General features: G+C 65.3%; 51 protein-coding genes and 2 pseudogenes (1 of these 53 cut by a window edge). 29 read left to right on the top strand and 24 right to left on the bottom strand.

The window, feature by feature from the left end:
* From J7396_RS18945 to xopQ, 4 genes and pseudogenes are all read left to right on the top strand, one after another.
* A protein-coding gene (locus J7396_RS18945) for an AAA family ATPase (RefSeq protein WP_209261908.1) crosses the window boundary here: on the top strand, positions 1–1371 show its 3' portion. 1011 nt of this gene lie to the left of the window's left edge; only the last 1371 of its 2382 coding nucleotides appear in the window; its start codon lies off the left edge, out of view; its stop codon occupies positions 1369–1371.
* Between the two features lie 54 nt (positions 1372–1425).
* Positions 1426–1708: pseudogene (locus J7396_RS18940) on the top strand (type II toxin-antitoxin system RelE/ParE family toxin).
* A 17-nt stretch (positions 1709–1725) separates the two neighbouring features.
* Positions 1726–2016: a HigA family addiction module antitoxin gene (locus J7396_RS18935; RefSeq protein ID WP_008571772.1), complete on the top strand. Its 291-nt coding sequence runs from the start codon at positions 1726–1728 to the stop codon at positions 2014–2016.
* A gap of 348 nt (positions 2017–2364) precedes the next feature.
* Positions 2365–3759, top strand: coding sequence for a type III secretion system effector XopQ (gene xopQ, locus J7396_RS18930; RefSeq protein ID WP_008571771.1), 1395 nt, complete (start codon positions 2365–2367; stop codon positions 3757–3759).
* Between the two features lie 102 nt (positions 3760–3861).
* Here xopQ and J7396_RS18925 read toward each other — a convergent pair whose 3' ends face one another.
* From J7396_RS18925 to J7396_RS18915, 3 genes are all read right to left on the bottom strand, one after another.
* A complete protein-coding gene (locus J7396_RS18925; protein WP_003482327.1) occupies positions 3862–4041 on the bottom strand; it encodes a hypothetical protein in 180 nt (59 codons plus the stop codon).
* A gap of 67 nt (positions 4042–4108) precedes the next feature.
* The gene (locus J7396_RS18920) at positions 4109–6034 is read right to left on the bottom strand and encodes a M61 family metallopeptidase (protein ID WP_209261907.1); all 1926 of its coding nucleotides are present in this window, start codon (positions 6032–6034) and stop codon (positions 4109–4111) included.
* A gap of 188 nt (positions 6035–6222) precedes the next feature.
* Positions 6223–6555: a hypothetical protein gene (locus J7396_RS18915; RefSeq protein WP_122273446.1), complete on the bottom strand. Its 333-nt coding sequence runs from the start codon at positions 6553–6555 to the stop codon at positions 6223–6225.
* Between the two features lie 565 nt (positions 6556–7120).
* On the opposite strand from J7396_RS18915, the gene J7396_RS18905 reads away from it, so the two are divergent.
* Positions 7121–7639, top strand: coding sequence for a hypothetical protein (locus J7396_RS18905; protein ID WP_209261965.1), 519 nt, complete (start codon positions 7121–7123; stop codon positions 7637–7639).
* 364 nt (positions 7640–8003) lie between these two features.
* Here J7396_RS18905 and J7396_RS18900 read toward each other — a convergent pair whose 3' ends face one another.
* Positions 8004–8747, bottom strand: a complete 744-nt coding sequence (locus J7396_RS18900) for a glucose 1-dehydrogenase (RefSeq protein WP_008571767.1) — start codon at positions 8745–8747, stop codon at positions 8004–8006.
* 83 nt (positions 8748–8830) lie between these two features.
* Between J7396_RS18900 and J7396_RS18895 the strand changes: the two genes are divergently transcribed.
* From J7396_RS18895 to J7396_RS18885, 3 genes are all read left to right on the top strand, one after another.
* Positions 8831–9403, top strand: a complete 573-nt coding sequence (locus J7396_RS18895) for a TetR/AcrR family transcriptional regulator (protein WP_209261906.1) — start codon at positions 8831–8833, stop codon at positions 9401–9403.
* A 116-nt stretch (positions 9404–9519) separates the two neighbouring features.
* A complete protein-coding gene (locus tag J7396_RS18890; protein ID WP_011349171.1) occupies positions 9520–10089 on the top strand; it encodes a TetR/AcrR family transcriptional regulator in 570 nt (189 codons plus the stop codon).
* A gap of 63 nt (positions 10090–10152) precedes the next feature.
* Positions 10153–10629 (top strand): nuclear transport factor 2 family protein, encoded by a 477-nt coding sequence (locus tag J7396_RS18885; RefSeq protein ID WP_011349170.1) that lies wholly within the window; start codon positions 10153–10155, stop codon positions 10627–10629.
* Between the two features lie 170 nt (positions 10630–10799).
* Here the strand turns inward: J7396_RS18885 and xopAV are convergent, their stop codons facing one another.
* Complete coding sequence (gene xopAV, locus J7396_RS22635) at positions 10800–11498, bottom strand: type III secretion system effector XopAV (protein WP_228729100.1); 699 nt, start codon at positions 11496–11498, stop codon at positions 10800–10802.
* Between the two features lie 259 nt (positions 11499–11757).
* On the opposite strand from xopAV, the gene J7396_RS18875 reads away from it, so the two are divergent.
* The 3 genes from J7396_RS18875 to J7396_RS18865 all read left to right on the top strand — a co-directional run bounded on the left by J7396_RS18875 (position 11758) and on the right by J7396_RS18865 (position 13203).
* Complete coding sequence (locus tag J7396_RS18875; RefSeq protein ID WP_209261905.1) at positions 11758–12459, top strand: IS3 family transposase; 702 nt, start codon at positions 11758–11760, stop codon at positions 12457–12459.
* On the top strand, positions 12456–12671 hold the full coding sequence (locus J7396_RS18870; RefSeq protein ID WP_033478871.1) for an IS3 family transposase: 216 nt from the start codon (positions 12456–12458) through the stop codon (positions 12669–12671). Before J7396_RS18875 ends, J7396_RS18870 begins: the two co-directional genes overlap by 4 nt.
* 274 nt (positions 12672–12945) lie before the next feature.
* Positions 12946–13203: a hypothetical protein gene (locus tag J7396_RS18865; RefSeq protein ID WP_244669738.1), complete on the top strand. Its 258-nt coding sequence runs from the start codon at positions 12946–12948 to the stop codon at positions 13201–13203.
* Positions 13204–13352: 149 nt separating this feature from the next.
* On the opposite strand, the gene J7396_RS18860 is transcribed toward J7396_RS18865, so the two are convergent.
* The 3 genes from J7396_RS18860 to J7396_RS18850 all read right to left on the bottom strand — a co-directional run bounded on the left by J7396_RS18860 (position 13353) and on the right by J7396_RS18850 (position 17405).
* Positions 13353–14189: a restriction endonuclease gene (locus J7396_RS18860; protein ID WP_209261904.1), complete on the bottom strand. Its 837-nt coding sequence runs from the start codon at positions 14187–14189 to the stop codon at positions 13353–13355.
* Between the two features lie 463 nt (positions 14190–14652).
* Positions 14653–15504 (bottom strand): hypothetical protein, encoded by an 852-nt coding sequence (locus J7396_RS18855; RefSeq protein WP_209261903.1) that lies wholly within the window; start codon positions 15502–15504, stop codon positions 14653–14655.
* Positions 15505–15854: 350 nt separating this feature from the next.
* On the bottom strand, positions 15855–17405 hold the full coding sequence (locus J7396_RS18850; RefSeq protein ID WP_181388232.1) for a choice-of-anchor Q domain-containing protein: 1551 nt from the start codon (positions 17403–17405) through the stop codon (positions 15855–15857).
* A gap of 365 nt (positions 17406–17770) precedes the next feature.
* On the opposite strand from J7396_RS18850, the gene J7396_RS18845 reads away from it, so the two are divergent.
* Together J7396_RS18845 and J7396_RS18840 are read left to right on the top strand one after the other, a co-directional pair.
* On the top strand, positions 17771–18673 hold the full coding sequence (locus J7396_RS18845) for an RluA family pseudouridine synthase (RefSeq protein ID WP_209261902.1): 903 nt from the start codon (positions 17771–17773) through the stop codon (positions 18671–18673).
* A 30-nt stretch (positions 18674–18703) separates the two neighbouring features.
* Positions 18704–19396 (top strand): DUF2306 domain-containing protein, encoded by a 693-nt coding sequence (locus J7396_RS18840; protein WP_057682237.1) that lies wholly within the window; start codon positions 18704–18706, stop codon positions 19394–19396.
* An 18-nt stretch (positions 19397–19414) separates the two neighbouring features.
* Here the strand turns inward: J7396_RS18840 and J7396_RS18835 are convergent, their stop codons facing one another.
* Positions 19415–19846, bottom strand: a complete 432-nt coding sequence (locus tag J7396_RS18835) for a hypothetical protein (protein WP_029820583.1) — start codon at positions 19844–19846, stop codon at positions 19415–19417.
* Positions 19847–20165: 319 nt separating this feature from the next.
* Here J7396_RS18835 and J7396_RS18830 point away from each other — a divergent pair, with 319 nt between their 5' ends.
* Positions 20166–20564 (top strand): antitoxin Xre/MbcA/ParS toxin-binding domain-containing protein, encoded by a 399-nt coding sequence (locus J7396_RS18830; protein WP_008574610.1) that lies wholly within the window; start codon positions 20166–20168, stop codon positions 20562–20564.
* Between the two features lie 103 nt (positions 20565–20667).
* Here J7396_RS18830 and J7396_RS18825 read toward each other — a convergent pair whose 3' ends face one another.
* The 3 genes from J7396_RS18825 to J7396_RS18815 form a co-directional block, all read right to left on the bottom strand.
* Positions 20668–22287 carry an alpha/beta hydrolase-fold protein gene (locus tag J7396_RS18825; RefSeq protein ID WP_209261901.1) on the bottom strand — a complete coding sequence of 540 codons (1620 nt, stop codon included), beginning with the start codon at positions 22285–22287 and terminating at the stop codon, positions 20668–20670.
* 694 nt (positions 22288–22981) lie between these two features.
* Positions 22982–23914, bottom strand: a complete 933-nt coding sequence (locus tag J7396_RS18820; RefSeq protein ID WP_011349157.1) for an XVIPCD domain-containing protein — start codon at positions 23912–23914, stop codon at positions 22982–22984.
* A gap of 16 nt (positions 23915–23930) precedes the next feature.
* Positions 23931–24368 (bottom strand): DUF6393 family protein, encoded by a 438-nt coding sequence (locus J7396_RS18815; protein WP_228729415.1) that lies wholly within the window; start codon positions 24366–24368, stop codon positions 23931–23933.
* Between the two features lie 700 nt (positions 24369–25068).
* On the opposite strand from J7396_RS18815, the gene J7396_RS18810 reads away from it, so the two are divergent.
* The gene (locus J7396_RS18810) at positions 25069–25557 is read left to right on the top strand and encodes a hypothetical protein (RefSeq protein ID WP_031425186.1); all 489 of its coding nucleotides are present in this window, start codon (positions 25069–25071) and stop codon (positions 25555–25557) included.
* 204 nt (positions 25558–25761) lie between these two features.
* On the opposite strand, the gene J7396_RS18805 is transcribed toward J7396_RS18810, so the two are convergent.
* Both J7396_RS18805 and J7396_RS18800 read right to left on the bottom strand, forming a co-directional pair.
* Positions 25762–26868, bottom strand: coding sequence for a type II toxin-antitoxin system RelE/ParE family toxin (locus J7396_RS18805; protein WP_127170941.1), 1107 nt, complete (start codon positions 26866–26868; stop codon positions 25762–25764).
* Complete coding sequence (locus tag J7396_RS18800; protein ID WP_008577177.1) at positions 26855–27061, bottom strand: hypothetical protein; 207 nt, start codon at positions 27059–27061, stop codon at positions 26855–26857. Before J7396_RS18800 ends, J7396_RS18805 begins: the two co-directional genes overlap by 14 nt.
* A 272-nt stretch (positions 27062–27333) precedes the next feature.
* Between J7396_RS18800 and J7396_RS18795 the strand changes: the two genes are divergently transcribed.
* The gene (locus tag J7396_RS18795; RefSeq protein WP_209261900.1) at positions 27334–27861 is read left to right on the top strand and encodes a hypothetical protein; all 528 of its coding nucleotides are present in this window, start codon (positions 27334–27336) and stop codon (positions 27859–27861) included.
* Between the two features lie 25 nt (positions 27862–27886).
* On the opposite strand, the gene J7396_RS18790 is transcribed toward J7396_RS18795, so the two are convergent.
* The 3 genes and pseudogenes from J7396_RS18790 to J7396_RS18780 all read right to left on the bottom strand — a co-directional run bounded on the left by J7396_RS18790 (position 27887) and on the right by J7396_RS18780 (position 30816).
* Positions 27887–29152: a phospholipase D-like domain-containing protein gene (locus J7396_RS18790; protein ID WP_209261899.1), complete on the bottom strand. Its 1266-nt coding sequence runs from the start codon at positions 29150–29152 to the stop codon at positions 27887–27889.
* Positions 29153–29275: 123 nt separating this feature from the next.
* Positions 29276–29825: pseudogene (locus J7396_RS18785) on the bottom strand (RNA 2'-phosphotransferase).
* A gap of 157 nt (positions 29826–29982) precedes the next feature.
* Complete coding sequence (locus tag J7396_RS18780) at positions 29983–30816, bottom strand: SDR family oxidoreductase (RefSeq protein WP_209261898.1); 834 nt, start codon at positions 30814–30816, stop codon at positions 29983–29985.
* Between the two features lie 100 nt (positions 30817–30916).
* Here J7396_RS18780 and J7396_RS18775 point away from each other — a divergent pair, with 100 nt between their 5' ends.
* The 3 genes from J7396_RS18775 (at position 30917) to J7396_RS18765 (ending at position 33950) form a co-directional block, all read left to right on the top strand.
* Positions 30917–31819 carry a LysR family transcriptional regulator gene (locus tag J7396_RS18775; RefSeq protein WP_029820593.1) on the top strand — a complete coding sequence of 301 codons (903 nt, stop codon included), beginning with the start codon at positions 30917–30919 and terminating at the stop codon, positions 31817–31819.
* 107 nt (positions 31820–31926) lie between these two features.
* On the top strand, positions 31927–32475 hold the full coding sequence (locus tag J7396_RS18770) for a YdeI/OmpD-associated family protein (protein ID WP_029820594.1): 549 nt from the start codon (positions 31927–31929) through the stop codon (positions 32473–32475).
* Between the two features lie 113 nt (positions 32476–32588).
* Positions 32589–33950: an MFS transporter gene (locus J7396_RS18765; protein WP_127166367.1), complete on the top strand. Its 1362-nt coding sequence runs from the start codon at positions 32589–32591 to the stop codon at positions 33948–33950.
* 275 nt (positions 33951–34225) lie between these two features.
* On the opposite strand, the gene J7396_RS18760 is transcribed toward J7396_RS18765, so the two are convergent.
* The 5 genes from J7396_RS18760 to J7396_RS18740 all read right to left on the bottom strand — a co-directional run bounded on the left by J7396_RS18760 (position 34226) and on the right by J7396_RS18740 (position 39655).
* Positions 34226–36523, bottom strand: a complete 2298-nt coding sequence (locus tag J7396_RS18760) for an FUSC family protein (RefSeq protein ID WP_209261897.1) — start codon at positions 36521–36523, stop codon at positions 34226–34228.
* A complete protein-coding gene (locus J7396_RS18755; RefSeq protein ID WP_209261896.1) occupies positions 36520–37980 on the bottom strand; it encodes an efflux transporter outer membrane subunit in 1461 nt (486 codons plus the stop codon). Before J7396_RS18755 ends, J7396_RS18760 begins: the two co-directional genes overlap by 4 nt.
* Positions 37977–38900, bottom strand: a complete 924-nt coding sequence (locus J7396_RS18750) for an efflux RND transporter periplasmic adaptor subunit (protein ID WP_164738705.1) — start codon at positions 38898–38900, stop codon at positions 37977–37979. The genes J7396_RS18755 and J7396_RS18750 overlap by 4 nt, the downstream gene beginning before the upstream one ends.
* The gene (locus J7396_RS18745) at positions 38897–39115 is read right to left on the bottom strand and encodes a DUF1656 domain-containing protein (RefSeq protein WP_016850515.1); all 219 of its coding nucleotides are present in this window, start codon (positions 39113–39115) and stop codon (positions 38897–38899) included. The genes J7396_RS18750 and J7396_RS18745 overlap by 4 nt, the downstream gene beginning before the upstream one ends.
* An 87-nt stretch (positions 39116–39202) precedes the next feature.
* The gene (locus J7396_RS18740; RefSeq protein ID WP_008574655.1) at positions 39203–39655 is read right to left on the bottom strand and encodes a MarR family transcriptional regulator; all 453 of its coding nucleotides are present in this window, start codon (positions 39653–39655) and stop codon (positions 39203–39205) included.
* A 130-nt stretch (positions 39656–39785) separates the two neighbouring features.
* On the opposite strand from J7396_RS18740, the gene folE reads away from it, so the two are divergent.
* From folE to J7396_RS18720, 4 genes are all read left to right on the top strand, one after another.
* Complete coding sequence (gene folE / locus J7396_RS18735; protein WP_008574657.1) at positions 39786–40388, top strand: GTP cyclohydrolase I FolE; 603 nt, start codon at positions 39786–39788, stop codon at positions 40386–40388.
* Positions 40389–40407: 19 nt separating this feature from the next.
* Positions 40408–41877 carry a DUF3375 domain-containing protein gene (locus J7396_RS18730; RefSeq protein WP_008574658.1) on the top strand — a complete coding sequence of 490 codons (1470 nt, stop codon included), beginning with the start codon at positions 40408–40410 and terminating at the stop codon, positions 41875–41877.
* Positions 41864–42565 carry a DUF4194 domain-containing protein gene (locus J7396_RS18725; RefSeq protein WP_008574660.1) on the top strand — a complete coding sequence of 234 codons (702 nt, stop codon included), beginning with the start codon at positions 41864–41866 and terminating at the stop codon, positions 42563–42565. The genes J7396_RS18730 and J7396_RS18725 overlap by 14 nt, the downstream gene beginning before the upstream one ends.
* A gap of 272 nt (positions 42566–42837) precedes the next feature.
* The gene (locus tag J7396_RS18720; protein WP_209261895.1) at positions 42838–46893 is read left to right on the top strand and encodes an SbcC/MukB-like Walker B domain-containing protein; all 4056 of its coding nucleotides are present in this window, start codon (positions 42838–42840) and stop codon (positions 46891–46893) included.
* A gap of 47 nt (positions 46894–46940) precedes the next feature.
* Here the strand turns inward: J7396_RS18720 and J7396_RS18715 are convergent, their stop codons facing one another.
* Positions 46941–47777: a TSUP family transporter gene (locus J7396_RS18715; RefSeq protein ID WP_209261894.1), complete on the bottom strand. Its 837-nt coding sequence runs from the start codon at positions 47775–47777 to the stop codon at positions 46941–46943.
* Between the two features lie 105 nt (positions 47778–47882).
* On the opposite strand from J7396_RS18715, the gene J7396_RS18710 reads away from it, so the two are divergent.
* From J7396_RS18710 to bphP, 6 genes are all read left to right on the top strand, one after another.
* Complete coding sequence (locus J7396_RS18710; protein WP_081711182.1) at positions 47883–48269, top strand: YchJ family protein; 387 nt, start codon at positions 47883–47885, stop codon at positions 48267–48269.
* A 184-nt stretch (positions 48270–48453) separates the two neighbouring features.
* A complete protein-coding gene (locus tag J7396_RS18705; RefSeq protein ID WP_008571431.1) occupies positions 48454–48660 on the top strand; it encodes a hypothetical protein in 207 nt (68 codons plus the stop codon).
* A 175-nt stretch (positions 48661–48835) separates the two neighbouring features.
* Positions 48836–50998, top strand: coding sequence for a lytic murein transglycosylase (locus J7396_RS18700; protein ID WP_209261893.1), 2163 nt, complete (start codon positions 48836–48838; stop codon positions 50996–50998).
* Positions 50999–51449: 451 nt separating this feature from the next.
* A complete protein-coding gene (locus J7396_RS18695; RefSeq protein WP_209261892.1) occupies positions 51450–52715 on the top strand; it encodes a TCR/Tet family MFS transporter in 1266 nt (421 codons plus the stop codon).
* A 99-nt stretch (positions 52716–52814) separates the two neighbouring features.
* Complete coding sequence (locus J7396_RS18690; RefSeq protein WP_008573226.1) at positions 52815–53408, top strand: biliverdin-producing heme oxygenase; 594 nt, start codon at positions 52815–52817, stop codon at positions 53406–53408.
* Entirely contained in the window at positions 53405–55309 is a 1905-nt protein-coding gene (gene bphP, locus J7396_RS18685; RefSeq protein WP_209261891.1) for a bacteriophytochrome BphP, read from the top strand. Before J7396_RS18690 ends, bphP begins: the two co-directional genes overlap by 4 nt.
* 74 nt (positions 55310–55383) lie before the next feature.
* On the opposite strand, the gene J7396_RS18680 is transcribed toward bphP, so the two are convergent.
* The gene (locus tag J7396_RS18680; protein ID WP_209261890.1) at positions 55384–56565 is read right to left on the bottom strand and encodes a benzoate/H(+) symporter BenE family transporter; all 1182 of its coding nucleotides are present in this window, start codon (positions 56563–56565) and stop codon (positions 55384–55386) included.
* Positions 56566–57310 lie beyond the last annotated feature (745 nt).

Here is a 57310-nt window from a genome sequence, read left to right as displayed (position 1 = left end):
GCGCTGCTGCCCAGCAGCGCCAGTACCCTGCATCGTCTGCTCGGCGTCATCCCGGATTCCCCGCACTTCCACCACAACGCCGACAACCCGCTGCCGTTCGACCTGATCGTCGTCGACGAAGCCTCCATGGTCGACCTGCCGCTGATGTGCAAACTGGTCGACGCCGTCGCCGATGGCACCCAGCTGATCCTGCTTGGCGATGCCGACCAGCTGCCTTCGGTGGAAGCCGGCGACGTGCTGGCCGCCATCCTGCAGGCCGCCGGCCCGGGCGATGCCCTGCAGCCCGAAGACGCCCAGGCACTGCAATCGCTGCTCGGCAGCGCGCCCGTCGAGTGTCCGCCTGCGGTCACCTCCGCCACCCGCAGCGGCGGCCTGGACGGCCACCGCGTGCACCTGCTGCGCGGCTATCGCCAGGCGCAGGATTTCGCACTGGCGCCACTGGCCGACGCCATCCGCGCCGGCGATGCCGACACCGCCCTGGCCCTGCTGCGCAGCGGCGAACTGCCCGGCGTGCACTTCCACGAAGACGGCGAAGATCCGCTGGCACTCGGCCGCGACGCGCTGCTCGCGCACTGGCGTGCGCTGGCCAACGCCCAGGACCCCGCCGCCGCCCTGCGCGATGCCGGCCGCCTGCGCCTGCTCACCGCGGTGCGTGCCGGCCCGCAAGGCGCACGCGGCCTCAACGCCCGCATCGAACAACTGCTCGCCGACACCGGCTCCGGCGCCCGCCGTCTGGGCGGCGCCTCGCCCTGGTTCCAGGGCCGCCTGCTGCTGATCACCGAAAACAGCTATCGCCACGGTCTGTTCAATGGCGATGTCGGTATCTGCCTGCGCAGCGACGCGGGCCCTTCCCCCGGGCAGGGCGACGCGAGTGCCGTGACCGCGCGCGGCCACGCGGCACCGTCGTCAAGGCCGGGCCACGCTGGCGACAGCGCACGCCATGACGCCCCCGCCACCGACCGCCCTGCCCAAGGCCCCTTGGTCGCCTGGTTCGAAGGCGACGGCGACGGCCAGGTGCGCGGCTTCCATCCCGCCGCACTGCCCGCGCACGAAAGCGCCTTCGCTATGACCGTGCACAAGGCCCAGGGCAGCGAATTCGACGAGGTCTGGCTGCAACTGCCCACCCGCGACGCCCGCGTACTCAGCCGCGAACTGCTCTACACCGGCATCACCCGCGCCCGCCGCGCCCTGCACCTGGCCGGCAGCGAAGCGGTCATGCGCGCCGCGCTGGCACGCCACGCCGCGCGGATCTCGGGCTTGGCGTGGCGGTTGGGTGCAAAAGACGACAAGCCACCGCCGGTTCCAGCACCCACTCCAGCGCCACTTCCACAACCACCGCCTAGTGCACCTGTGCAAGGTGCGCTGTTCTGATCAATCCAGTCGGTGCCGGCGCTGTCCCGCAATGGCCGACTGCACATTGGTCACATGATCAGGCGCTTTACCGACAAGGAAGCCGAAAAGATCTGGGCTGGGTGAGCGTTCCCGCCGGTTGCCTGCCGACATCCAATTGGTCGCGCGCCGCACGTTGCGCATGCTCAATGCCGCCGCGCATCTCGACAATCTGCGGATTCCGCCCGCCAACCGGCTGGAAGCGTCGAAGGGCGAGCGGCCCGGCCAGTACAGCATCCGGATCAACGATCAATGGCGCATCTGCTTCCGATGGATGGAAGGCGATGTGGTCCAGGTCGAAATCGTCGATTACCACTGAGCAGGAGGCATCTGTCGATGACGGTCCTACCCAATATCCACCCTGGCGAAATTCTGCTTGAGGAGTTTCTCGAGCCTCTGGGCATCAGTCAGAACGCACTGGCACGCGCCACCGGCGTCCCGCCGCGCCGTATCAACGAAATCGTGCTGGGCAAGCGCGGCATCACTGCCGACACTGCCGTGCGTCTGGCCGCCGCGTTGGGAACCTCCGAGCGCGTCTGGCTTGGCCTGCAGGCCGACGACGAACTGGAGCAGGCGCATCGCGCGCTGGGCGACTTGCCGGCGCGGATCAAGCGGCTGGCGGCATGATCCGGGCGGCTTCCAGCACATGCTGCTAAGTCGGCATAGCGCATGCGCTGCTCGCCAACACCGGCGTCGGGTTGGGCTGATGCGGCGGCGTGCCGGCCGGTGACGCTTCGTCGCCGCACACAGGAATTCACCACGCCGCCCTGGCGCTGCGCTGGAGGTGGGTAACGTTGCGAGCCTGGCCGTCCGCTGGATCGCGCCGCACGCCATTGCCGCGGCCCACGGTCGCACGCGTGAGCGCGAACACGCGACAGTTTCGTGCAGCCTTGCGCATGCATGAGCGAGAGCACCGATTCTGTCGTGTTGCCGACGGGGCTGCCAGCACCGCCGTTCACTGCCAGAGGTCCTCCCATGCAGCCCACCGCAATCCGTTCCACCGTCGGCTTGCCCGGCGCAGACATGACGGCTGACCTACGCGATCCTGCACCCGTCGCCGTGCCCGCACATTCCGCCGCAGACGCGGCCGCGCCGCCGCCGGGCGCCTTGCAGACCATCGTTGGCCGTCCTCCCCGCCCGGACGGACCACGGCACCGCCGCACGCAGAGCTTGCCCGCGCGATTGACGCCCGCCCAACGCAGCATGCTGGCCGAGCTCGGTGTGGCCGACACGTCCGTGCTGACGCCCACCGAGGCGGCCGTGCTGCGGGAGTTGCGTCTGCACCGGCCGCCGTTGCCGCTCGACACGCTGCTGTTCACCGACCCGAACAAGGACCCCGACGATGTCGTGACCTACACCATCGCCAAGCAGCTGCAGGCCGAAGGCTTTTTGCGTCTGACCGACGTCGTCGTCACCCTGGGCGATGCCGACATGCGATCGCAACGCGCGCAGCTGGCCAAAGGTGTCTTCGATCGCCTGGCATTGCCGGAGGTTCGCGTCGCGCGCGGTCAGGACTATCCCATGACGTCCACGCAGGCCCGGGAGCATTCCAAGTTCCTCGCCGAGGGAGCCGCGCTGCGTGCGGCGCCGGACGCGGTGCACACCGATGGCGTCCGCGCGATGCGCGAGCGCCTGGCGACCTCGCCCCACAAGCTCGGCATGGTGGTCATCGCCGGAATGACCGACGCCAGCGCCTTGCTTGCGGAGGCGGGCGATCTGGTGCGGGAAAAGGTCGCGTCCATCACCATCATGGGGGGCATCGACCCGGCCAGGGACGCCGATGGTCTCGTGCAACCGGACACGCGCGCCTACAACAACGCCACCGACATCCACGCCGCCCGTGCGCTCTACCGCCGCGCGCAGCAACTCGGCATTCCGCTGCGCATCCTGAGCAAGGAAGCTGCCTACAGGGCCGCCGTACCGCCGGCGTTCTACGAAGGCATCGCGCGCAATGGCCACCCCGTGGGCGAGTATCTGCGCGATGTGCAGAAAAACGCCTTGAAAGGCCTGTGGGAAGGCATCCAGGCCAACCTGATCCCCGGCCTGGATACGGCGTGGTTCTTCCGTACGTTCGTCACAGCACAACCGCAGGATCCAGCGGCAGCGGATCAGCAAGGCGCCCTGAGCTTCGACGCCATCTGGCCGCAGGTGACCAAGCTCAATCTCTACGATCCGCTGACCCTGCTGGCAGCGCTGCCCGGCGCCGCGCGCCTGCTGTTCCAGCCAACCCCCATGCACCGCGAGGGAGCCAGCCCGGTGGAGCACGTGGGCCACGCCGAGGTTGTGCGTCCGGAAAAAGCCAGGCTGTTGCTGTCGGCGCTGGCCAAGGCCGCGCTCGCCCAGCAGGACGAGGGGCAACGCGGGCGCTGAGCGCTCGGCAGCTTTCGCGGAGTGGCGCCGTCGGGCGTCATCCGCGAAGCGCGAGGTTGGGCTTCCCCTCCAGTTCGTCCGCCTGCCAACAGGCCGGGCGGCTTACTTGCCCCTCTTTTCCTGCTTGGCCGCGCGCTTTTCTTTCAGCGTCTTGGTCGGCTCTTTCTTCTGGTTCTTCTTCTGGTCCATCCCCTTGCTCATGACACCCTCGTGGTTGCTGGATTGAACGGTCGGGCAGCGCCGGACCCGGCGTGCCAGCGCACTGTAAGGCTTGTGCGCCATGGAAGGGCAGAGGGTCTGGCGCAGGGGAAGACGCGACAACCGGTGGCGGCAGCCGGCGCCCATCGCCTCAGCGTGGCGCAAGCAGCTTGGCCAAGGTGTCGGGCCGCCCGGCCAGCCGCTCCAGCCGTGGGTAGCGCAGTGGTCCGGTGTACTGGATCTGCACGTCTGCACGCTGCTCGTCCTGTGCGATGCCCAACACGATGGGGCGGCGAATGGAGTCGCGCACCGCATCGCGCAACGCGTCCTGCTCGAACGGCGATCTATTGACGGTCAACACGCGCGTGCCCGGCCGCAGCCCGGCCGCGAACGCGGGGCCGTTCCAGGCCACCGTGCGCACCATGCCGTCGGCGCGTACCGTCAATCCGATCGAGTAGGTGAGATCGGCAACGCCAGCTTCCGCTTCGCTGGCACGCAACGCGGCCGTCGGCGTGTCGGTGTAGACCAGCGCCCAACCGTGTTGGGCCAGTCCGCGCGTGGTGTCCAGTTCGTCGTGGGCATCGATCCACCCGCGCAGGAAACCTGCCCAGTTCGCTGGCGCCACGGCATGCAACGTGGCGCAGATGTCCTCGAACGTATAGGTCCGCGTGGGCGCGTGCGGCGTGGCGCCGGCGAAAAAGCGCTGCGCGAAATCGTCGATGCTGCGCTTGCCGCCGCTGCGCGTGCGCAGTTCGGCATCCACGGCCAGCCACAGCATCACGCCTTCGGAGTAGTAATCGCGCCGGCGCTGCCAGTCGCGCCACGCCACCGGCTGGCGCAACATGAAAGCCGGGTAGTGCACGTCGTCGGATAAGGAGCGCCATGCCCGCCCGGGCCGCGTTGCGATCTCCGCCGCTTCCAGCGCCAGGCGGTCGCGCACCTCATCGGGCGTGAACTGGCCGGCCCGTGTCGCCAGCACGCGGCCCCAGAACTCGGTCTGTCCCTCGTACATCCACAACAGGCTTCCGGAGACCGGCACGTTCGGCGTCGGTGCCCATAAATCGGCAGGCGTCCGGTAAAAGCCGTTCCAGGCATGCACGATTTCGTGCGCAATCAGGTCGCGCGAGAGGATCTGGCCCGGCCAGTCCTGGAAATGCGACGAGGCCAAACCGTTCTCGCTGGACGCACGATGCTCGGTGCCGCCAGCCGACCCCTCATCGCTCAGCCGCGCCAGGATGGCGTAGCGTGCAAACGGTGGCGGACCGAATACCACGCCCAGCTGCGCAAGCAGCGAACGTAGTTCGGCCACACGTGCGGGCGGCACCTGCAGGTCGGCGGGCCGCTGCGCCACGATATCCAGCGACACCGCCCCGCTCAGCGGCAGCTGCGCGGCGTATCGGCCGGCGAGCACCGGCGCATCCAGCAGCGTTTCCAGCGATGTCGTCTTGAAGGCGTAGTGCGTGCCGCGCACGCGCTCCACGTCCAAGGCACTGAACGGTCGCAGCCCGTCGGGCAGCGTCAACATGGCGGCCACGGGAATGTTCCGCGCATACCAACCGGCCGGATACAGCACCAACCGCTGCCAGGGCACAGACACGATGTCGCGTGTCAGCAACTCGCCGCCGGCCACCATCTGGAACCGCACATCGAGCTGCTGCACGCCGGCCGGCACCTGCACGTGGAAGGCATGCGGCTCATAGGCATCGCGCCGCCATGCCAGGCGGCGGCCCGCTGCACTGACCTCCAGGCCGGCAAGATCGGTCACCGTCAGGCTCGGCCCGTGGCTGGCGGCCTCCCAACGTGGATACAGCAGCGTTATTGCGCCGCCCGCGTCTACCGGTATCTGCTGGCGCACAGCGAAGATGCGGCGCGCTACGTCGGTGGCATCCACGTCCACGCGCATCACCCCGGCAAAGGCATGGTCTGCCGGCGGCGCAACCGTCGGCGTCGGGGCAACGTACGTCGGGCCGTGACTGGATTGCGCGAACCCCTGGCCTGCCAACAATGCGAGCACCACCGCCAAGACCGACGCATGCGCAAAGCGGAAATGGGGAATGTGTCTTGAATGGATGCGCATTGCACGGCCTCGAACAAGGCCGTGATCGTATACGCCTGCAACACCACGCAGCCATCTCGAAAGCAGCGCGCTGCTCCAGCTCGCTTCGGCGCATGCATCCGCATCGAGAGACGCACACACGTGCCCAGATGCCGAACGCCCGCGTGCGGCCGTCAAGGTCTGCACGCGGGCGCCGGTGACAGCTGCTCTTATTTGGCCGGTACGCGCTCGTATTGCTCACCACCGGTATTGAGATGGCCGTTGCTCTCGTCGATGGCGAAGTTCACCGTCTCGCCATCGTTGGTGACCTGCAATGCGCCGTTCTTGTACACCGCCGGGTAGCTTTCGGTCTTGGGCTGGCGGCTGAAGAACTTCGGTGTGGTGCTGCGCACCATGAAGGTCTCGCCATTGCGCTCGATGTCCATCGTCTCGTCCTGCGACTGCAGGTTGACCCAATGCCCAACGAACTTCTCGCCTTCCACCTTGGCGCAACCGCTCATCAACAATGCCGCGGCCAGCGCGGTGCCCATCCACTTCATCATCGTGCGTTCTCCAGTTGAGGCTGCAGCGAGGATGGCGGGTGGGGGATGTATGGAAGGTCAAGGCGTATTCGCCCAGGTCTCGAATGCGAGCACTGATGAGGTTGGAAGAAGTCGACCCGACTCTTGTCCTACGTCAATTCTGCCTCTGCTCCCGCACCTTCTGCCAAGTGCGAAAACGCGTCACATGCGAACCTGTTGCGACAAAAGACCCCCTCAAATACGCTGTTGAACTGCCTTCGCAAAAAATTACGGAGATATCGTGAAGCACATATGGAGCGCTGTGCTGGCGACAGGATGTGCCGTTGTCTCGGCCTGGGCCCAGGCCGTTGCAATCCGGTGCGACACTTGCCGAGTAGACAGCGATTTTCGTGCTGAAGCGGTGCGCAGGGGACCCGGCACCCACATCGTCTACAACGTAGAAGATAACCTGGTTCAACAGTGGTACGTTGGATCAGACGGCGACACAGTGCCCGCATCGGTGAAAGCTCCACCGATGCCAATCGCGCAGCAGCAGACGCCATCCGCTGGAGCGACTCAAGAGCTCGCCAACGCGCACACGTTTCACGTGATCGATGGGGGCACCATTCGACCTATTTACAATATCCCGATCGAGATGCTGGGATTGAATTCTCATGCACGCGAGAAAAGCGCATACGATTACGTGATCGACGCAAATCTCAGGGCCATGGTTGAATCTGCCACGGGCAGCAGCTCGCTGATACAACAGGTCACAGGCTCCGGGACCACGGCGTCGCGGGCCAACCCGCATCGGGCAAACTTGCTTTTCAGAGTTGTCTTCAAAGACGGCTCATATGTCGGCGTGATCGTTGATGTGAATCAGGCCAACGGAAAATCCGAACCCGGTAGCGAAAGAACCGCAGCGGGCCAATCGATTCCGAAGCAAGCCAGCGAACTTTCGGGTACCTGGACCAACAATGGGGGCGACAACCTGGCCCCGATGGTGGCGCTCATGCAACGCCTTGGCGGCACTGTGAGCGACGCGGGGTCTGCGGGCGCAGGCGGCACAATCACTGCCATCGTGTGCGTGGCTCAGCACTGCACGGTAGCGCGTTCGGCGTCGTGATCGATCGTTGGCATGCATTCCAGGCGCTTATGACGACCGTTCGCTGGGCGGATGGAGTGCTCGACATGACACAGGCAGCAAACCGGAAAAACTGCGCTCAGGCTTCACCCAATAGCGCGCTGCAGGTTCGGCGCCACGCTGGAGCAGATCGATCGGCTCTCGGTGTCGCGACGCACGGCCAGTGCGCAAGGCGACATGGCGTGGCGACGGGATGCCGGAGTACCCCCTGATCGGCGGCAACCATTGGACAAGGCCACCGAAAAAGTAACCCCGGCCGCGTTTCCAGCAAACATGGCGACAACCGCCACCTGCGGGCGATCGAGCGCGCGGTCACTCTGGCTGATCGCAGCGCTCTGGCAGCGGCCTAAATCGCCATGACTCCGCCATCGATAAACAACTCGTGCCCCGCGATGAAGCTGGACGCGTCCGAGGCCAGGAACAGTACCGCCTCGGCGATCTCCTCGGCGTCGCCCAGACGCCCGAACGGAATCATCTGCTTGAACGCGTCCTCGGCCCCTGCATTGGCTTCCAGGTAGGTCTGCATGGCCGGTGTGTGGACCATGCCGGGCGACACCACATTCACGCGGATGCCGCGGCTTTTCAGGTCGCTCGTCCAGGTGCGCGCGAACGAGCGGATGGCTGCCTTCGTGGCGCTGTAGACCGAGAGCGCGCCAATGCCCTTGCTGCCAGCCACAGAGCCGGCCAGGATCACGGCGCCGCCGCTGGCCATCAGCGGCAGCGCCTTCTGCACGGTGAAGACCGTGCCCTTGATGTTGGTCGCCAGCAGGCGTTCCAGGTGCGCAACGTCGATCTCGCCAAGCGCGGCCGACTCGGAAACCCCCGCGTTGGCAAAGACGACATCCAGCCGGCCGTGCTCCTGCTGGATGCGCGCATAGAGCCGGTCCATGTCCTCGGGCACGCCGACATCGCCCTGCACGCCCACCGCGCCGCCGCCGATCTCCGCCACCGCAGCGTCCAACCGGTCCTGCCGCCGCCCCGTGACGTAGACCTGCGCGCCTTCGGCCGAAAACGCCTGCGCTGTCACCAGCCCGATGCCGTCCGTACCGCCGGTGACCACGACCACCTTGCCTTCGAATCGCTTGCCCATGGTGTTTCCTAGTAAGTGGAGGATTGCTCCACTTAGTATATGGAGGTAGCCTCCACTTCCACAAGTCTCGCCGGAAGAGCCCGTTGACCGCCAAAACTCCCTTGCGCGCCGATGCCCAGCGAAACCGCGAGCGCCTGCTCGCCGCGGCCGAGGAGGTATTCCTGGAGCGCGGCGCCGAGGCGTCGATGGAAGACGTCGCCAAGCGCGCCGGTGTGGGCATCGGCACGCTGTATCGGCGCTTCCCCACACGCGAGTCGTTGTTTGCCGCGGCCTATAGCGGGCGCTTCCTGTCGCTGGCGGCTTCCAGTCACGCGCGCGCCAGTTCGCTCGACGCGCTGGCCGCGCTGCGCGCGTATCTGGAGGATCTGGCACTGCACACCAGTGTCTATCGTGGGCTGGCTGCGTCGCTCGGCGCCGTGCTGCAGAGCGGCACGCCAGGGTGCGAGGCTGTCAGCAAGGAAGGGCAGCAACGTTTGCGTAGCGCGCAGAACAGCGGCGTCGTCCGCCGCGATGTCTGCTTCGACGATCTCGTCGTCGTCGCCATCGCCACCTCGCTGGCCACCGAGCAGCATGGCTCGCCGAAGACGCGCATCGCGCATCTGATCGGGCTGTTCGTCGACGGCATTGCAGCGCCGAGGGCGGCGTCGGCTGCGTGAGGCGGCTGACACGATGACGTCCGGATTGCCCGATCGTTCGTGTCGGGTGGTGAGGGCTCGGAACCCACGCACGCGCGAGCGTTGACAAGGGAGAACGATCGTTCTACATTGGCGCCGTGGACAAGCCAACCAACGACACCCAACAGAAGATCCTGGCAACGGCTGAGGCGCTGATCTATCAGCACGGCATCCATGCCACCGGCATGGACCTGCTGGTGAAGACCTCAGGCGTGGCGCGGAAAAGCATCTACCGCCACTTCGACAACAAGGACGAGGTGGCCGCCGCGGCACTGAGCGCGCGCGACGTCCGTTGGCTCGAATGGTTCAGGCGCGAATGCGACAAGGCCGACAGCCCCGAGGCGCGCATCCTGCGCATGTTCACGGTGCTCAAGGAATGGTTCCAGTCTGCCGGTTACCGCGGCTGTGCCTTCATCAACACCGCAGGCGAGGTCGGGGACCCCGACGATCCAATTCGCAAGATCGCCAAGCATCACAAACAGAAGTTGCTCGACTACACGCTGGAACTGACCGGGCAACTGGGTATTACGCAGCCGGCCGCACTGGCGCGCCAGCTGCTGCTTCTCATGGAAGGCGCAATCACCGTCTCGCGCGTGATGGGTGACGAAGACGCCGCAGACACCGCAAGGGATATCGCGCAGTTGTTGCTAAAGCAGGCCACCGGCTAGCGGCCTGACGCTCCGTCGCAATTTCAAAACACCGATGTATCCACTTTGATTGGAGGCCTTGCCATGTCCAACGCTCACGCTCGCCCGCCGCTTCCCCCCTTCACCCGCGAATCGGCGATCGAAAAGGTACGACTCGCCGAAGACGGTTGGAATTCCCGCGATGCCGACAAAGTGTCGCTTGCCTATTCGCTCGACACCCAATGGCGAAACCGTGCCGAGTTCACCAACGGTCGGGAAGAAGCGCGGCAGTTTCTTGCGCGCAAATGGAACAAGGAGCTTGAGTACCGCCTGATCAAGGAACTGTGGGCCTTTACCGAAAACCGTATTGCCGTGCGCTACGCCTACGAATGGCGCGACGATTCAGGCAACTGGTTCCGCTCCTACGGCAATGAGAACTGGGAATTCGGCGCCGATGGCCTGATGGAGCGCCGCTTCTCGTGCATCAACGACATGCCGATCAAGGAAAGCGAGCGCAAGTTCCACTGGCCGCTGGGCCGTCGCCCGGACGATCATCCGGGGCTGTCTGATCTGGGTATGTAGGGGTTCTACGCGACTGAGATGCAAGCCCTCGGCGGTGCTTCTGCACGGGGGCTTTTGTCTGGCCCCGGCTGCGTCATTGGCATGCAGGGGGAGGCGGCAAGGAAACAGGGTCAAGTTCACTCAGAAAGTAAACCTGACTCCGTTTCCGCCCCGTTTTCCGTAGTCGTACTTTATTCGGAGGACGACGCTGTGGCGGCCGCCGTCACCGACCTTCTAAAGGCAAGCAGGCGATCGACCAGCGCGTCCGCGTCATCGCCAACGCCGCTGGCCGCCTCCCACAGGCCCGGCTCCAATCTGGAAGGCTCCCACGTCGCCAACCGCAGCAGATCGTCGGCGAGCATCTGGGTCTCATGCTCGTTCATCGGATGCGCGGCGCGATCGTGCTCCTCGGGCATCGTGACAATGTCGACCGCGCGGTTCATGCAGCCGTCTGTCATTCCCATTGCGCGGGCCCTGGAACTGATGTTGTTTCCATACGCATAAGCGTGTGCCAGGCGCTGGACGGCACTGAGCGCGCAGGTGGTGGCAACACCGGCCAAGGCGGCAATTCCGCTGTACTTTGCAAGTTGATCTTTCTCGCTGATATAGCCCATGAATGCGACCATGGGTGGAGGAATCGAAGCGATACCAGTGAGGGCGGCGCCGATGCCGGCGACGGTCGAAACGTGGCCTGCAATCCGTTGCCCCGTCGTTCTGGTCGACGCTCTGCGCACCGGTTGTTGTGGTAGGCCTTGCAACTGTGCATCTATCCGTGCATCGGCATGTCGCGGCTCTGTGGCGCCGAGTTCGATCTCGGCATGACCGCGTTCCAGATCGATCTCTTCTCTTCTCGCCATCGGCGACAAAGACGGTAACACTGCGGGATGCATGAGACACCTCACCATGGATGGTCGATGCCAATTTTCTCATCGAAACATCGCCGCGCCTCATCGCGCGCCGAAACGCACGCGCTTTCGACGAAGTCGCAAGAACAGAATCAGGTCCATTTAGAATTCAACCTGACCCAGTTTGCTGTGGTCTGATCTGGTGTATAGGGGTCCCAACGAAGGGGAGGAAGCTCCAGCCAGTGGTGCCGCACGGTGCTTTTTGTCTGTCCCCGGCCTGCGTCATTTGCACGCAAGGAGAAGGTTGAAAGGAAAATTGGGCCAAATGCATTCAAAAAGTCAACCTGACCCCGTTTCCGCCATGAAGTACGCCTGGATCCGTGAGCAAGGCGAATATCGGGTGCGTCGGCTCTGTCACGCACTGGGGGTATCTCCGAGCGGCTATTACGCGTGGCGCGGACGTCGTCCTGGAACGCGTGTGCAAGAGAACGCGCGGCTATTGGAGCGGATCAAAGACATGCACCTGCAGACGTATCAAGCCTATGGTGCCCTGCGCATGTGGCAAGCCCTGCGCCAGCAAGGTGAAACCTGTGGCCAGCATCGGGTAGAGCGACTGCGTCGAGCGCACGGCATTCGCAGCAAGCGCCGTCAGCGCTATCTGCGCACGCGTAGCACCTACCAACGCACCATCGTGGCGCCGAACCGCTTGGAATGGCCCTTCGTCAGCCCTGGACGTGATCGGGTCTGGGTTGCCGATATCACCTTCGTGCCCACCCGCGGCGGTTGGCTGTACCTGGCAGCGATACTGGACATGCACAGCCGTCACCTTGCGGGCTGGGCGATGGGCGCTCGTGCCGACCAAGCCCTGGCCAGTGCGGCGTTGGAGATGGCACTACAACGCCGTCGACCATCAAAGGGCACCATCCATCACAGCGATCAGGGCTCGCAGACACCAGCGGCGCGTATCAGCGGCAGTTGCAGGCGGCGGGCTTGGTGGCAAGCATGAGCCGCAAAGGCATGCCGTACGACAACGCAGTGATGGAAAGCTTCTTCAGTTCGCTCAAGCAGGAGCTGACGCACCACGAGCAGTTTGTAAGCCTCGACGAGGCACGCGCAAAGCTATTCACATACATCGAGGTGTTCTACAACCGCCAGCGCCTGCACAGTGCTTTGGGCTATCGCTCGCCGGTCGAGTTTGAAAGGACGGATGTTCCTTAATTAAACGGTCCGAGAAATCGGGGATGGTCCAACCTGACCCCGTTCCTAGCGGGAATTGCTTTTCAGTCAGCAAGCGCGCCCCTGCGGCGCTTTTTTTGTATGCTTGAGCCGCGCATGAAAACCAAGCATTCTCGTGCAAAGTGAAGGGTTGCTGGCAGCGTCGATGTTTGCGGCAGAAGCACCAGCTGGATCGTTGCTAATAACGCGGCTGCGTCTGCAGAAATGACAGGATGAAACATACGCCGGGCGATTCGCTGACCAACCGAGTATTAACGTGTCGTTTGTAGACCAAATCCAAATCTCGCATCCCTACCTGGTCAGTGTCGTCCGTTGTGGTGACGGGATTGAGGTCACGTTGAGCGATGTTTTCCCTGCTGAGTTTCGTGTCTTCCAATTGTGGGCTGCGCCTGAAGTTTGGCCCGGCTACAAAGAAGTCGAAGGCAGCCTCGGCTTGATCGAGGAAGATGGCAGGACGCTCTGGCTATGCGGTGCCGGGTGTCCGTGGAAGAGGCTGTGGAAGATGCTTTGTTGAAGTTCGTCAATTGGGTCGTGCATCCAGCGGATGTGACGGCAAATGACTTCTGCATGCGGCCGGCACTCCCTGTTGGATAAATATAAATACTAGATGTAAAAAATAAAGCGCTACGAGGTTAGTTTGTAAAAAACGGGGGTCAGGTTCGCTTACGAAGTTCCTCTGCACTTGGGAAACTGGATACAACCTAGGAAGTTCTGGCCGGTGCGCCGGTTTGTCCTCTGCACAAGCGTGCTGCCGCAGCGTGGGCAGCCTGGATTGACGAGATTTGCAGAAGTAGAAGAATCAGGTGAAGCAAAGACAGGCTCGATGCGCGCGGGTGTCACCGTCGGCTGCCCTGTGTCTTGCTGCTGCACCGCTTGGATCATGTTCAGCAACTGTTCGCCGCCAATTAATTCGATCGGTTTGCCTTCGGCAAAGCGCTCGGCGTCTTTCGTGTAAGTGCCGATGCAGGCGATCTTGACCGCGTGGGCCTGGTGATGTGCCAGCAGGCCGTACATTTCGCGCACCACGCTGACGCCAACCTGCTGGCGTTTCCACTGTTTGCATTGCACGAGTGTGCGGCGGCCGTCCTTGCGCAGAATCAGGTCGATGCCGCCGTCTGCACCGCCCAGGCCAGTTTCTTCGACGCTATAGCCTTGGCGGCGAAATGCTTCGCCTACCAATCGTTCGAATTGGCGCCAGCCGCCAGCGGCCAGGCTCTCCAGGGTGGTACGTGTGTCCAGAAAGCGTTGCCGGCTGCGTGAGCCCAGATAGGAGCACAGCGCGGCGAGCCAGCAGATGCCGAGCAGCATCCACGCCAATGGCGCGAACGCCCCACTCGACTGTTGGGCAAACCCTTGCGACAGCATCCCGCCATGGTGGGAGAACCACCAGCCGATGCCGTAGCGCACCCCAAGATACCCAACGATTCCCGCTACAAGGCCGAGCGGCCACGGCAACGCGGCCAACGCTTCAAACCCACTCTGCTTCTTTCTGCGTTCCATGCAAGAACCCCCGTTCCAGGTTCGAACATAACTGCTGAAACGCGTGTTGTCAGCAAGCGAACGATGCTATTGCGATCTGCACCCCATCAAGTGATTAGGATCGTGCACTTCAGCGCGGAAGGCTTACACGGATCTCAATGCTTGAGTCCGCTAAAACTACGTCGGCAGTTGCATCGGCAGCCGCAAGCCGACTCTTGAACGGGTTGCGCGCGGATTGTTTTCGGATACGACGATCAACATGACCAGATGCAATGCGGGCTAGTGGTCGCCAACTTGGCCATCGTTACGAGCGGAGTCTTTGGATCGTCGGTGGAGGCAGGTTTGAAGGTTCTCTGCCTTGAGATCAAGCGGGCAACACTCAGTTGCGGCAACTCGTTCCATTCAACCCCTTCCCTTGAAGGGGAAGGGGCTGCCGGCCCGGAGTGATAGGCGAATACTTCGTCAAATCATCTCACTGCCGAAATCAGTTTGGTGGTGCAATCGTATAATCAGGCTGCTCACGGAAGAACTGAGCTGTAGATGTATAAAACATCATGTTCAGATTATCGTATTGACCTTTAATGATCCCATGCATCACTCCCGATGAGCTCACCACCGGTCCGCCGGAATCGCCTGGACCTGTCAGGCCGCCGAAGTCCGGGGTGGCGGCATGCAGTCCTTGGAGTCCTGGGTCTGGGAAATTTGCAGGAATGCGCGCATCGGTCCAGTCGCACAACACGTCGGTGCTCATGCCGCTTGTGCAGAAGCGGTCAGTCGGAGGAGCGGGCGTGTGGCCATTGACCGCAATCGTATCGAGTCCACCAGCGCGCGACCGATAAAGAATTGCCCGCGAGAGCAGGACCTTGCCTACCGCACGCGGCTCGTAGGTCGAAACGATTGTGCAGTGAATTCCCGTTGATGGCGCTTCGCAATGCCGGTAGTTATGCAGCACCGGTTCCACGCGAATCAATTCGAGATCTGAAACGCTCGATTTCCATGAGACATAGCCAAGATCTGCCCCATCTACGGACACTGTGCTGTTGTAGTCACCACAGTGACCTGCAGTCAGAACGAACCGGACCGCTCTCCGATAGGGCGTCAAGTTAGCAAGGACGCCTGTCTGCTTAAGCACAAGACCGGCAGTGCAGCGGTTACCCAGGCTCATCGTCAGCACCGTACCGCCGACCACTGGCTGCCGGAGTCTGGCCTGATCGATAGCAAGCGCCGAGGCAGACGCAAGGAACGCCAGGACACTAACGGCGATCAAAGAGCCGCGACGTGCACGTCCCATTTTCTTTTGAGACGTATCTCGACGCGCGAAGTAAATATTAATCATCTTTTCCTACGAGGTTATGGTGAAACAACTCAAGACATCGTAATTCCTCGGCAATTAACTATTTTTTTAGGGACGAAACGCCGCCGCAGCAAACGAAGTAGATCGCTGCTGCGCTTTTGCGTGCAGCTGCGCATTGACCAAATCCGGAACTGCGCAAGATTTCAACATGCAGCTTGATCGGCTCCAGCGGTTGAGCAAGCCGTGCATCACAACAAGACCAGATTCGAAGACGCAGTCGCCGTCACAAAGGGGCCGGCCCTGGGAATCCTTGATCGCATGACCGAGCAGGCTTAAGCCACTCGGCCACACAATGCGCGTCCTCGCCAGGGGAGCAGGACACGCAGTTCGATTTACTTGATTTCCACCGCGCCCACATCGCACACCGCGGTATCACGCGCAACACCACGCTGGTCGATCGTGCGGCAGCTAGTGCCAAGGTTGCGCACCGGGCTATTGGCCGCCGGCAATTGGGTAGGCGTGGGTCCGCCATTGGCGGCGGGTGCGCCCAGCAGCGGGTCGGTGGCGCGTGCCAGGCCGGTGGTGAGGCAGCTATGGAACAAGCCGCCCGCAGCGGAGTACTCGATCAGGTTGTTGCCGGTGCTGCTCTGGTCGCTGCAGAAGGCGCGCTCGGTCTTGGAGTAGAAGACGCTGTTGCGGATGTCGAAGCCGCTGCCGAACAACGTGGACCCGGGGGTGTTCTCGGCGAAAGTGACGTTGTTGAAGCGCACCGTGGTCTTGCCCTGGTCGCCATTGGACGGCTGCCAGCCTACATGCTGGATCGCCGCGCCCACACCTTTAGCGTAGTTGCCGTAGAAGGTGCTGTTGCTGACATTGCAGGACGGGCCGTAGCAGTCCATGTACAAGGCACCGGCATTGCTCTTTTCGGCGCGGTTGGAAATGAAGCTGGTTTCTTCGATGTTGATGATGCCCGGCGTGGTGATGGTGGTGCCGGAGTGCGTGGTGTCGCCGAAGCCCAGGCTGATGCGCGCACCGCCGGCCGGGCCGCCATAGGCGATGTTGTTGGCGAAGGTGGAGTAGCGCACGTCGATGGTGTCGGGCGCATACGCCCACAACGTGGCGCCGCCGCCGCTGTTGGCCGCGCTGTTGTTGCGCACCACCGTGCCGCACACCGAGAGCGTTGCGCCACCGGCAGCGGCGTTGAGGTAGCCGGCGAGCGAGGCGCCGTCGGTGTCGATCGCGCCGCTGTTACCGAACTGGTCGGCATCGGGGAAGCCGGCCGGCGCATTGATGGCCTGGTTACCGACAAATTCGGAATTGACGATGGTCAGACGGCTGAGCTGGGTGTAGAGCGCGCCGCCCAGCCATGAGGTGTTCCTGGAGAACGCGCTCTTGACGATGGTCACGTCGGTATCGCTGCCGGCAAAGATGGCACCGCCACCGATGCTGCTGCGGTTGCCCAGGAACTGGCTGTTGATCACTTCCAGCTTGCCGCGGTAGCTGACCTTGATCGCGCCACCGCCCCAGGTGCCGGGCGCGTACTGTGTATTGGATGCCGGCTGCACGGAGCTGCCGTTCTGCAGTTTGAGATTGCGTACCGACAGCGCATTGCCGTTCTGCACCTGGAAGATGCGCGCGGCCTGGCGGCCATCCAGGGTGATCTTGCCCTGACCATCGATCACCGTTGGCGTGCTGGCGCTGATGTTGATGGTCTGGTTGACGGCGATGCTGGCTGCACGGGTGCCGCAGTTGAAGGTGACATAGCCACCTTGCGCCACCGCAGTGGCGAGAGCGCTGGCGGTACAACTGGCGGCCGTACCGTTGCCGACCACCACGCCGGCATTGGAGTGCGCCCACGGCTGCGGCGTGGTGCATTGCGCCACCGATGGCACGGCGGCGATGGCCGCACTGGTGGTGACCAGCGCAAGAAGCCCCGCCGTCACGACGGTGGCGTGAAGTGTTGAACGCATGGTGATGTTCCTGCTTGAGAAAGGGATCGAAGGAGAGCCGGTTGCACGTACGCAACGTCAACGGATTTGATGACAGGTGTATTGCAAGCCGCAGCGTCGCGATCGAGGCGTGGCATGCGGCGCGATCACACGCATCGCGCTTCCAACCTAAGTTCCATCACACCACGCGTCGATGCGGCGCCATCGCGCGGGCGCACATCGCTTCGCGCATGCCGACTACGGCCACTGCAGCGATCGACCGATGCTGCACTGCTGCATGCAACTGCTACGCTGCATGCAGTGCGTCGCCGCATCGCGCGTTACCATGCTGCACTCTCGATCCTGTTGCGATCCCGGCGATGCCCGATGCACCCCGTACCTACGATGGCACGCCGGCCAGCCGCTTCCAGCTGCCTGCCGGCCCGTGGGTCTCGATCTTCGAAGCGCTATGCGCGTGTTTTCCGGCGATCGCGGCCGAGCGTTGGCGCGACCGCTTCGCACGCGGCCTGGTGCGCGATGCCAACGACCAGGCCCTGGCGTTGTCGGCACCGTATCGCGTGGGTGCGGACATCCGCTATTTCCGCGAGGTCGCCGATGAGCCGGTGATTCCTTATGTCGAGACCGTGGTGCATGCCGACGCGCAGTTGGTGGTGGCCTGCAAGCCGCACTTCTTGCCGGTGGCACCCGCCGGTGCATACGTGCGCGAGACGCTGCTGACGCGACTGGTGCGGCGGCTGGACAATCCGGCGCTGGTGCCATTGCACCGCATCGATCGCGAAACCGCGGGGCTGGTGCTGTTCTCGGCCAACCCTGCCACGCGCGGGATCTATCAGGCCTTGTTTCGGCAACGGCGCATCCGCAAGCACTACCTGGCGGTGGCACCACCGCTGCCACAGCTGAGGTTTCCGCATGTGCACCGCAGCCTGTTGGAGCCGGGGGAGCCGTTCTTCCGCATGCGCGAGGGCGTGGGCGAAGCGAACAGCGAGACGGTGATCGAGGTGGTCGCACGCAACGCAGACACCTGGACGTATCGGCTGGAGCCGGTGACCGGGCGCAAGCATCAACTGCGTGTGCACATGGCCGCGCTGGGTGCGCCGATCCTGCACGACCGGTTTTATCCCGAGCTGGAAGCCCAGCGGCCCGATGACCCGGAACGCCCGCTGCAGCTGTTCGCGCATACATTGGCGTTCGATGACCCGCTGACCGGTGAGCCGAGGCACTTCACCGCAACGGTGGGGCCGATGCACTCTGCCGCTGGCTGACCGAAGGAGCGGGACATGCACGTCGATCCGATGCGCGATGGTGTTGCGGTCTCCCGTTACCGGCGATCGACCAGCTTGTTGTGGGCGCTGCTCTGGCTTGCGCTGGCCGTGTTCGCCGGTGAGTTCGTGCGGCACGTGTATCTGAAGTATGCCGCAATGGATTCGCCGGCCTATGGCATGTTTCTGACTCGCCGCGGTTGGTTGTGGTGCCACCTCGGCGGTGGTGCGGTGGGCATTGCGCTTGGCACGTTGCAGTTCGCCACGCAACGCTGGCGCAGACAGGCATGGGTGCATCGCTGGACTGGGCGGGCGTACGTCGCCGGCATGCTGGTGGCCATGCTTGGCGCCACTGGGCTGATTGCTACCTCGCCCGCGCCGACGACGATCCGCGTTGCCTTCGCAGCGACGGAAGTGGCATGGGCGGCGGTGGCATGTGTCGGCCTGCTGGCCATCGGCCGCGGGCAGCTCGACCGGCACCGGCGCTGGATGGTGCGGGCATATCTGGTGACGCTGGCGCCGGTGGTGTTTCGCATCGCGCTCTATGCAGCAGTTGGGGCCGGGGTGGTGCCTTCGCCCGGCACGATCGCCGCGCTGCTCTGGGCGAGCTGGGCGGTGCCGGTGCTGATCCACGTGGCGGCAACCCGCCGGGCACTGACCAGGCCCTGGCGCAGGCGCATCGCTGTGCCGCGCCAGGTGCCGCGGTCGTCATCGACGCGTGGCTGAAACCCGCTTCGGCACGCCTCAACGCACCTTGTACAACACCGCCGCACCCGGCCTGGGTTCGAACATCGGCACGGTCTGCTGTTTGAGCGCGGTGCCCTTGGCGTCCCACACCAGGGTGTCGGTGGGGTATTCGTCCTTGCGGGTCATGCTGTCGATCTGTTTGGCGATGACGGTGGATCCGGCTTTCACGTCCGGGTTCCAGGCGAACACGCCCAGGCGGCCGTAGAACACGGCCGGTGCTGCGGCGTCCAGGCGACGGTCGGGGCACATGACCAGGCCGCGTTCCAGCATCACGCGCAGCGCGCCGACCGGCACGGCCTTGACGGTGGGCGTGGTGCGTTCGGTGCTGTGGCCGGGGCAGACATTGGCCGAGCGGGTGAGCATGTCTTCGACCACCTGGCGGTCGGACTGGGCCAGCGCCGGCAGCGCGGCGGTGGACAGGGCAAGCATGGCAAGGGCGGATTTCCAGGGCATCTGACAACTCCTCATGAGGTGAGACTCCAACACTGCAGCCCATCCACGCGCGGGCTGCTGCCAGTGACGCGCCCGGATGCTAGCAACCGCTGCGTTAAGTGCTGCGAAGGCGGGCAGGCGCGGGCGACGCCGTGCAGGCGATGCGCCGGCCAGCACGCGTGTTCCACGCCGGGCCGCCGCGCCGCGCTGCATCACGCAACGGCCGCTGACGCGCCTGGCGGCTGTCAGGAGTCTCCCGATTGAGCGGCAGCAGCGGCCCGGTTAGCGTGCGCGCACGTACTCAGCTGGACAACCCATGGAACGCGCCGACCTCATCGCAGCAGTGCTTACCGGCATGCGGCGCGCCGAAGATTTTCGCGCGCAGGGCGCGCTCTACAGCACCGCGCACAGCGAGCAGATGCAGGTGGACCACGGCAAGGCGGCCGACGCCGAGCTGGTGCTGTCGATGTTTGCGTTCACCCCCGAACACCTCAAGTTGCTTGGCACCGCCGGCATCGAAAACCTGGGCGAAATCGTTTGCCACGCGTGGGCCTTGAACGGTGGCAATAACGAGGCATTGATCCGCTGGTTTCGTCAACCCATGAATGCCCTCGACGGCCAGACGCCTGCGGCGATGGTGCGTGGCGGGCGCATCCAGGTGCTGCTGCTGGTGCTGCGCCAGCAGGTGGAATGGGAATTGCCGCGCTCTGCCTGATGCCTGATCGACACCGCCGTGCATGCGGTCCGGCATGCGCGGTGCGGTTGCGGCGGGCGTTGCACGCGCGCGTAGCCGTGTGCAACGCGATGATCTCAGCCACTCACCGTTTCGGTCGCGCCACTGCGTACATCTCTGCGGCGATCTTCTTCATCAGCGCGTCGTTGTCGTCGCCCTCGGTGTAGAGATCGAAGTGGGTGCGGCCTTCCAGATAGCGGAAATCGCTCTTGGCGCCCAGGCCATCGAGCACCGCCTGGAATTTATGCGCCGCGCCATCCAGGTAGAACGTATCGGCGGTGCCGACGATCACATGGATCTTGCCGTCCAGGTCCGGCTTGAGCGTGGGCCATTGCGCGGCCACGCGTGCGGAAATGTCGTAGTGGGTACGCCAATAGGCCACCACGGCCGGGTCCACCTTGCCGGTGTCGCGGTCGAACATCGGCAGCGGGCGGCCGTCGGCGCCGCGCGGCGAAAAGACCCACTCGAACGAGGTGAGCTGGCCGCCGTACGGGCCGAGCACCCGTTCGAGCTTGGCGAAGGTTTCCAGATCGGCCAGCACCTTGCCGTGGTCGCGGATCAGCGGAAACTGGCTGCCGTCGGCGCGGCGGTAGACGTTGGCATTGGGCGCGTACAAATCCGGGCCGGTGAAGTCACGGAAATCGCTGGAATCCGGCGAGGTGGACCAGGTGCCGCCGAACAGTTTGGGGTAGCGCGTCTGCAACCACAGCGTGGCCCAGCCGCCGGACGAATGCCCGTTCAAGAAGCGGCCGCTGGCCTTGCCGTCCATCTTGTACTGACGCTCGAGCGCCGGAATCAGCTCTTCGGTCAGCGCGGTGCCCCACGGGCCGTTATTGACCGAATCGGCGAACTCGTGGGTACCGGTGGGCGTGGACTGATCCAGGAAGACCCAGATCATCGGCGGTATCTGCTTGGCCGCCATCAGGCTCCAGGTGGATGCAATGCTGCCGGCGAAGCGGTTGTAGTTACCGCCGAAGCCATGCGTGACATACACGGTGGGATAGCGCGTGGCGGCCTTGGCGTTGTAGTCGGGCGGCGTCAGCACACGGGCGCGCAGCGACACCGGTCGGCCCCAGAACGCGCTGAGCGACGGACTCACCATCGAGGCATCGGCGCTATGCAGCCTGGCTTCGGGCACCGCATCGCGCACCGCCTGCGGCGCGCGTGGCGAGACCTGCCACGGATCGTCCGAGACCGGCACCTGCTTGCTCAAGGTCAGCGCCGGCAGCGCCTTGCCGTTGGCCAATGTCACGGCGGTGACCTCGCTCAGCAGATCGCCGCCATCGCGGCCGCTGTAGCCATAGCTGCCACCCGGATCGAGCACGGCCTGGAACAGATAATCGCCGGCCGGCAGCGCAGAAAACCCGCGCGGGAAGGCGATGTTGTCCAGATCGATCTGGACGCTGCCGCCGGGTGCCAGCGCGGTGACCTCCTGCGCGGCCACCGCCACTGCGGTAGGGCGGAAGGGATTCATATTCACCTCCTCCACCTTGCCGTCCTTCCCGCTTTGTTTGGCCTGCGCCTGGGCATCCTTGGCCAGGGTGGCGAACACCAGCAGGCGCCCGGACGTGGCATGGTCGGTCGCCCCGCCCAGGGTGACGCGCAGCAGACGATGCGCCGGTGCCGGCTCGGCGGCGTGTAAGACACAAGCGCACAACAGGCCGACGGCCAGGCCCAGGCGCGGGGCAAGACGATGCAGGGACATGCAGATCCTTGAAAGCGGATGTGTGGGGTGGGCTTGGTGGCCCTGTGCGGACTGTAGCCAGTTTCTGGGGGAGCTGCGCGCGCTGTGGGCGAGATGAGGTCAGCGCATCCAATCCAGGTATTTTACGCGCTCAGGTTGGGGTCGCTTGCGGCGCAAGAGTGGCTAGAGTTGTATGTGTTCAAGGCGTTTGTGGTGAGGGCGGACTAGCTCAGCGCAGCTGATACAGCACAGATACCATGCAGTTAGATCGACTGTCTGAACTGCTGAGGCAACCGGATATCCAGGTCACGTCGAATTTGCGAGTGGAGCTCAAGACATCGATAGGCAAGCAGCAGACAGGCGTCAGATAAGTTATATGGCGATATTTGTAGTTAGAAGTTCATGCATCGCTGCGACCCGGTAGAAAGCGACCTATGGACGCTTGTCTACTGGTAGAGTGGCGAACTGATAATTCCTACTTCTTCCCTGTGCCACTCGGTGCAGACAACGTCGTCGATGCCGGCAGTCAGCTTCCGGTGCACTTGTCCGACAGCCCAACGCTTGATCGCGTGGGCTAATTGCTGGCAATGCCGATATGACGGTCCAGACTCGTCGAGCGCTATGTTGACGGGCCCGGAGCACGTCCACAATACAAGTTGATTTTGATTATGTTTCTTGCGCTTGTAATCATATGCAACTAACCAGTTCGCCGTGCTTATCGCAATCCGAGTGCGCCATGACTTGGTTGATCTATCGAGCGTGATGCTTCCTGTGCGGGGGGCTGTACAGCTTGCTGGTTTGCGGTTTCCAGCTTCTGCAGGTTCTCTGCCAACGGCTGCTTGACGGCCTCACCTTTGTCGACATGGGTGCGCAGGAGGTCCATGTCATTTCCTGGATTCTTATAAGTTGCGAAGACATTGCCATTAGTTTGGCTTGGAACGACTTCTTGGATCTCGGGCAGAGGCGGACGATTAAGTTTTGCCTGGACAGCCAGGGCGCCGGCAATCCGCTCCTTGTCTTGCTGATTGGTGTAAACACCAGCATCTGGACCCAGCTTGTCGAGTCCAGCAAGAGCCTGTTTGAACAATGGATCATCACGCAGCCGGGCTTCTTGTTGCGGATCGAGAGGTGCTCCACCTGCACTAAAGGCACGTCCTGAATTACCTAGACCTGGTACCGCGGGCTGGACCGACTCGTCCAGCTGTCGCCCCGATGCAGGCGCCCAATGTCCTAAGACTCCGTCGTTTTTCGGTTCCTGAAGACCCACGTCCCGCAGAACGCTATCAGCGAGTGTGTTTGAGTTTTGCAGCAGGGGATCGTAGGGATATTTGTCATCCTTACTCCTGGCATTAGCGACCATGCGGCCCCACGTTCCGGACAAGTCCGCGCCATTTGCAATCTCTTCCCGATACTGCTTTTGGCCAATTGCATTCGGATTGTCCCGATGATCAGGGTTGTTTCGGTCATAGGGGAGGTTAGTCTCAACGTGCATCCGTCCGTACGGCAATCCAGGTCGCTCATCGCCAGTCCAGCCGCTAATAGTGCGCTGGTTGCCCTCCTTGTCCGTGTAGAGAAGGAACTTGTGGTGGTATTCCTTGCCGAGAGCAGCCCCGATATTCCGGTACCCGACTTCGATCTTCTCATCCATGACATGCTCCTGTGGCTTACTGATTCTTGATATGAACGGCTTCGACGTGTGTCACCTTGCCGTCGGCATCCAAAGAAAAAGTCATCACTACGGAACGTGCATCGGGATCCAACATCGCTTGTCCCTTGTTGTCCCTGACGACAATCTTGCTTTCGGTGTCTTCAACGACCTTCGAGGTTGGAGATTTACCGAAGGTCTCTAGCACCGACGCCTTTGTAGTGCCCAACGGTATGTATTTCGTAACGATATTGCTCACATCGATCTGCTCGAATCGAACGGGTTTTTGGGAAGCATAAATCTCGTCAAACATTGGGCTGGCTCCTGTCATCGAGGGGTCTTCCTGTGTCGAAGTAGTGCGCGCATTGTCCGCATTGGCGCAGGACGAAAGTGGAAGTACCGCAACCCCGACAAGTGCAAGTGTTGCGGCCAAGCCCTTCGACATGATGCGTGGCATGGCGATCTCCTGATGCGACTAATCACGTGATTCGAATATCCGCGAGATACTGTCCTTCTCGGCCAAGCTCGAAAACCGAGTAGCGTTCAGGCGGACGGCTGCCAGCTTACTACAAGCTCTCAAGAGCCGATAGTCGTTGAGCGGATTGTCAATGGGGCTTTGCGCTGACGCTTCTGGGCCAAGCCCAGCATGGATCGGTGAGTAAGAGCAATCCATGAGTCATCAATAGACGCTCAGACTTCAGTAGCGGCCCTGACGTACCGAGTCGCTCACTAAGTGACGGATCCGTTCTGTCTCAGTTGTTTTCTAGCTCGATCGACCGAACCCGGTTTGTTCTCCTCTGAAAATCAAAACTGCATCACGTAACGAAATCGCTGAGACGATTTGTCGGGTTGGCATGTTGCAGAAACTCAAAATCGCTGCACCAGAAAGTAATCGATTAAACATCGATGGAGATCTGGAATTACCTTCAACGCCGTATCTAATCGTCAAAAGCGCAAGCGATTATCTGCTGTTTGAGATGTTCGCAAATGGCACTGCGTGCTCTTTCAAAGCGCAGTACATCGCACTACAAACCGTGGCCGCTGATCGTCCTTACACCATAAACTCACACTCAGGAGTGATCAAAATGATCCAGAAAAAAAACCGTCGCTGTGCGCTTGCGGCATGCAGCCTCTCGCTTGTGGCGATGGTGCTGTGTATGAGCGCAGCTGTTGCCGCAGCGGTGCCAGGGAAGGAAACGGTTACGTTGCGCCATGTCTTCGCCACGCTGCAGAACGGCCAGCAGGATCAGAAGCCCGAAGATGTTGCCGCGTGTCGCAAGCAGGTTGCCGAGCCGACGTCCAAATACCTGGGAGTGGCCGTCACCACCACCTATTCCATCGATGTGCAGTCGAAGATGATGACCGCTTCGGCGTCGCTGCCATCGCCTGTTGCCACGCAGCCGCTGATGCTCACGGTGCCGCTGTCGCCGTTGGGGTTGTCCGGCGAGTATGCGTTTGGTGCGTTCCGGCCGAGCGCACTGCCCAACACTTATGTGCTGTTCTCGGTCGGGCTGAATTTCAAGGACCCCAAGTCGTCCGTGCTCGTGCTCAACAGCGACAAGCGCTACAACTGCCTGGTCACCAGCGATCCGGCGCCCTTCCAGGGAGCCTTGAGCAGCCAGCTTGGAAAGGACCAGGGGCGTTGATGTTGCAGCATCCCAGTCGCCGCCGGACGGGCCAGCCGACCAGGGCTTCAGTGCGTTCGAGCAATCGCTAAGCGGCCGCGTTCCCGGAGCAGGATGTGCCCAGCACAGGACGCTGGCGATGGGCGAGCGGTGGCGTTGTCCGGGACGCCATATCCGAGCAAGCGGCGTGGTTGCCTGCCGCGATGTGTGGCAGGCAACCAGCCCTCAGCGATACGGCCCCGGCCCACGCCAGACCGGTTCGCCCTGGCGGTAAACCTCCATCATGTTGATGACTTCGCGGGCGTCGCCGATGGACTTCAGTTCGGGCGAATCCGGCGGCAGCAGGCGGCATTTGCTGGAGCCGCGCTTGAGCGCGACATCCAGCGGGCAGATCATGCGTTGCTGGGTGCCGGGCAGGATGATGGCGATTTCCTGCATGCCTTGTTCTTTCCAGGCGCGCAGCTGGGTTTCGCTGCGCACGTCGTAATAGACCTGGAAGCCGCCGATATCCAGGCTGGGCTGGGCGTTGTTGCGGTCGTTGCGGCGGCCCTGGCTGATGGTGGGGGTGTTGGCCATGCCGTCTTCGGCGCCGTCGGCCGGTTCGTCGAGCATGCCCGGCGGCCTGCCGGTCCAGGTGTCCGGGCGGCGCTGTGCGGATGCCGCCGGCGGTGCGGGCGGTTGCGGCGGGGTGGGGCGTTGCTGGCGACGCGGCTGGCGGCGTTCGGCCAGGCTGCCTTGCGCGGTATCGCCCTGCCGCGGCACCGGATTTTTGGCCTGCTGCACCAGCGTGGACTGCACCGGCGAGGCCGCCGGTGGCGGCTGCACGGGCGTGGATGTCGGTGGCACCGGGGTGGGCGAGGGCACCGGCTGATCGGGCTGGGAGGTGTCGCCGACAAAATCCACCTTGATGCGTCCACCGCTGGCCGAGCCCTGCGGCGGGGTCATGGTGGGGGTGGAGGCCGACAGCAGGATCAGCAACATCAGCACGTGCAGCAGCGCGCTGATCAGCGCGGCAATCCACGGTTCGATGCGTTCGATCAGCGGCTCGGTGCGGGGCAGCCAGTCGCTGGCATCCAGATGGACGTGCAGCACCTGCAGGGCGCCCTCGCGCACGCGGTAGACCAGCACGTACGGGGTCTGCTTGACCACCCATTCGCGGGTGCCGGGCGCGCGGCCAACGCGGCCACGGCCGGGTTGCTCGGCCAGGGTGCGGGTGGCTTCCAGCACCTGCCGCGCCATCGCGGCAGCGGCGGTCGGGTTGAGCGCGTGGTAGTGATCCTGGGCGTGTGCAAGCTGCGTGGCGGCCGGGACGGTCCAGTCACGCCGTAACATCAACGCCCCATCTGGCGAACAGTGCGCTCACCTGTGCCGGAGTCGTCAACGCGCCCTGATCTGCAGCGGCAATGCCGTCCTGCACCGCGGCCTGGAAGCTGGCGTCGGCCACGACGCGGACCACGTCACTCCATCCAGCCGTCTCGGGCAGCGTGTCGATCAGCATGTGGGCGTCTTGCTTGATGGCGGACATGGCACGGCGGTGGGGGAGCACTGCGCAAGTCTACCCGCGCCGCTCCTGTTCGCGTGTGGCAGGCGCCGGCGTCCGCGCGCGGCGTTCACCGGGCAGGCGGCAAGCGCCTGCGCAGCAGCGGTCTGGGTGGCGCACGGCCTAACCGCATGCCCGATGCCGGGCAGCGACCGGCAGTGCTGCCGCCTGCAGAAAGTGACACTTGGCACCTTGTTCGGGCCCACGGCTGGTTTCATTCTGCGCGGGTCGCTTCACTCATTCGCAAAGGACTCGCCATGCCTGCCGCTGCCATCGCACCCCTGACGCCGTATCTCTCGATGGCCGCCATCGGCTACCTCTACTACCGGCGCATCCGGCGCAGCTTCGGGCGCCAGCAATGGAAGCCGGTGGCCACGGCGGTGCGCAGCGCGGTGCTGCTGATCGCGGTGGCAGCACTGGCGTTCGCGGTGTACGGCTTGCCGCAGGTGCGGTTCGGCATTGCCGCAGGCGCGCTGGTCGGCATCGGCCTGGGTGCGCTGTCGCTGCGCTACACGCATGCCGAATGGGTGGATGGCCAAGGCTGGTACACGCCCAATCCCTGGATCGGCGGCGGCTTGATGCTGGTGTTGCTGGGGCGCCTGGCCTGGCGCTGGGCCGATGGCGCGTTCACTGCCGGTGCGGCGGCGGCTGGTTCGCAGGCCAGCCCGCTGACCCTGGGGATTGCCGCGGCACTGGTGCTGTATTCGCTGGTGCACGTGGGCGGGTTGTGGTGGCGGCTGCGCCAGCTGCGCCTGCAGGCAGGCGCTGCGGGGGCGGTACGCTGACCCCGCCGCGATTGGCCCTGCGCGCTCACACCTGCGAGCGGAACGGGAACACCAGTTTCTCGCCAAGCCTTTGCCGCAACGGCCGCGCGCGCCAGCGCTCCAGCGAATACTGCTCGGCACGTTGCAGATCGCGTTCGAATACCTCGGTCATGCGTGCGGCCAGCGTGCGGTCGTAGACATTCAGGCTGGCCTCGTCGTTGAGGCGGAACGAGCGGATGTCGAAATTGGTGGAGCCTACCGACACCAACAGGCCGTCGATGATCAGCAGCTTGGTATGCAGCATGGTGGGCTGGTATTCGTGGATCTCGATGCCGGCCTGCAGCAGCGGCTCCCAGCTGGCCTTGGAGGCCAGCCGCACCGAGACGGCATCGATATGCTTGCCGGGCAGCAGCACCCGGATGCGCACGCCGCGCGTACGTGCTTCGAGCAGCGAGCGGGTGATCAAGGCATCGGGTACGAAATACGCCGCAGCCAGGTCGATGCTGCTGCGTGCGGCGGCGATGGCGATCAGGTACATCAGGTGCATGCTTTCGCTGCCGCCGGCCGGCGAGGCCACGAACAACTGCGCATCGCTGTCGCCGGCAGCCTCCAACGCCGGGTAATACTGCGCGCCGTTGACCACACGGCCGGTGGTCTTGATCCAGTTGTCGTTGAAGGCGGTCTGCACCTGCGCCACCACCGGGCCCTCGATGCGGTAGTGGGTGTCGCGCCAATGCTCAGGGTCCTGCGCGTCGCCCATCCATTGGTCGGCCACGCCGACCCCACCGGTGAAGCCGATGCGGCCATCGATCACCAGCAACTTGCGGTGGGTGCGGTTGTTGATGCGATGCAGGTTGTACCAGGCCAGCGGGCGGTAGCGATGCACCTCCACGCCGGCCTCGGTCATGGTGTCCACCAGTGCATGGTCCATCTTCAGGCTGCCACCCCAGTCGATGGTGACCCGCACATCCACCCCGGCACGCGCGCGCTCGGACAAGGCGTCGCTGAACTCGCGGCCGATCTCGCCCGACCAATAGATATAGGTTTCGAACGTGATGGTGTGCTGCGCGCTGCCGATGGCCTCCAGCATGGCCGGAAAGATCTCGCGGCCGTTATTGAGCACGTCGATCCTGTTGCCCGGCAGGATGGCCGGTCCCAGCAACACCGACATCTCGCGTTTGAATTGCGGATCGGCAACGTCGTACAGGTGCTTGGGGATGTGCTCGAGCTTTTTCTCCGGCGTGGCGAAGTTGAGCAGCAGCAGCCCCACCAGCAAGGTGACCGCCACGGCGGCCACGATGATCCATGTCATGCATCCCACTCCGATGTCCCGCCACTGCGGGCGCAAGCGGCCGGCATTTTGGCAAGGCCGGTGGCATGGGGTTTGTGAAGGGGCAGCAGCAGGTGGTGGCATGCACGCGATGTGCTGTCTGCCTCACTGCACCAGATGCAGGTAGTTCGGCGGTACATGCCGCGTCAGCCAGACGCCGTTGTCGGCCTGGTAAAAAAACATGGCCGTCCTCGTGCATCTGCAGGCTGTGCACGCGTAGCACACTAGGTGCGCCGTGCCGTGCGCCGACCGTGGTGGCGGTCTTGGGATCAGCGGACAGATGCACATGATGGCGTTGCCCGGGCTGCAGGCCTTGGGCAAGGATCGCCTCGAGAAAGCGGGTCGCGGTGCCGTGGTACAGCATCGATGGCGGTGTGCGCGGCACATGCACCAGAGCGACGGTCGCTGTGGAGTGGCCTTGGACTGCGCGGATTTGCCGACCATCGGCAGACAGCGCAAAGCGCTGCTTGTCGTTGCTGAAGACCACTGCACGGATCAGGTCTGCATCCAGCGCCCTTCCAGCGGCAGTGGCGGCAGCGATCAGGGCATCGATGTCGGCCCATCCTTCGCGATCCAGTATCAGCCCGATGGACTGCGGTGCATGGCGAAGGACATAGCTGAGGAACTTGCTGGTCTCGGTGTGCAGCGAGCGCATGTGCAGTGCTGGGTGTGGTGCGTGGATGCGAGTCTACCGCCGCGCGCTGCGCAGACCCCACGCACTGCACGATGCGCGGCATGCAGCGCGTGTCTGCGTGCGCCGTCGCGCAGGCACATCGACACCCACTTCCGTGTCTGCGTCTGCGTCTGCCGCATCACGGTAGCGGGCTGTCGGTCGACAGGGCAATGCCGCGTTGCGCCTCGAGTTCGGCCAAGCGAGCGCCCAGGGCCTGCCGGATGGAATGGTAGGCGCTGGCACCCATCACCAGACGCCGCGGTGGCGGGGCGTGTTCGGTGCTGGCGATCATCGCCTCGACCATGCGTTGCGGGTCGCCGGCGATGACCCAGCTGCCATCGTCCAGTGCGCGGCTGAGCGCCCCGACCGGCGTGTCGGCGTAGTCGGCAGGAATGTGGGTGCGCACCAACGCGGCGCCGAAATTGGTACGGGCCGGGCCGGGTTCGGCCAGGGTGAAGTGGATGCCGAAGCCGGCCACTTCCTGCTGCACGGCCTCGACGAAGCCTTCGATGCCCCACTTGCTGGCGTGGTACAGGCTGAAGCCGGGATAGGCGATCTGCCCACCTTCCGATGACACCTGCACCACGTGCCCGCCGCCCTGCTGGCGCAGCCGCGGCAACACTGCCTGGATCACTGCGATGGAGCCGATGAGGTTGGTGTCGATGATCGCGCGGACCTGCGCCTCGGTGGCGGCCTCGGCCGCGCCCAGCGTGCCGTATCCGGCATTGCTGACCACCACATCGATGCGACCCAGCGCTGCGAATGCCTGCGCCACCGCTGCGTGCACGGCCGCAGTCTCGCGCACATCCAGCTGCAGCACCGTCGCTGCATCGCCATACCGGGCCTGCAGATTGGCCAGCGCCTGTGGTTTGCGGACGGTGGCGACGATCCGGTCGCCGCGCGCCAGCACGGTCTCTGCCAGGAGGCGGCCGAAGCCGGACGATGCGCCTGTGATGAGCCAGGTCTTGGACATGGGAGTGGCCTTGTTCGCTGGAGAAGGCGTCACTCTAGGAAACGGGAATTGTTGGGTCTATGCCATAAAATTCGAATGACTTGATGCGGTTTTGCCACCAATGTCCAAGCCCGGCTTCAACGATCTGGTCGCCTTCACTGCGGTGGCCACGCACCGCAGCTTTCGGCGTGCCGCCGCTGAGGTGGGCTTGGCGCCGTCCTCGCTCAGCCATGTGATCAGCGCACTGGAGCGCAATCTCGGCGTGCGCCTGTTGCACCGGACCACCCGTAGCGTGTCGTTGACCGAAGCCGGCGAGCGCCTGTACGCAAGGCTGGTGCCGGCGCTGCAGGAGGTGGACCACGCGTTGCTGGCGCTGGACGATTTCCGTGGCGGGCCCACCGGCACGGTACGCATCAACGCACCGGAAGTGGTGGTGCAGGTCTTGCTGCAGCAGGTTGTGCCGCAAGTGCTGGCGCGCCACCCGGCGCTATCGGTGGATCTGGTGAGCGAAGGCCGGCTGGTGGATATCGTGGCTGCAGGATGCGATGCCGGCATTCGCTTCAGCGAGTCGGTGCCGCAGGACATGGTGGCGGTACCGTTCGGTGGGCCTACGCGTTTCCTCGCCGTCGCGGCGCCCGCCTATCTTGCGCGCGCCGGGATTCCATCAACGCCCGATGCCTTGCACCGGCATGCCTGCATCCGTCATCGCATGCCCAGCGGCCGGCTGTACCACTGGGAGTTCGAGCGCCGTGGCGAGGAGGTGGTGATCGATGTGCCCGGGCGGCTCACCCTGGACCAGATCGCGCCGATGCGCGAGGCGGCCGAAGCCGGCCTTGGCATCGCCTACGTGCCCGAGTACGCGGTCAGCGCCGCGCTGCAACGCGGCACGTTGGTGCCTGTGCTGGACGCATGGTGTCCCACCATTCCGGGGCTGGTGCTTTACTACCCGGGGCATCGGCATCTTCCGCCGGGTCTGCGCGCCTTTATCGAGACGCTCAAGGAGCTGCTGCCGCAGCACGGCTGAAGCGCACCTCACGGCTCCGACCATGGCGCTGCCTGCACGATCACGCGTGCGCCAATGCGCGGCAGTAACAGCAGAACCCGGCGGTGTGCGGTGCTATGGTTCGCGCCATGCGTCCGGCCGCCGCCATCCGGTTCACTGCCACCTTGCTGCAACCGGCAACGCCGGCCGATGCCAGCTGGCTGTTTCTGCTGCTGCCTGCAGCGGCGAGCAACGCGTTGCCCACGCGCAGCATGGTGAGCGTCACCGGGACGGTGGCCGGGCACCCACTGCAGGCGACGCTGCAGCCGGACGGGCGGGGCGGGCATTGGCTGACGATCGAACGCGCCCTGCAGCAGGCAGCCGGTGTGTGCGCTGGACAGACGGTGGCGCTCGCGCTGACGCCCGTGGCCGAAGAGCCCGAGCCGCTGGTGCCGGACGATCTGCATGCAGCGCTGGCCGCGCATCCGGCCGCGCGTGCGACCTGGGACGACATCACCGCCGTGGCGCGGCGCGATTGGATCTTCTGGGTGGTGTCCGGCAAGAAGGCCCAAACGCGGGGCAAGCGCATCGCCACCGCATGCGCCATGCTGGCCTCGGGCAAGCGGCGTGCGTGCTGTTTCGATCGCTCCGGCAAGTACAGCCACGCGCTGGCGGCACCCACGCCAAAAGCGGGCTGAAGCAGGCGGTCCGGTGTGCGAGTTGCCGCCATCTATAAGCCAAAATGCTTACATGCGTCACACAAGCGCGCACCTATACTCCGGGGCTGTCCCACCGAAGAGGTTCTGACCGCATGAGCGCACCCCCATCGTCTCCGATCGCTGCCGGTTCTGGCACAGCTGCCGGCAGCCTTCGCCGCTCGGTGTCCAACACGCTCAAGGGCTCGGCCGGCAACCTCGTCGAGTGGTACGACGTCTACGTCTATTCGGTGTTCGCCACCTACTTCGAGTCGCAGTTCTTTTCCAAGGAAGACAAGAACGCCACCATGTTCGTGTGGGCGATCTTTGCGATGACGTTCCTGATGCGCCCGATCGGCGCATGGTATTTCGGCCGCTTCGCCGACCGTTATGGCCGCCGCCTGGCGTTGACCATTTCGGTATCGGTGATGGCGCTGTGCTCGTTCGTGATTGCGATCACGCCCACGGTGGCCACGATCGGCATCGCTGCGCCGATCATCTTGCTGGTGGCGCGCCTGCTGCAGGGCTTTGCGACCGGCGGCGAATACGGCACCAGCGCCACGTACATGTCCGAAGCGGCGATTCCCGGCCGGCGCGGCTTCCTGTCGTCGTTCCATTACGTGACGCTGGTGGGCGGGCACGTACTGGCACAGACTACCTTGCTGATCATGTTGCATTTCTTCGATGCGTCGCAGGTCTCCGAATGGGGCTGGCGCGTGGCGTTCGGGCTGGGCGGCATCGGCGCGTTGGTGGTGTTCTGGCTGCGCCGCACGATGGATGAGTCGCTGAGCTCCGAATCCATCGCCGATTCGCGTACCGGCAAGGCCAAGGCCTCCGGCTCGATGCGCGAATTGCTCGTCAATCAGTGGCGTCCGCTGCTGTTGTGCTTTTTGATCACCGCCGGCGGCACGATCGCGTTCTACACCTATTCGGTCACCGGGCCGAAGATGATCCAGACCGCGTTCGCCGGTGGCGACGTGATGGCCGGCACCATCATCAATCTGGTGGCGCTGACCGTGCTGATGCTGATGCAGCCGGTGGGCGGCTGGTTGTCGGACATCGTCGGGCGCAAGACCTTGCTGGTGTTCTTCGGCATCGGCGGCGTGCTCTACACCTGGTTCCTGGTGATGGAACTGCCCAAGCAGACCGACTGGTTGACCGCGTTCGCAATCCTCACCGTGGGCTTTGTGATCCTGACCGGCTACACCTCGATCAATGCCGTGGTGAAGGCGGAATTGTTCCCCACCCACGTGCGCGCGCTGGGTGTCGGCCTTGGCTACGCGCTGGCGAATTCGGCCTTCGGCGGAACCGCGCCGTTGCTGTATCAGGCCTCGCTGAAGACCAACCACGTGACCGAGTTCGTGATCTATGCGACGGCGGTGATTGCGGTGTCGTTGGTGGTCTACATGTTCTTCCTGACCAACAAGGGCAGCAACTGGCTGGACGACGAAGCGGCGATGCATCAGCGCAAGCGGTGATGCATGCGCGCGGGCAGAGCCCTGCCCTTCTCCCTGCGGGACATTGTCCCCCTTCATGGGCGAGAAGGTGCCCGAAGGGCGGATGAGGGGCGCCTCAGGTGATTGGCATACCGAGCGTGGTAAACGCGTCGCCACGCGCAGCCAAGGTGAAGCTTCGATGCTGCGGTCGTGCATTGGTAGCCAAACCCTCAGCTCAACCCCCGCTCCGCGTCCCGGCCTGCACTAGCAGCGCGGCCGCTGCAAGACATGCGCGCCAGTGGCGCGCAAGCAGTGCCTTATCGCCCCGAGGGGAGAGGGGCTGACGGCGGCCGAGTATCGGCGTTCCCATGGGTACGCGGCGCCTTTTGCGCAAACACGCTGTAACGCAAACCAATCAACCCCAACAACGCTTCATCACGCTGCGCGCCTGCCGGCACCTTGCCCACGCGCGTCAGCGACATATCCAGACGATCACGCAAAGAGTCAGGACCCGGCAACGGACGCTTCCCTGCAACCTGCCGCCGGTAGTGCGCAGCCACGTCGCGCAACATCGCGTCCACCGCATCGCGACTGGACGCCGGCAAGCCATGCCGAGCGCGGCGCAGCTGCAGGATGTTCAAGCCTACGCGCACTTCGTTGAGCATATCCACCGAGGCCAGGTCGCTACCTTCCGGCGTCAACGCCAGCCGTGGCGCAAGCAGACCAAGCAGATCCAGCATGCGTGCGGCAAAGTGCTGGCGATCCTGCGCGCCATGTCCGTCGGCGGCATCGGCCAGCGTGCGCCAGCCCTGGCGCACCAGTCGGCGCGCGCTCCATTCCGCACCGACCGAACGAAACAGACGCGTCAGCACCACCGCAAACCCGATCCCCAGCACCATCGCCACCGCCGCGTTGACGAAGCTCTGCAGGTTGGCGCTGTAGGTGTTCTGCAGGCTCAGCAGCGCGGTGAGGTTCACCACCAGCGGCAAGGCGATCAGCATGCTCCCGGGGCGATGCAGCAGTGCGCCCAATGGCAGGAAGACCGCCGCCAGCACCACCACCAGCATCGGGAAATCGTGGATGGCCGGGAAGATGCCGAACTGATAGATGCCGGCAACCACGCTGGCCACCACCGCCCAGGTCAGGAACGACAGCATGCTCGGCGCGGGGTCGTCCTGCGCGGCGAAAAACGCAGCAGTCACTGCGGCCATCATCGCGCCGTTGCCGCCGCCTTCCCAGCCGATGCCGATCCACAACACGCAGTACGCCATCAGCGCAAAGCCGGCGCTCAGCGCGGAAAATGCGGCCATGCCCAAATCGATGTGGCGCGTGGCGTGTGCCGCAACCGGAGTGTCAGCGATCTCTGCAGAGGGCTGGCCCGATGGCTGCCACGCTGCCGCACGCGTTGACGAGCGCAGCGCCGCGTCGTCCTGCGTGGGCACGGCCGGCTGCGCCGCGAGACGGCGCGAGAAGCCCAGGCGCTGCAGCAACGCCCCGGGCGCTGCGGAACGCGCCGCGGCATCACGCGCTGCAGGGTCGGCTTGTAGGGATGCATCAGGTGCCGGCGCCGGCAGCGCACGCAGTGCAACGGGCGCGGTGCCCTGCACCAGCGCCTGCTGCAACGCGCGGCAGTCCTGCCACAGGTCGAGCAGCTCCTTCAGGCGCAGCAGCACACTGTCCAGCAGCAGGTGATCGATGTCCTGATCCACCACCGGGCGCAGTGCCTCGATGCGCGCACGCAGTGCATCAGCCTGTCGGGCGGCATCGGCATCGGCACTGCCGGTGTCGGCGACATGATCCACCCACGCAGCAACAGCTTCCAGCAATGTCGCCAACTCCGGCCCGTGCGCGGCGTCGTCGCGCTGCAAGGCGTCCAGGCGGTCGGCAATCGAGGACAGCACCGGCAACAGCATCAGCATGCGTGCGCGCAACTGTTCCAGCGCAGGCGCGGCGCCGGCATGGCGTGGGTCGTCATGGCGCACGAAGGCGATCAGGGCCTCGAACTGCACCAGATCGGCCGCCAGCCGATTGCGCGGCGCCTGCGACGGGCCGCGCTGCAGCACCTGGCGGCACCATTGCGCCGCATCCTGCATCCAGTTGCCGATCCGCGCGGTGAGCATCGGCTTGACCGAGGCCGGGAACAGCAGCGACGCGAACAGCACCGCCATCACCGTGCCCAGGATGATCTCTTCGCTGCGGGCCACCACGGTGTCGAAGATGCCTTCCGGCGAGGTGACCGCAGGAAAGCCGATGAAGGCGGTGGTGTAGCCGGCCAGCAGGAATGCATAGCCGCGCGGGCCGCGATTGAGCAGCGCCAGGAACAGGCAGGCCGAGAGCCACAGTGCCATCGCCGCGCTCAGCAGCAACGGCGTTTCCACCAGATTCGGCAGCATCACCAAGGTGGCCACGCCGGCCAGCAAGGTGCCGAGCACGCGGTACACGCCCTTGGCACGGGTGGGGCCGAGCAGCGGTTGCGAGACGATGTAGACCGTGGCCATGGCCCAGTACGGTCGCGACAGATTGCCGGCCAGTGCGACATACAGCGCCGCGATCGAGGCGGCAAAGGTCTTGGCCGAAAACAGCCAGGCCTGGCGATCGCGCAACAACGGGCTCATCGTGCAGCCGTGGTGGTGTTGCGCCCGGCGTCGGCATCCCAACCGCCGCCCAGCGCCAGAAACAGCTGGATCTGGTCCTGCGACACCTGCGCCTGTGCGTTGGCCAGGGTCATCTCGGCGCTGGCCAGGGTGCGCTCGGCGTCCAGGCTGGACAGGTACGGCGTGCGTCCGCCCTGATACAGGCGCCGGTTTTGCGCCGACGCCAGCTCGGCCTGTTGCTGCGCCTGTTCCAGCAGATGCAGGCGGTCCAGGTCCTGCGCATAGCGCGACAAGCTGGTCTGCACCTCGCGCAAGGCCTGCAGCACGGTGTTGTCGAACTGCGCCAGCGCCGCATCGGCGCCGGCTTCGGTGGCGCGCACCCGCGCACGCGCACCGCTGGAGGGCAGCGTCCAGGAAATCAGCGGGCCCAACGACCATGCGTGTGTGGCCGGCTCGCCGAAATCCGCCAGCAGGCCGGTGGCGCCGATCGAACCGCCCAGGCGGATGTCCGGATACAACGCGGCAGTGGCCACGCCGATGCGCGCGGTGGCGGCGGCGAGCCGGCGCTCGGCCTGGCGCACATCCGGCCGTCGCGCCAGCAGCGCGCGGCCATCGCCGATCGGGATCGGCTGCTGCACTGCAGGCGCGTGCGCGCAGCTGTCCACGCCGGGCGGCAACTCGCCGGGCGTCTTGCCGAGCAGCGCGGCCAATTGGTAACCGGCGGCCTGGCGGCGTGCGCGCAACGGCGGCAGCGCCGCTTCCAGCATCGCCACCTGTGCGGTGGCGCGCGCCAGATCGGGCGGCGTGCCGCGACCGGCCGCGATCAGGCGCTGGGTGATCTGGCGGCTGTGTTGCTGCAACTGCAGCGAATGCGCGGCCACCTGCAGCTCATGGTTGGCGTGGCAAATCTCCACATAGCTGCCGGCCACCTGCGCGGCCACGCTGACGCGCGCCAGATCGATCGCCGCCTGCGCCACCTGGGTGTCGGCATGCGCGGCTTCGGCGCCGCGTTGCAGCTTGCCGAACAGATCGAACTGGTACGACACGCCGAACTTGCCATCGGCCAGGTTGAATACCGGCAGCTTTTCTTCCTGCAAAAATGCTTCGGCCGAGACCTGCGCGCGGCTGACACCGGCTTCCACGTCGTAATCGAACCCGCCGGCATCCATGGCCTGTTCGTACACCGCGGCAGCGCGGCGCAGGTTGGCACCGGCCACCTTCAATTCGACGTTGTCGCGCAGGGCCTGCTCGATCAGGCCATCCAGCATTGGGTCCTGATACAGCGCCCACCAGCGCGCCGGCAGCGCGGCGCCGGGCTGCACCTGCGCGTTGCCGGTGTCCAGGAACGCGGCATTGGCGGCCGGGCGCTGGTAGGCCGACTCGGCCGGCACGACGTAGTTGGGGCCGACCGTGCTGCAGGCACTGAGCATGCTCAGCAGTGCGGCCACTCCCAGCGGACGCAACATCGCGCGGTTCATGGCGCCGCCTTGGCCTGCACATGGGCAGGCGCGGTCGCCGGGGTTGGGTGCGCTGTGTCGGGCAGAATGCTCACCGTGGCAGTGCGCCCTGCGATCAACTGCACATGCGCAGGCACGCGATCCAGCACGATGCGCACCGGGATGCGTTGCGCCAGCCGGACCCAGTCGAATGCCGGGGTGACATTGGGCAATGCGCCGGCGCTGCCGCTACGGTAGCGGTCTTCGATCCCGGCGGCGATGCTCTGCACATGCCCCTGCAGCGTGACCGGCTCGCCCATCAGCTGCACGTCCACGCGCTGGCCGGGGTGCACGCCCTGCAGGCGGGTTTCTTCGAAGTAGCCATCGACGCGGAACGAGCCGGTGTCCAGCACCGCCACCACCGGACGCCCGGCGTTGACGTAGTCACCCACCCGCACGGTGCGGTCGCTGACGCGACCGTTAGCCGGGCTGCGCACCTGGGTGCGGTCCAGGTTGAGCTGGGCCAGATCCACCGCCGATTGCGCGGTGGCCACTGCGGCCTGCGCCTTCTGTACGTTGGAGCGGCGCACTTCGGCATCTTCGGCGGCGACCAGATCCTGCAGGCTGCGGTCGCGCGCGATCTCGCGGCGCAACTGGGTCAGCGTAGCCTGGCGTTCGGCCAGCGCGGCGCGCGCCTGTTCCAGCGCGATCGCATAGCGCGCGCGGTCCACAACGAACAGCAATTGCCCGCGCGTCACCGGTTGGTTGTCGGCCACGGCGACCGATTCCACCAACCCGGAGACGTCCGGCGCCACCTGCACCACATCGGCGCCCACATGCGCATCGCGCGTCCACGGCGCCTGCATGTAATAACGCCACAGGTGCTGCAACACCCACGCGGCCAGCACCACCATCGCCAGGGTCAGCAGTGCCGGCCCCGCGGTCTTGATCAGCTTTTTCACGATTGCATCCAACGGGTAAGGAAGAACAGGCCGCCCAGCAGTGCGATGTACAACGCCAGGTTGAACAGCGCCGGGTGCCAGATGTAGCGGTACGCGCCAGCGCGGGTCAGCAGCGCGGCGATGCCGCTGTTGAGCAGGTAGGCCAGCGTCATCAACGCCAGCAAGGTGGGTACGAACACACCGTAGAGACTGAATTCGCCGTACATCGGGCACATCCTGGAAAAGAACCACAACGCCCGGCGCAGCGCGCCGGGGCATCGGAAAGGGCACAACGGGCGTCGCGCGCGACGCCGACAGCCGACTCAGTCGGCCTGGCTCAGCCGCGCATGCGCCTGCGCGATCTGCTCCCACAAGGTCAGCACCACCTGCACGTCGGCGTCGCTGAGTGCGCCCAACACCTGCGCACGCAGTGCATCCAGGCGGATCTCGATCTGGCCGACCAGTGCCTGGCCTGCATCGGTGAGCCACAGCTGGTTGGCGCGGCGGTCGCTGCTGTCGGCCTCGCGGCGCAGCAGGCCCTGCGCGGCCAACTTGTCCAGCAAACGCACCAACGAGGGGCCTTCCATGCCCAGTTGCTGGGCCAGCGCCACCTGGCGGATGCCGCCGCCGGAGCGCCCGATCATCAGCAATGGTCCGGTGCAGGCGCTGGACAGGTCGAACTCGGCAAACGCCTGATCGGCCAAGCGTTGCCACTGACGGGCAGCCACCAGCAGGCCGGAACTAAGCTGGGCGCGTGGAGAAAGAGCAGGTTTCATAATAGATAGGATGCTATCAATTCATAAATGAATCAATAGTCACTGAATATTTGCAAGCTGGCGCAACCGCCACTGGGGCGGCCGGGCCGTCCTCGGGTACCATGCACGCCCCCTTTGGGTGCACCTGCGCATGAGCCAGTCCAACCAGCCCGATTCCTCCGTCACCCAGACCCAGGCCGAAGAGGCCGTGCGCACCCTGTTGCGCTGGGCGGGCGAAGATCCCACGCGCGAGGGCCTGCTGGACACCCCGCGCCGGGTGGCTGAAGCCTACGGCGACTGGTTCAGCGGCTATCGCGAAGAACCGCGCGAATACCTGGAACGCACGTTCGAGGAAGTGGCCGGCTACGACGAGTTGATCGTGCTGCGCGACATTTCCTACGAAAGCCATTGCGAGCACCACATGGCGCCGATCATCGGCAAGGTGCACGTGGGCTATCTGCCGCGTGGCAAGGTCGTCGGCATCAGCAAGCTGGCCCGCGTGGTGGAAAGCTACGCGCGCCGCTTCCAGGTGCAGGAAAAGATGACCGCGCAGATCGCCCAATGCATCCAGGACGTGCTGCAGCCGCTTGGCGTGGGCGTGGTGGTGGAAGGCGCGCACGAGTGCATGACCACCCGCGGCATCCACAAGCGCGGCGTCAGCATGGTGACCTCCAAGATGCTGGGCACCTTCCGCGAAGATGCGCGCACCCGCGCCGAATTCCTGCAGTTCATCGAAGTGGGCGGCAAGCGTTGAGGCAGTCGCGGCAGCGCCCATGAAGCACCAGGCACGTATCGCCGGTTATCGGCAACTGCGCGAGCAGCCGGTATGGAAACTGCTCGCCGCCGACCACGCACCCGAACTGGTCGGCCTGCTGCAGACGGTGCTGATGGATGGCGAACGCCGCCTGCCTTCGGCCGTGTTGCACGAACGTTTGCAGCGCCAGCTCGACGCCTTGCGCGCCGACGAGCTCTCGCGCGAACTGCCGCGCACCGCACAGGCATATCTGGCGCATTGGTTGGCACAGGGCTGGCTGGAACGCCGCCTGCCTGAAGGCGCAGCCGAAGAAGAATACGAACTCTCGCGTGCCGCGACCCAGGCCATCCGCTTCATCGCCGGCCTGCGCGAAAGCAGCAGCAGCGCCACCGAAAGCCGCCTGTCGCTGGTGATCCAGCAACTGGTGCAGCTGGCCGGACAGACCGAGGCCGATCCAGAGCTCCGGCTGGCCGCGCTGCGCGATGAACGTGCGCGCATCGATGCCGAAATCGAACGCGTGGCCTCCGGCCGCGTGGCGGCGCTGGACGGCAAACGCGCGCTGGAACGCGCGCGCGACCTGATCCATCTCTCCGACGAGCTGGCCGAAGATTTCCACCGCGTGCGCGACGACTTCGAGCAGCTCAACCGCCAATTCCGCGAGCGCATCATCGACGACGAAGGCGCGCGCGGCGACGTGCTCGAACAATTATTCAACGGCGTGGATGTGATTGCAGACAGCGAAGCCGGGCGCACCTTCGAGGCGTTCTGGAGTCTGCTCAACGACACCCAGCAAAGCAGCCAGCTCGACCAGGCGCTGGATGCGCTGCTTGCCCGTGGGTTTGCCCGCAAGCTCGATCGCCGCGAACGCGCCTTCTTGCGCGGGCTGACCGGCACGCTGCTGGAGCGCGGCGGCGAGGTGCACACGGTGATGCAGCATTTCGCACGCAGCCTGCGCGGGTTCGTGCAAAGCCGTGGGTATCTGGAACAGCGCCGGCTCAATCAATTGCTCAAGCAGGCCCAGGGCGAAGCCTTGCAATTGCGCGACAGCCTGCACGCCACCACCGCCACCGGCTATACGCAGGCACTCAGCAGCAGCCGCCTGCGCTCGCTGTCGCAATGGCGGCTGCACGATCCACGGCTCACCCAGGTCGATGGACGCGTGCAGGCCGCCGACGCGGCCGAGATCTCGCTGGACAGCGTGGGCGATCTGGTCGCGCAATCGGAGATCGATGTACGCAGCCTGCGCAACGACCTGCATGAGCTGCTCGGCCAACGCCCGCGGCTGACCATCGGCGACGCCTTGCAACAACGCCCGGCCGTGCAGGGCCTGGGCAGCGTGATCGGATACCTGTCGCTGGGCACGCGCCACGGCATGGTGATCGAAGGACAGATGGAAACGGTGCAATGGGAAGGCAGCGACGGCGCCGTGCGGCGCGCGCGCATTCCCTTGGTGTGGTTTACCCGGGAGAAACGCAATGAACTGGTCTGAGGACGCCGGCCCGGACGCCGACGAGAGCACCGCGGTGTCGGCCATCGACGACCGCATGCCGATGACGCAAGCCTCCAGTGCCGAGCCGCGCGGCGAGCTGTTTTTAGGCGACACCGGCACGCTGCCGTTCGACGCGCGGCGTGCGCTGTGCCAGTTGCTGGCAGGGCCCAGCATCGATGCGCAACGGCACGGTGCGCTGTGGCCGGCGTTGTTGCGCAACGAGGTGGCGATCCGCCAGGTGCTGTGCGAGCTGTTTCTGGAGCTGGTGCTCGACCGCGAGGGCGGGGTGGCCTTCACCCGCCAGGCCGACACCGCCGAGCTCGAATCGCCCACCTTGCTGCGCAGCGCGCCGCTGACGTTCATCGAGTCGGTGTTGCTGCTGTTCCTGCGCCAGCAACTGGCCGAGGCCGATACGCGCGGCGAGCGTGCGGTGGTGGACGAAGCGCAGTTGGTGGAGGCGTTGTCGGTCTACGAGAAGAACGTGTCCACCGATCGGGCGGGCTTCGCGCGGCGGGTGATGACGGCCATCGGCAAGATGCGCGACAACCAGTTGCTGTCGCGCTTGCGCGGCAGCGAGGAGCGCTATGAAGTCTCGCCGGTGCTGAAGCTGTTGTTCTCGGCAGAGGATGTGCAGGCCTTGGTGGTCGCGTATCGCGGTTTGCGGGAAGGGGATGTAGCTGCTGAGTAATTTTCCTTCTCCCGCGCCGGCGCGCCGGCTTCCGTTCTCGCGTCGGGACATTGTCCTCCTTCATCGGGGAGAAGCTGCCCGCAGGGCGATGAGGGGACGTTGTGGCGTGGTGCTTGGGAGCATGTCGTATGTGTTGCATCTACTGCGACGGCAGTTATAGGAATCGCAGCATCACCAGCAACAGCGCCGCAGCAACTCACCACACAGCAGCGCGGCACCATGCGTCATCCAGTTTTTTGCGTTCCACGTCGTCCCGTTCTGATGAGTGAGCTATGAATTCCCAGTCCAATCTGTCGCCAGCGCAACCAGGTGCCTCCTTGTTTGCCGAGACGCTCGCCGAGCAACGTGCGCAGCAGTTCCGCATGCGGCGCTTGCAGGTGCACAACTGGGGCACCTTCAACGGGCTGACCGAAGTGCCGATCGCGGAGAAGGGCTTCCTGTTCGTCGGGCGTTCGGGCTCGGGCAAGTCCACCTTGCTGGATGCGATGTCGGCACTGCTGACGCCGCCGAGCATCGTCGACTTCAACGCCGCCGCGCGCGAAGCCGAGCGCAGTGGGCGCGATCGGAGTCTGGTGTCGTATGTGCGCGGTGCGTGGGCCGATCAGCAGGACAGCGCGTCCGGCGAAATCGCCACCCAATACCTGCGCAAGGGCGCCACCTGGACCGCGCTGGTGCTGGAATACGCAAATGCGCACGGCGAGGCGGTGAGCCTGATCCGCTTGTTCTGGATCGCCGGCAGCGGTAACGCGGCGGCCGATGTACGGCGTCACTACATGGTCGCGCCACGCCGTTTCGACGTGGCGACCGAGCTGGATGGCTTCGATCTTGACCTGCGCAAGCTCAAGGCGCGATTGGGTGAGGACGTTGCGCATTTCGACGGCTTCGCCGGCTACGCCGAACGTTTCCGGCATGCGCTGGGCATCGGCAACGAGATGGCGCTGCGGCTGTTGCACAAGACCCAGTCGGCCAAGAACCTGGGCGATCTCAATGCGTTTCTGCGCGGCTTCATGCTGGACGAGCCGCGTACCTTCGAAGCGGCCGACCGGCTGGTGGAAGATTTTGCCGAGCTCGATGGCGCGCACCATGCGGTGGTCACCGCCCGGCGCCAGGTGGAAACCCTGACCCCTGCGCGCGAGCACCACGCGGCGTTGATGGCGCTGCGCCACAGCGTCGGCGAGTTGCGCGAGCTGCAACTAGGCGTGGACAGCTACCGCGAGCAGCAGCGGCTGGCCTTGCTGGAGGAGCGGCTGCAGGAACTCGACAACCAGGACCGTGGACTGGCCGGCGAAGAAGGCCAGCGCCGCGAATCGCTGGATAACCACGAACAAAAACTGGCTGGCCTGGAGCGCGAGCAGCGCGCCGCCGGTGGCGAGCAGATCGAGGAACTGGAACGCGAACGCGCGCGCGTCGAGCGCGAGCGCGACGAACGCCTGCGCCGCCGTGCACAGATCGAACAGGCCTGCCGCCAGCTCGGCACCGCCCTGGCGGCCGGCGCCAGCGGCTTTGCCGCACAGATCGCGCATGCGCAGACCGTGCTGGATAACGGCAAGCACGACGCCAGCGCGCTGGATGAGGCCATCGCCGAACGCATGGGCGCGCGCCGCGACGACGAGCGCCGGTTTGCCGAAATCCGTGCCGAACTGGAGGCGCTGAAGCGCGCGCCATCGAGCATGCCCGCACCGATGCAGGCCCTGCGCGCGCGCTTGTGCGAAGACACCGGCATTGCCGAGGCCGCGCTGCCGTTCGTGGGCGAGCTGGTGCAGGTGCGCGAGGACCAGACGGCCTGGCGCGGTGCGATCGAGCGTGTGCTGCACGGCTTCGCGCAATCGCTGCTGGTGGACGAGCGGCATTACGCGCAGGTCAGCGAATGGGTCAACCGCACCCATATCGGTACGCGTCTGGTGTACTTCCGTGTGCGCCGCAACGACGAGCTGCATTCGCGGCGGGTCGATCCCGGCGCGCTGCCGGGCAAGCTGCAGCTGCGCGAGCACGCCTTTACCGAATGGCTGCGCAACGAACTGACCCGTCGTTTCGACTACGCGTGCGTGGACAATGCCGCAGCATTGCGCAACGCCGACCGCGCGATCACCCGCGAGGGCCAGGTCAAGCATCCTGGCGATCGCTATGAGAAGGACGACCGCCACGCGGTCAACGATCGCAAGCGTTGGCTGCTCGGTCACGACAACCGCGACAAGCTCAAGGTGTTCGAGCGCGAAGCGCAGGCGCTGGCCCAGCGCATCGCCAGCTGCGATGCCGATGTGGCAGCGCTGCGCAAGCAGCGTGAGCAGGACCAGGAACGCCAACTCGCTGCGCACACCTTGGTGGAGCGCGACTGGGACGAGATCGACGTCGGCCCCAAGCTGCAGCGCCTGAGCGATATCGACGAACAATTGGTGCAGCTGCGCGAAGGCAACAGCGGCCTGCGCGTGCTCGGCCAGGCCATCGAGACCGCACGGACCCTGCGCGACCAGGCCAAGCGCACCTATGAAGATGTGCGGCTGGAGCGCGCGCAACTGGCGCGCGAACGCGTGCGGCTCGAACAGCAGCATGCGGCCTGCGCGGGCCGCGCCGGTTCCGCCACGCTCACGCCCACCCAGTTGCAGGGCTTGCGGGAACGGCTTGCCGCATTGACGCCGCTGTCGCTGGACAATCTGGAAGCGCATTTCCGCGTGGTCGAACGTGGCCTGGCCGAGCAGTTGGCCGACAGCCAGGGCCGCGACAGCCGGCTCAGCGCGCAGTTGCTGGAATGCTTCCGCAAGTATTGCCAGCAGTGGCCCGAAGACAGCGGCGATTTCACCGTGAGCCTTGCCAGCGCCGACGATTTCCTCGCGCGTCTGGACCGGCTGGAAAGCGATGGCCTGCCGCGTCACGAGCATCGTTTCTTCGACCTGTTGCAGACCCAGAGCAAGAACAACCTGCTGGCCTTGCAGCGTTACACCGCCGAAGCCCACAAGGGCATCAAGCAGCGCATGGACGAGGTCAACGCCAGCCTGGAGCAGGTGCCGTTCAATCGCGACACCGTGCTGACCATCGAGGTCGGCGACCGTCGCCTGGCCGAGGTGCAGGAATTCCAGCAGCAGTTGCGCGCGGTGCTGTCGCATCAACAGACCGAAGACCGCGCCCTGGCCGAGGCGCAGTTTTCCACCTTGCGTGCGCTGGTGGCGCGCCTGGGCGCGCAGGAACCGGAGGCACGCCGCTGGCGCGAACAGGTGCTGGATGTGCGCCTGCATGTGGAGTTCATCGGTGTGGAACTGGACGCGCAGACGCGCGCGCAGGTGGAGATCTACCGCAGCGGCGCGGGCAAGTCCGGCGGTCAGCGCCAGAAACTGGCAACCACCTGCCTGGCGGCCGCGCTGCGCTACCAGCTTGGCGGCGAAGACGGCGAACTGCCGCGCTACTGCGCGGTGGTGCTGGACGAAGCCTTCGACAAGGCCGACAACGAATTCACCGCGCTGGCGATGAACATCTTCGAGAACTTCGGCTTCCAGATGGTGGTGGCCACGCCGTTGAAGTCGGTGATGACCTTGGAGCCCTTCATCGGCGGCGCATGTTTTGTCGAAATCAGCGGCCGCCATAACTCCGGCGTGTTGCTGATCGAATACGACGAGCAGGCACAGCGATTGAAGCTGCCGGAGCGCTCGCGTGGCGATGAGGCAGCGGTGGCCGATGCCACTGACGCCGCGTCAGCGATCGAGGCTGCGAGTGAGCCTGTAGGAGTGCAGGGCGCTGCAAACGCAGACGGCATTACAGCTGATGGCCTCCCGCTACACATAGCCTTGCCCGTGCCCGGCGATACCTCACCCGCAGCGCAGAACACGCATAGTAGTAAGCGCAAGCCGGCAGCGGCGACGGCGACGGCGAACAAGCAGAACAAAAACAAGCAAAACAAGAACGCCAAGACCACATCGCCCACACGCGCTGCGGCACAGCCTCACGCAAAGCAGCCGAAGAAATCGCCTTCGCGCACTCCAGCTGTGGCTGGCAAGCCGGTAGCGGACAAACGTACCTCAGGCGCGCAGCAAGCGCCGGCGGTGTCGTCAGGAGCTGCATCCAGGTCCAACGTGGGCAAGACCACGCGGTCTTCAAAAGCGCAGGGCAAGCCGATTGTGGCCGCAAACGCATCCAACGCCACGTCCAGCAAGGTCGCCGCCGCATCTGCGCCAGTGAAAAACACTGCCGCAGCCAAGCCACGTGCAACAGCCGCATCGACTGGTCAGCCAGCGCGTGGCGCCGGCAAGACAACCTCGGCGCGCGCGGTGGCTGAACCGTCACCGGCCACGACGCGCGTCGCCAGGGCAGGCGCCCCGAAGGCGCGCGGCAAGCGCTGAAGACAGTGCACAGGTGACGCCATCTGCAGGTGGCGTCGCCGGTTCGACTACGCTGCGTTGGCAGCGGGTGCCAGTGATGAGTGCAGCAGATCCCAGCCCATCTTGCCGATCAGCACGATCACCAGCACCAGGAACAATTTGCGGATCAATGGCGTGCCGCCACGTAACGCCATCCGTGTGCCGGCCACCGCGCCAGCCACGTTCGCCGCCGCCATCGGCAGGCCGATCGCCAGCATCACCTGTCCGCTGGGCAAGAAGAACGACAACGCCGCAAGGTTGGTGGCCAGGTTGACCACCTTCGCCGCCGCCGAGGCGCGCAGGAAATCCAGCCCGAAAAAGCGAATGAACAGGAAGATCAGGAAGCTGCCCGTCCCCGGGCCGAAGAACCCGTCGTAGAAGCCGATCGCCGCGCCCATCGCCAACGCGGTGGCCAGTTCGCGCCGGCCGATCTGACGTGGCCGATGCAGCGCGCCGAAGTCCTTCTTGATCAGCGTGTAGATCAGCATCGCAATCAGCAGCAGCAAAATCAGCGGCCGCACCGCCTGCCTGGGCATCAGGCTGACGGCGGTCGCGCCCAGGAACGAGAACGTAAACGCCGCCGCGGTGGCATACAGCACCGGCCGCCACGGAAAGCGCACCGTGCGCGCGTATCGCCACGCCGACGCAGCGGTGCCGAACATCGCACTGAACTTGTTGGTGCCCAGAATCAGCGACGGCGCCTGCTGCGGCAGCGTGGCAAACAAGCCCGGCAGCTGGATCAATCCGCCGCCGCCGACCGCCGCATCCACCAACCCGGCCACGAACGCAATGCACAGCAGCCACGGCAATTCGGTGGGAATCAGTTCCAGCAAGACCACGCTCCGCGCAATGGGGGGCGACAGCATAGCCGCCGCTCCCGCGTCCCGCTTCGCAATGCAATCCCCAATCCCCAATCCCCAATCCCCAATCCCCAACCCCCAATCCCCAATCCCATCCCGCACAATCCCCGCATGCCGACCACACCCACCGACCCCTGTCCCTGCGGCCGCCCGGCCGATTACGCACGTTGTTGCGGCCCGTATCACGCCGGTGCCGCCGCGCCCGACGCCGAGACGTTGATGCGCGCCCGCTACAGCGCCTACGTGCGCCGCGATGCTGCGTACCTGCTGGCCAGCTGGCATCCGTCCACGCGCCCGGCCGCGCTGTCGCTGGACGAAGGCGGGCGCACCACCTGGCTTGGCCTGAGCGTGCAGCGCACCCTCGAGACCGGCCCCGAGACGGCCGAGGTGGTCTTCCTGGCGCGCTATCGCATCGGTGGCGGCAGCGCAGTCCGCATGACCGAACACAGCCGTTTCGTGCGCGAGGCAGGTCACTGGTACTACCTCGACGCGCGCTGAGTCCCACGCCCACCGTCCCACCCCAGCCCGACGTCGCCACCAACTGCGCCCCTCGATGCACCGCCCGCCAGGCCGGTCCAGTCCGACGAACGGTCTTCACGCCCGCCATTTGTCGACGCCGCGTTCGCAGCCGATCGCCGAAGCTTGCCGCGCAGGCGAACTCCGCCGCGGGGGGACTTGGATCATGGCAACCTTCAATCTCTGGCAGTGGGTGCTTCTGGCGGCGGTCGTGTTCGCGATCGTGCTGCCGGCGTGCGTGGCGACCGCACTGATTCGCTTCGGCCCGCGCCACGATGCGCCGCGCCATGCCCGCACCCGCCGAGCGACCGACAACGCCCCATCCGCGCCGGCCCTGTCGATGCTGACCGGGATCACCGGCGACGGCAGCTGAGCCCGTCGGGCCGGCGGCCTCTCGCTCGCACCGAGCCGCCGGCCCCACCCAGGGACGCCCCACGTATCGCCCTCTGCACGCTTGTGACCCCCAGGTTGGCTATGCTCGGCGGCTCGACTTGCCGCGCAGGAGCACTTCACCGCATGACTTCTGTCCACCCGCCAGCCATCGCGCCATGACGCTGGCCCGGCGTGCATTGCCGTTCGTGTTGGGACTGCTGCCGCTGGCAGCCTCTGCCGATCCGGCCTTCGACCGCTGCCTGGCTGGCCTGCAGCCCCAGGCCGCTGCCAAGGGCGTGGACGCTGCCAGCTTTCAGCGCTTCACCGCCGGGCTGGCGCCCGATCCCAGCGTGCTGCCGCTGCTGGATGCGCAGCCCGAATTCACCACGCCCATCTGGGATTACCTGGCCAGCCTGGTCGACAGCCAGCGTGTCAGCGACGGCCAGGCCATGCTGGTTACCCACCGCGAGCTGCTCAGCCGCCTGTCCGAACAGACCGGCGTGGACCCGGCCACCATCGTGGCGGTGTGGGGCGTGGAGAGCGATTACGGCCGCGTCACCGGCAAGCGCCCGCTGCTGGTGTCGCTGGCCACGCTGTCGTGCGCGGGCCGCCGCCAGCCGTTCTTTCGCGGCGAATTCCTCGCCTTGCTCAGCCTGCTGCAGCAAGGCGATCTGTCGGCGGAAGGACTCACCGGCTCCTGGGCCGGTGCGTTCGGGCAAACCCAGTTCATGCCTTCGACCTACGCCCGCATCGCCGTGGATGGCGACGGCGACGGCCGCCGCGATCTGGTGACCAGCATTCCCGATGCACTGGCCTCCACCGCCAACTACCTGGTCAAGGCCGGCTGGGAACGCGCCCGTCCGTGGGGCATGGAAGTCACCCTGCCGCGGGGCTTCGACGCCAGCAAGGCCGGGCGCACCCGCCGCCAACCGCTGCAGGCCTGGCAACGCGCCGGCCTGCTCGGCACCGACGGCACACCGCTGGCACCGGCCGGACTGCCGGCAGAAACGCCGGCCGCCTTGCTGTTGCCGGCCGGTGCCAGCGGCCCGGCGTTCCTGGTGTTTCGCAACTACGACGCGATCTACGCCTACAACGCCGCCGAAAGTTACGCGCTGTCCATCGCCCTGCTCGCCGATCGCCTGCGTGGCGGCCCCGGCCTGATCGCGGCCTGGCCCACGGACGATCCGGGCCTGGGCCGGCCCGAACGGCGCGAACTGCAGCAGTTGCTGCTCGCCCGTGGCTACCAGATCGGCGAGGCCGACGGCATGGTCGGCAGCGCCACCCGCCGCGCCATCCAGGTCGAGCAGACCCGCCTGGGCCTGCAACCGGCCGACGGCCGCCCCGGCCAACGCATCCTCACCGCGCTGCGCGCCGCCCCGCCAGTTACCGGCGCCGCCGCCATGCGCGCCACCGCGTTCAAGCTGCCGGCCGCATACCCGGCCTTCGCCCAATCCCCCAGCGTCCACAAGGCATCCCCCATGTCCGACACCACCGGCCTGACCACAGGCGATTTCCACGGGTTTCCGTCGCTGCTGATCGACACCCCGTTCTCCACCGCCGCCATCAGCCTGTTCGGCGGTCAATTGCTCTCGTTCGTGCCCAAGGGCGGACAGGACGTGATGTGGCTCTCGCCCAGTGCCAAGCAGCCGCCTACCCCGATCCGCGGCGGCGCGCCGGTGTGCTGGCCGTATTTCGGCCGCCAGGACCAGACCGGCGACGTCCCCGCCCACGGCTTCGTGCGCACGGTGGCCTGGCAACTCACCGAAAGCCGCCGTGAAGACGACGGCACCGTGGTGCTCACGCTCACCCCGCCGCGTTTCGACGACCTGGCGCTGCGCCTGCGCATGACCCTGCGCATCGGCCGCACGCTGGAGCAACGCCTGATCACCGAAAACACCAGCGCCGCCCCGGTGCGTTTCACCCAGGCGCTGCACAACTATTTCCGTGTCGGCGACGCGCTCAAGGTCAGCGTGCAGGGCCTGGATGGCCTGGACTATCTCGATAAGTACGAGAACTACGCCACTGCCCATCGCCAGCAAGGCGACTGGAGCCTGCGCGACCCACGCGACCCCGGCCGCAGCGACCGCATCTACACCAATGCCGGCGGCCGCTACACGCTCACCGACCCGGTGCTCGGCCGCCGCGTCGTCATCGCTACCGAAGGCAGCCGCTCGCTGGTGGCCTGGAACCCGGGCCAAGAGGCCGGCAAGCAGATGGCCGACGTGGGCGAGGGCTGGCGCGACTACGTCTGCCTGGAAGCGGCCAATGCCGGCCCGGACGTGATCGAACTCGCTCCCGGCGCCAGCCACACCCTGACCCAGACCATCAGCGTCGAGTAAGCGCAACAATCGCCTCCCGATCGGGCAAAGCCCACGCTGTTTTCAGAATACGAAAGCAGCAGCAACGACTCGCTTCTTCCACCGGGACATTGCCCTGCTCTATGGGGGAGAAGGTGCCCGAAGGGGCGGATGAGGGTACGAACGAAGCCTAGCGCAGTTGGAACGACACGAATGCTTCGCCGTACCCTCACCGCGGGTCTTGCACAGGACGTACAGGCTTTCCCTTCTCCCATCGGGAGAAGGTGCCCGAAGGGCGGATGAGGGTACGCGCGAAGCCTGGTGGAGGCTGAGCGCACATGTCGCTTCGCCCCGTACCCTCACCCCAACCCCTCTCCCGCAGGAGAGGGGCTTTCAGTAGAGGGGGACCTTGGGCGCATCAGACGACAGCCCACCCCAACCCCATCATTCAATCCACCGCTACACTCGCCGCTTCGCCCAACTGCGCCGCGCGATGTCCCTCTCTCCCGATTCCGCTCCCGTCCCCGGGCGCCGCCGCGCCGCGCTGATCTTCATCTTCATCACCGTCCTGATCGACGTGCTGTCCTTCGGGGTGATCATTCCGGTACTTCCGGATCTGGTGCGCCACTTCACCGGCGGCGACTACGTGGTGGCCGCCGGCTGGATCGGCTGGTTCGGTTTCCTGTTCGCTGCCATCCAGTTCGTCTGCTCGCCATTGCAGGGCGCGCTCTCCGATCGCTTCGGTCGCCGCCCGGTGATCCTGCTCTCGTGCCTGGGCCTGGGCCTGGACTTCATCCTGATGGCCATTGCCCACAGCCTGCCGATGCTGCTGCTGGCGCGGGTCATCTCCGGCGTGTGCTCGGCCAGCTTCTCCACCGCCAATGCCTACATCGCCGATGTCACCCCACCGGACAAACGGGCCGGCGCATTCGGCATGCTCGGTGCCGCCTTCGGCATCGGCTTTGTCGCCGGCCCGTTGATCGGCGGTTGGCTGGGCAGCATCGGGTTGCGCTGGCCGTTCTGGTTTGCTGCCGGGCTGGCCCTGTTGAACATGCTGTATGGCTGGTTCGTGCTGCCCGAATCGCTGCCCGCCGAACGTCGTACCGCGCGGCTGGACTGGTCGCACGCCAATCCGCTGGGCGCGCTCAAACTGCTGCGCCGCTACCCGCAGGTGTTCGGCCTGGCGTCGGTGGTGTTCCTGGCCAACTTGGCGCACTACGTCTATCCCAGCATTTTCGTGCTGTTCGCCGGCTACCAATACCATTGGGGCCCGCGCGAAGTGAGCTGGGTGCTGGCCGGGGTCGGTGTCTGCAGCATCATCGTCAATGCGTTGCTGGTCGGCCGCCTGGTGCGCCGGCTCGGCGAACGCCGCGCGTTGCTGCTGGGGCTGGGCTGCGGGGTGATCGGCTTCATCATCTATGGGCTGGCCGACAGCGGCACTGCCTTCCTGATCGGTGTGCCGATCAGTGCGTTGTGGGCCATCGCCGCACCGTCCGCGCAGGCCCTGATCACCCGTGAGGTCGGCGCCGACGCGCAAGGTCGCGTGCAGGGCGCGCTCACCGGCCTGGTCAGCCTGGCCGGTATCGCCGGTCCATTGTTGTTCGCCAATGTCTTCGCCTGGTTCATCGGCAGCGGTGCACCGCTGCATCTGCCGGGCGCGCCGTGGTTGCTGGCCGCTGTGCTGCTGGCCGCAGGCTGGGGCATGGCCTGGAAACGGGCTGCGCGCGGCGCCGGCACCAGCCCCGCGGCGCAGCCGTGAAGCCAACCTATTCAGCTTGCGCTCGCGTCTGCTTTTTCTGATTTGCGCAGGCACTGCTAGGCTGGTGTCCTTCGTGCCGCGGCACCGCTTTGAGCTCCTATGGTTTCCGACGTCCTGGCAGTTCCGCCATCGGCTGCGCTCGCACTGCGCCACGCCACCCAGGATGCCCATCGCCTGGTCGAAGCAGTGCCGCTGATGCAGGCGTTAGCGCAGGGGCGGGTCGATTCGGCCGCCTATGTGCAGATCCTGCGCCGCCACCATGCCTTGCTGAGCGGCTTCGAAGCGCAACTCGGCAACTGGCTGGCCACCCTGGTCGGCAACGGCTGGCATTACCGCCGTCGGGTGCCGGCACTGCGCGATGACCTGCGCGCGCTCGGCCAGCAACCGGATCTGCCGGCCGCACTGCCCGCCACTGCCGACGATGCCGCGCGCTGGGGCATGTTGTACGTCATCGAAGGCTCGCAGCTCGGTGGACGGGTGATCGCACGCAGCGTGCGCAAGCAGCAGCCCGCGCTGGCCGGCGCCCTGCGCTATTTCGAGATGGCCGACGACGACCCGGCCGGCTGGCGCCGCTTCCAGGCAGCGCTGGACCGACGCCTGGCCACCCCATCCGCACGCGACGCCGCCATCGACGGCGCGCAGGCCATGTTCGCCCACTTCCATACCTGCCTCGCAGCGGAGCCACAGCCGTGAATCAGTCCACCGAACCTCTGGATATGGATGTCTGCGCGCGGGAACCGATCCATATTCCCGGCCTGATCCAGCCTTACGGCGTGTTGCTGGTGATCGAACCGGCCGATGGCCGCATCGTGCAGGCCAGCAGCACCGCCGCCGATCTGATCGGCGTGCCGATGGATGCCCTGCTGGGCATGCCGTACACCCAGGTGCTGGAACTGCCCGATGCGCAACCATTTGCAGTAGACGATCAACCGCAGCACCTGCTGCACGCCGATGTGCGCTTCCCGCAGCGCAGCGCGCCGACCGATCATCCCTGGGTGGCCGCCTGGCATCTGTATCCGGAGCAATGGCTGATCGAAATCGAGCCGCGCGACGCGCGCCTGATGGATGTCACCCTGCGCGAAGCGCTGCCGCTGTTGCGCAGCATCGAGCGCGATGCCGGCATCGACGAAGCGGCGGTGCGCGCGGCCAAGGGCCTGCGCAGCATGATCGGCTTCGACCGGGTGATGGTCTATCGCTTCGACGAAGAGTGGAATGGCGACGTCATCGCCGAAGCGCGCCAGCCCGAACTGGAAGCCTATCTGGGCCTGCATTACCCGGCCAGCGACATCCCGGCGCAGGCACGCGCGCTGTACCTGCGCAACCGCGTGCGCCAGATCGCCGATGTGCGGTACCAGCCGTCGCCGATCCAGCCCACCTTGCATCCGCGCCTGGGCACCCCGGTGGATCTGAGCGATGTCAGCCTGCGCAGCGTCTCGCCGGTGCACTTGGAATACCTGGCCAACATGGGCGTCAGCGCCACCCTCGTGTCCTCGATCGTGGTCAACGATGCGCTCTGGGGGCTGATTTCCTGTCACCACTACAGCCCGCACTTCACCAGCCATGCCATGCGCGATGCCACCGATGCGGTGACCCGCGCGCTGGCCGGGCGCATCGGCGCGCTACAGGCGGTGGGGCGGGCGCGGCTGGAGTCGGTGCTGCTCACCATCCGCGAAAAGCTGATCACCGACTTCAACGACGCCGAGCACCTGACCGTGGACATGCTCGCCGACATGGCCCCGGACCTGATGGACGTGGTCGACGCCGATGGCGTGGCCATCTTCCACGGCAACGAAATCAGCCGTCATGGCAGCGTGCCGGATGCAGAGGCGTTGCGCCGCATCCGCGACCACATCGAATCCGAACACCACGACGCCCTGCGCGAGGATGCGGTCGGTGCCCTGCATGTGGACGCCATCGGCGAGGTGTTCCCCGAGCTGGCCGACCTCGCTCCGCTGGCCGCTGGCTTCATCTTCGTGCCGCTGATGCCGCAATCGCGCAGCGCCCTGCTGTGGACGCGCCGCGAGCAGGTGCAGCAGGTCAAATGGGCCGGCAACCCGCAGCTGGCCAAGCTGCAGGACATCCCCAACTCGCGGCTGTCGCCACGCAAGAGTTTCGATCTGTGGCAGCAGACCGTACGCGGCCGCGCACGGCGCTGGTCGCCGCTGCATCTGGAGTCGGCGCGCAGCCTGCGCGTGCTGATCGAACTAATGGAACGCAAGCGCTTCCAGCAGGATTTCACCCTGCTCGAAGCCTCGCTGTCGCGGCTGCGCGACGGGGTGGCCATCATCGAACGCGGTGCCAACGCCGCTGCGCACCGGCTGATGTTCGTCAACCCGGCGTTCGCCGAACTCAGCCAGACCGAAGTGGCCGAGTTGATCGGTTGCGACATCCTCGCCTTGCTGGCCGACGATGCCGCACGTGGCAAGGTCGAACTGTTCGAAGAGGCGCTACGCCTGGGTCGCGCTGCCTATGTCACCTTGCCGCTGCGCACCCGTGATGGCGCACCGGTGTATCGCCAGTTCCATCTCGAACCCTTGCCCAGCCCCAGCAGCGTCACCGCGCACTGGCTGCTGCAGTTGCGCGACCCGGAGTAAGAGCGCTGTGATCACCGGCAGGCGGCCAGCGCATGCGTCTGCCGCACTTGGTGCTCCATCAGCGGGCACGCGTACTAAGGCGCTGCTTTCGTCCGCAATGCCAGCAATGTGATCGTTCCGGCCACCAGGCCCCAGAACGCCGCGCCGATCCCGCCCAGCGTCAGCCCGGAGGCGGTGACCAGAAAGGTGATCAACGCCGCTTCGCGTTCGCTGTCCTCGCGCAATGCCGCCGCCAGGCTATTGCCGATGGTGCCTAGCAGCGCGATCCCGGCAATGGCCATCACCAGTTCACGCGGGAAGGCCGCAAACACCGCTGCCACGGTCGCACCGAACAACCCGACCAGCAGGTAGAACACGCCCGCGCTGACCGCAGCGGTGTAGCGCCGCGCCGGATCTTCATGCGCTTCGCGACCCATGCAGATCGCCGCCGTAATCGCCGCCAGATTCAACGCAAAGCCACCGAACGGCGCCAGCACCGCATTGACCGCACCGATCCAGCCGACCGTCGGTGAGATCGGCACCGCATAGCCGGACGCCCGGATCACCGCCACGCCCGGCACGTTCTGCGAGGCCATGGTCACCACGAACAACGGAATCGCCAGGCCGAACAGCGCCGCCCACGATAGCGACGGCACTACCAGCACCGGGTGGGCCAGTTGCAACTGCACCGCCTCCAACCGCAGCAGCCCGCCGCTGGCAGCTATCGCAATACCCACCAACAAGGTCGCAATCACCGCATAGCGCGCGAACCAGCGCCGCCCGCCCAGGTAGGTCGCCAACATCGCCAGCGCCAGCAACAGCTGGCTCTGCATCGCCACAAAGATGTCCAGGCCGAAGCGCAACAACACGCCGGCCAGCATCCCGGAGGCAAGCGAGACCGGAATCCGCCGGATCGCGCGTTCGAACAATCCCGAAAACCCGGCCACCATCCCCAACACCGCGGCCACCACAAACGCACCGACCGCCTCGCCCAACGGCACCCCGGCTGCACTGCCGATCAGCATCGCCGCGCCCGGCGTGGACCAGGCCGTGACCACCGGCACGCGGTAGCGCAGCGACAAGCCGATACACGTCACGCCCATGCCGATGCCCAGTGCCCACATCCACGATGCAATTTGCGCCTGGTCGGCGCCCAGATGGCGCGCGGCCTCGAATACGATCACCGCAGAGCTGGCGAACCCCACCAGCACGGTGACAAACCCGGCGGCAATCGCGGGCAGGGATAGATCGCGAAGCAGATTGCGGGAAGCGGGCATGAGGGCGCTCTCTGTCTGGTACATACATTTTCATCGAGCCAACCCGCGATCGATACCGCACCGTTACGCCTCCGGGTGTCGATCAATGAGCCTGCAGCCTGCATGCGTGCGGGACGTGGTGAGAGTGCGCAATCGCGTGCCGTATCCGGGTGGATACAGGTCGATGTCATGCCAGTGTCAAAAAGTGCTTGCACTTCTGCGTGGTCTCGATAAACTGCGCGGCCTCGCTCAGGACAGCGGCGCTTCTCGAAGCATCGCAACAACGAACGAGGCGAATCGGAAACATCACAAGGTGTTGACGAAACGAAAAAGCCGGCTATGATGGGCGGCTCGCTACACGGAAAGACGCTACGGCGGATTGAAGTGCAGCGGCGGCAACTTCCTCTTCACGAGGGGTTGACGAGGATGAAAAGCCTGCTAATATGGCCGGCTCGCTTCGCAGAAAACCTTCGGGTTCAAACGAAGCAGCGTCAACCACCTCGAAATGAGGTGTTGACGGCAAGAAAAAGTCCGCTATAATGGGCGGCTCGCTTCGACGGAAACGACGAAGCTGACGGGAACGGCGCTGAGGCCACTTCCCCATGTTCTTTGACAGTGTGCGCAGGTAATTTGTGCGGACGCCTGCAGGAAGGATGATTGTCCATCTTGCAGACGTTTAATCAAGCAACATATTAATTGCTTTGCAAGCGATAAGTTGCCAGTGGTTGGACTTCTGCAGCTAAGAGTATTTGCCTTCGGGCATGTA

It is taken from the genome of Xanthomonas sp. A1809, assembly GCF_017746015.1.
In the GTDB taxonomy this organism is placed as follows: Bacteria; Pseudomonadota; Gammaproteobacteria; order Xanthomonadales; family Xanthomonadaceae; genus Xanthomonas; species Xanthomonas euvesicatoria.
This window is presented reverse-complemented; position numbering and strand designations above follow the sequence as displayed.

Coding starts and splice junctions, on each gene's coding strand:
- J7396_RS18935 (WP_008571772.1), top strand. CDS start 1,726: ATGACGGTCCTACCCAATATCCACCCTGGCGAAATTCTGCTTGAGGAG.
- xopQ (WP_008571771.1), top strand. CDS start 2,365: ATGCAGCCCACCGCAATCCGTTCCACCGTCGGCTTGCCCGGCGCAGAC.
- J7396_RS18925 (WP_003482327.1), bottom strand. CDS start 4,041: ATGGCGCACAAGCCTTACAGTGCGCTGGCACGCCGGGTCCGGCGCTGC.
- J7396_RS18920 (WP_209261907.1), bottom strand. CDS start 6,034: ATGCGCATCCATTCAAGACACATTCCCCATTTCCGCTTTGCGCATGCG.
- J7396_RS18915 (WP_122273446.1), bottom strand. CDS start 6,555: ATGATGAAGTGGATGGGCACCGCGCTGGCCGCGGCATTGTTGATGAGC.
- J7396_RS18900 (WP_008571767.1), bottom strand. CDS start 8,747: ATGGGCAAGCGATTCGAAGGCAAGGTGGTCGTGGTCACCGGCGGTACG.
- J7396_RS18885 (WP_011349170.1), top strand. CDS start 10,153: ATGTCCAACGCTCACGCTCGCCCGCCGCTTCCCCCCTTCACCCGCGAA.
- xopAV (WP_228729100.1), bottom strand. CDS start 11,498: ATGCATCCCGCAGTGTTACCGTCTTTGTCGCCGATGGCGAGAAGAGAA.
- J7396_RS18870 (WP_033478871.1), top strand. CDS start 12,456: ATGAGCCGCAAAGGCATGCCGTACGACAACGCAGTGATGGAAAGCTTC.
- J7396_RS18860 (WP_209261904.1), bottom strand. CDS start 14,189: ATGGAACGCAGAAAGAAGCAGAGTGGGTTTGAAGCGTTGGCCGCGTTG.
- J7396_RS18855 (WP_209261903.1), bottom strand. CDS start 15,504: ATGATTAATATTTACTTCGCGCGTCGAGATACGTCTCAAAAGAAAATG.
- J7396_RS18845 (WP_209261902.1), top strand. CDS start 17,771: ATGCCCGATGCACCCCGTACCTACGATGGCACGCCGGCCAGCCGCTTC.
- J7396_RS18840 (WP_057682237.1), top strand. CDS start 18,704: ATGCGCGATGGTGTTGCGGTCTCCCGTTACCGGCGATCGACCAGCTTG.
- J7396_RS18835 (WP_029820583.1), bottom strand. CDS start 19,846: ATGCTTGCCCTGTCCACCGCCGCGCTGCCGGCGCTGGCCCAGTCCGAC.
- J7396_RS18830 (WP_008574610.1), top strand. CDS start 20,166: ATGGAACGCGCCGACCTCATCGCAGCAGTGCTTACCGGCATGCGGCGC.
- J7396_RS18825 (WP_209261901.1), bottom strand. CDS start 22,287: ATGTCCCTGCATCGTCTTGCCCCGCGCCTGGGCCTGGCCGTCGGCCTG.
- J7396_RS18820 (WP_011349157.1), bottom strand. CDS start 23,914: ATGGATGAGAAGATCGAAGTCGGGTACCGGAATATCGGGGCTGCTCTC.
- J7396_RS18815 (WP_228729415.1), bottom strand. CDS start 24,368: ATGCCACGCATCATGTCGAAGGGCTTGGCCGCAACACTTGCACTTGTC.
- J7396_RS18810 (WP_031425186.1), top strand. CDS start 25,069: ATGAGCGCAGCTGTTGCCGCAGCGGTGCCAGGGAAGGAAACGGTTACG.
- J7396_RS18805 (WP_127170941.1), bottom strand. CDS start 26,868: ATGTTACGGCGTGACTGGACCGTCCCGGCCGCCACGCAGCTTGCACAC.
- J7396_RS18800 (WP_008577177.1), bottom strand. CDS start 27,061: ATGTCCGCCATCAAGCAAGACGCCCACATGCTGATCGACACGCTGCCC.
- J7396_RS18795 (WP_209261900.1), top strand. CDS start 27,334: ATGCCTGCCGCTGCCATCGCACCCCTGACGCCGTATCTCTCGATGGCC.
- J7396_RS18790 (WP_209261899.1), bottom strand. CDS start 29,152: ATGACATGGATCATCGTGGCCGCCGTGGCGGTCACCTTGCTGGTGGGG.
- J7396_RS18780 (WP_209261898.1), bottom strand. CDS start 30,816: ATGTCCAAGACCTGGCTCATCACAGGCGCATCGTCCGGCTTCGGCCGC.
- J7396_RS18775 (WP_029820593.1), top strand. CDS start 30,917: ATGTCCAAGCCCGGCTTCAACGATCTGGTCGCCTTCACTGCGGTGGCC.
- J7396_RS18770 (WP_029820594.1), top strand. CDS start 31,927: ATGCGTCCGGCCGCCGCCATCCGGTTCACTGCCACCTTGCTGCAACCG.
- J7396_RS18765 (WP_127166367.1), top strand. CDS start 32,589: ATGAGCGCACCCCCATCGTCTCCGATCGCTGCCGGTTCTGGCACAGCT.
- J7396_RS18760 (WP_209261897.1), bottom strand. CDS start 36,523: ATGAGCCCGTTGTTGCGCGATCGCCAGGCCTGGCTGTTTTCGGCCAAG.
- J7396_RS18755 (WP_209261896.1), bottom strand. CDS start 37,980: ATGAACCGCGCGATGTTGCGTCCGCTGGGAGTGGCCGCACTGCTGAGC.
- J7396_RS18745 (WP_016850515.1), bottom strand. CDS start 39,115: ATGTGCCCGATGTACGGCGAATTCAGTCTCTACGGTGTGTTCGTACCC.
- J7396_RS18740 (WP_008574655.1), bottom strand. CDS start 39,655: ATGAAACCTGCTCTTTCTCCACGCGCCCAGCTTAGTTCCGGCCTGCTG.
- folE (WP_008574657.1), top strand. CDS start 39,786: ATGAGCCAGTCCAACCAGCCCGATTCCTCCGTCACCCAGACCCAGGCC.
- J7396_RS18730 (WP_008574658.1), top strand. CDS start 40,408: ATGAAGCACCAGGCACGTATCGCCGGTTATCGGCAACTGCGCGAGCAG.
- J7396_RS18725 (WP_008574660.1), top strand. CDS start 41,864: ATGAACTGGTCTGAGGACGCCGGCCCGGACGCCGACGAGAGCACCGCG.
- J7396_RS18720 (WP_209261895.1), top strand. CDS start 42,838: ATGAATTCCCAGTCCAATCTGTCGCCAGCGCAACCAGGTGCCTCCTTG.
- J7396_RS18715 (WP_209261894.1), bottom strand. CDS start 47,777: ATGCTGTCGCCCCCCATTGCGCGGAGCGTGGTCTTGCTGGAACTGATT.
- J7396_RS18710 (WP_081711182.1), top strand. CDS start 47,883: ATGCCGACCACACCCACCGACCCCTGTCCCTGCGGCCGCCCGGCCGAT.
- J7396_RS18705 (WP_008571431.1), top strand. CDS start 48,454: ATGGCAACCTTCAATCTCTGGCAGTGGGTGCTTCTGGCGGCGGTCGTG.
- J7396_RS18700 (WP_209261893.1), top strand. CDS start 48,836: ATGACGCTGGCCCGGCGTGCATTGCCGTTCGTGTTGGGACTGCTGCCG.
- J7396_RS18695 (WP_209261892.1), top strand. CDS start 51,450: ATGTCCCTCTCTCCCGATTCCGCTCCCGTCCCCGGGCGCCGCCGCGCC.
- J7396_RS18690 (WP_008573226.1), top strand. CDS start 52,815: ATGGTTTCCGACGTCCTGGCAGTTCCGCCATCGGCTGCGCTCGCACTG.
- J7396_RS18680 (WP_209261890.1), bottom strand. CDS start 56,565: ATGCCCGCTTCCCGCAATCTGCTTCGCGATCTATCCCTGCCCGCGATT.